Here is a 55810-nt window from a genome sequence, read left to right as displayed (position 1 = left end):
CATCCCGCCGCTGTTCGACGGCACCGCGATCGCCGCCTCCGGCAACAACTCCCGTACCTACCTGGACGCGAAGCCGATCAACGACCGGATCGCGGCGATCTCGAAGGAGCCGGCGGCGCAGGGTGCCGCCGACTGGATGAAGCTGGACCGGCAGATCATGACCGACTACGCGCCGCTGGTGCCGCTGTACTACGAGAAGAACCTCTCGCTGTACGGCAGTCGGGTGCACGGCATCCTGCAGGGCGGCGCACCCCGGTACTACGACGCCTGGGTGACGCAGTAGGGCATGGCCGCGCATCAGGTGCCGCGGTGGGCGGCGGCGGGCATGGCAGTGCTCGTCGCCGCCACCGGCTGCACCGGTACCGGCCACCGGCCCGACCGGGTGCGCCCCACCCTGTCCGGCCCGGCCGAGCCGGTACCGGGTGCGAAGCGCGGCGGCACCCTGACGATCCTGCAGGAGGCCGACTTCGTCCACCTGGACCCGCAGCGCCAGTACGTGACGCACGCGAACGCGGTCGACCAGCTGATGGTGCGCACCCTGACGATGCTCAAGAACGACCCGCGCACCGGCCGGCAGGTACTGGTCGGTGACCTCGCCACCGACGCCGGTACCGACGTGCACCACGACGGCCGGACCTGGCGCTACACGCTGCGCGACGGACTGCGGTACGCGGACGGCTCCGCGGTGACCGCCGCCGACGTGGCGTACGGGGTGGCTCGGTCGTTCTCGCCGAACCTCGCCGACGGCCCGAACTACCTCCAGCAGTGGCTGACCGGCACCGCCGACTACAACGAGGCCTACCGGGGGCCGTACGGCGGGGGTGCGAAGACGCCGCCCGGCGTCACCGTGTCCGGCCGGACCATCACCTTCCACCTCGCCGCGCCGCATCCGGACTTCGGGTACGCGGCGTCGCTCGGCACCACCGCACCGATCCCGGCCCGTACCGACCCGGGGCTCGCGCACGCCGACCGGTACGACACCGCGCCGCCGGCGACGGGCCCGTACCGGGTGTCGAGGTACCAGCGGGGGGTGCAGCTCACGCTGGTGCGCAACCGGTACTGGGATCCGCGCACCGACCCGGTCCGGCACGACTACCCGGACCGGATCGTGGTGCGCATCGGCGCCGACCCGCGGCAGCAGACCGACCGGCTGATCGCCGACCACGGCGCCGACCGGTACGCGGTGTCGATCGACGGCGTACCACCGGAACGCGTCGACGCGGTGCTCGCCGAGCGGTCGCTGCGGTCCCGCGAGGTGGTCGGCTTCTGGCCGTTCGTGACGTACCTGATGATCAACACGCGGCGGGTCACCGGCGTCGCCGAGCGGCGCGCGATCAACTACGCGATCGACAAGGCCGGGTACCTCGACGCGATCGGCGGCCCGTCGCACGGCGAGGTGGCGTCGACGCTGCTGTCCCCGACGGTGCTCGGCTTCGACCGCTACGACGCCTACCCGACGCCCGGCCACGGTGGCGCACCGGCCCGGGCGCGCCAGTTGCTCGGCGGCCGGCACCCGACCCTGCGGTACGCCTATCCGGACACCTCGAAGGACCGGGCGGCGGCGAAACCGCTGGTGGCGTCGCTGCGCCGGGCCGGCTTCCGGGTCGCGGCGACCGCCCTGGACGCGGCGACCTTCTACAGCGCGATCGCCCAGCCGGACAACCGCTACGACCTGTACCCGGTGTCCTGGGGTGCGGACTGGCCGACCGGTACGACCGTCCTGCCGCCGCTGTTCGACGGCACCGGGATCCGGTCGAACGGCAACGACTGGTCGCTGCTGTCGGTGCCGGCGCTGACCGACCGGCTGCGCGCGGTGAGCGCCGAGCCCACCGCGCAGGCGGCCGGCGACTGGGCCGCGCTGGACCGCGACATCATGCGCCGGTACGCGCCGTGCGTGCCGCTGGTGTACATGAAGAACCTGTCGCTCGCCCCAGCCGGGTGCACGGCGTGTTCCAGAGCGGTACCGCCGGCAGCCCGCTGTTCTACGACTCCTGGCTCGGCTGACGTCGAGGGCTGATTTCTGGCCCGGCTGACGGCCGCGGTTCCCACCAGCTGACATCACAACTCGTTGATGCCGATTTGTGACCATGTCTCGATACGTTTCCCCAGGAAAGCGCTTTCGAGGGGGTTGACCAGGTGCGTCGGGTCGTCATTGCGTCGGCAGCCGCGGTGCTGTGCGTCGGCGCGGCCGCGGGTTGCAGCAAGAACACCGGCGACAAGCCGGCCGACAAGACCAGGCACGCCGTGCAGACCAGCGCCGTCGACACGAACCCGGCACACTCCGCCGGCCCGGCCGAGCCGGTGCCCGGCGCGGTGCGCGGCGGCACCCTCTACGCGCTGCAGGAGCAGGACTTCGAGCACCTCGACCCGCAGAACGTCTACATCTCCGACGCGGAGTCGGTGTCGCAGCTGCTGTCCCGGTCGCTGACCACGTTCCGGGAGGACTCGTCCGGCAAGCTGACGCTGATCGGCGACCTCGCCACCAGCCCCGGCGTCGACGTGCACCACGACTGCCGCACCTGGCGGTTCACCCTCAAGTCCGGCCTGAAGTACGAGGACGGGTCGACCATCACCGCCGCCGACGTGGCGTACGGGGTGGCCCGGTCGTTCTCCCCGGACATCAACCACGGCCCGCACTACATCCAGCAGTGGCTGGCGGGCTCGGTCGACTACAACGCCAAGTACAAGGGGCCGTACGACGGGGGTGCGAAGCTGCCGCCGGGCGTGACAGTGCAGGGCGACCGGCAGCTGACCTTCCAGTTCCCGAAGCCGGCCTGCGACCTGCCGTTCGCCGCCGCGTGGGGCACCACCGCACCGGTGCCGGCGGCGCAGGACCGCAAGCCGCTCGCGCTGGACACCCACCCGTTCTCGTCCGGGCCGTACAAGATCGGCAAGTACACCCGGGGCACCGAGCTCGACCTGGTGCGCAACAAGTACTGGGATCCGCGTACCGATCCGCTCCGGCACGACTACCCGGACCGGATCGTCACCCGCATCGGCGCCACCGCCGACCAGCAGACGCACCGGGTGCTCACCTCGCACGGGGACGACGCCGCGACCGTCAGCCGGTCCGCGGTGCCGGCCGAGCTGGTCCCGGTGGTGCAGCGGGACAGCACGGCGCGCAGCCGCACGCTGGCCGGCTTCACGCCGTACGTGGAGTACCTGAACATCAACACCGAGCGGGTCACCAGCCTGGCCGAGCGGCAGGCCATCGAGTACGCGTTCAACCGGCGCGGGTTCCTGCAGGTCGCCGGCGGGTCCGCGGCGGGGGAGCCGGCGACCACGATCGAGTCGCCGCTGACCGCCGGGTACCACCGGTACGACGCGTACCCGGCCGGCCCGTCCGGCAATGCGGAGAAGGCGAAGAAGCTGCTCGGCGGCAAGCACCCCAAGCTGGTGTACGCGTTCACCAACACCGAGGAGGGCCAGAAGCAGGCCACCGTGGTGCAGGACGCGCTGCAGAAGGCCGGCTTCACGGTGGTGCTGCGGCCGGTCGACAAGTCGTCGTACTACGCGACGGTCGGCAAGCGCGACGCCGGCTTCGACATCTTCGTCACCGCCTGGGGCTCGGACTGGCCCAGCGGGTACACGATCATCCCGCAGCTGTTCGACGGCCGCGCGATGGACGTCAACGGCAGCTGGACCTGGCTCAACGAGAAGGACGTCAACGACCGGATCGCGACGCTGTCCAACCAGGACGCCAACGTCGCGGCGGCCGGCTGGGCCAAGCTGGACGAGCACATCATGAAGGCGTACGCGCCGGTCGTACCGATCGACTACAAGAAGAGCCTGACCCTGGTCGGCGACAAGGTCGGCGGCGTGTTCCTGAGCGGCTTCGTCGGCGCCCCCGTCTACTACGACGCCTACGTCAAATCGTGACCCTTGTTCGATCCCTCGCCGCCGGCGAGGCTCAGGGCGGGGCTGGCAAGGCGGAGGAGGGCCCGTGTGGCGGAGCCACTCGGGCCCGACGACAACGCGGCCAGCGTCGTCCTGAGTCCGCCGACGCTCAGCGGCGGATGACGAGGCCTTCTATCCGGACGAAGAGGCTGCGCTCGGTGTCGTCGCCGACGAGCGGGTCGAAGCCGTCGAGATAGACCCAGCCGTTCTCGGACGACGAGCGCACTCCGGTGACCCGGAACCAGTAGTTGGTGCTGAAGTGTGGACCGGCGGACGGGCCGATCAGGACCGTTTCGCCGGCACGTGGCAGCACGCCGCACACGGCGCTCATGATCGGTCACCCCGATGCTGCTGACGACTGGCGGCCACGGTGGCCCCCTCCTTCGTCAGAGGTCGACGGGGGGCCTCGTCATCGAGCGAGTCGATCATGAGGCCCCCATCAGCCTCTTGGGCCGGGCTCGCGGTACGGACGAGCCCGGCCGGCCGATCACGGGCGTCGCCGCCTGGTCTGGCGAGGCGACGACGCCCGTGGCTTGGACGGACCGGCGAGCCGGACGTTTCAGATGGCGATGCCGGTCCTGGACAGTGTGCGCGTTAACAACCCAATACGCAACTCCCGAAATTCGACCCGGAGCGTTTCGTCGCACTGGCTGTGCGTCGCCGGCAGGATCAGTTGTCCGATCGGGGGGCCCGGCCATGGCGTCGGATACCGGTCTTGTTGCACCATGTGCACATGTCGACCAGGACCAGCCCCACCGTCAAGCGCCGCCGCATCGCTGCCGAGCTGCGTCGACTGCGAGCCCGGACCGGAATGTCGGCGGAGGAGGCCGGCCGGCAGGTCGGCCTGAGCAAGTCGGCCATCAGCCGGATCGAGAACGCCGAGTCGACGCCGCAGGTCGCCACCGTCGCCGCACTGATGCGGCTGTACGGTGTCGCGGAGAGTGACATCGAGCAGATCTCCGACGTCGCTCGGCAGGCCCGTACCCGGGGGTGGTGGCAGCGCTGGAACGACGTGCTGCCCGGCTGGTTCGACACCTACGTCGGGCTGGAATCGGAGGCCAGCCACATCAGCGAGTACGAGCCGCAGCTCGTACCAGGCCTGCTACAGACCGCCGACTACGCCCGCGCGGTGATCCGCGCGGAGCACCCGGACGAAACCCCGGAAGGCATCGAACGCCGCGTTGAGCTGCGACTTCAGCGGCAGGAGCAGCGGCTGGAACACCCACCGAAGCTGTGGGTGGTGCTGGACGAGGCGGTGCTGCACCGCATCGTCGGCAGCCGCGACGTGATGCGCAACCAGCTCAAGCGGCTGGCTGACGTCGCGGTGCAACCGGGCAATGACATTCAGGTGCTTTCGTTCGAGGCGGGCGAACACGGCTCCATGGGATCCGCGTTCTTCATCCTCCGGTTTCCGGAGGCTGGTGACACTCCGTGCGTGTATCTGGAGACCAGAGCAGGTAGCCTCTACTTGGAGGAAATCGACGAGGTCGAGCAATACACGACCCTGTTCGACCATTTGCGTGCGACAGCGGTCGGTGTGCGTCGATCCGAGGAGATGATCTCCGAGGCAATAAACAGGCTCTAGACCTACCTGGGGCCTGCCCTACTGAAGAGAAAGGAGCGCGGGATGATGTCCTCGCCAGACCTGACCCGCGCCCTCTGGCGCAAGAGTACCCGGAGCAACGGCTCGGGTGCATGCGTAGAGGTGGCACGGAACCTGCCCGGAATTGTCGCCATCCGAGACAGCAAGGATCCGCAGGGTCCTGCCTTGACGGTGGCGCCGACCGACTGGACGTCCTTCACCGCGATGGTCAAGGGCGGCCGCCTGGACGGCTGAGCACCGAGACAGGTTGACGACGGTCGGCCGCGACACCACCCGTTGGTGCAGCGGCCGACCGTTGCCGTGCCCGCCGGTCCGTGGCGGCCGCCCCGCCGGTGCCTGAGCCACCGGTCCGTGCTGGTCGGGACACCGTTGCCGTGCCCGCAGGACCGTGGAGGCGGCCGGGATATGTTGGGCGCACACGCCGGTACCGGGGAGGAACATCGATGAGCCGTCGGCTGCTGCTGGTGCACGCCCATCCGGACGACGAGGTGATCGGCACCGGGGCCACGATCGCCCGGTACGTCTCGGAAGGCGCCCAGGTCACCCTCGTCACCTGCACCCTCGGCGAGGAAGGCGAGATCCACGTACCGGAGCTCGCGCAGCTCGCCGCCGACCAGGCCGACCAGCTCGGCGGGTACCGGATCGCCGAGTGGCGGGCGGCCACCGCGGCGCTGGGGCTGACCGACGCGCGGTTCCTCGGCGGCGCCGGCCACTTCCGCGACTCCGGCATGATGGGCACCCCGGCGAACGACCACCCGCGCGCGTTCTGGCGCGCCGAGGTCGACACCGGCGCCGCGCTCGTCGCCGACGTCATCCGCGAGACCCGGCCGCAGGTGCTCGTCACGTACGACCCGAACGGGTTCTACGGGCACCCGGACCACATCCAGGCGCACCGGGTCGCGATGCGCGGCGCCGAGCTCGCCGCGCCCGACTGGCAGGTGCAGAAGATCTACTGGACGGCGGTGCCGCGCAGCATCTTCGCCGACCGGATGGCCGAGTTCGCCGAGCGGGCGGACAACCCGTTCGGGGACGCCCGTACGGTCGAGGACCTGCCGTTCGGGTGCGCGGACGAGGAGATCGCGGCCCGGGTGGACGGTGCCGCGTTCGCGGCCGCGAAGTCCGCCGCGATCCGCGCGTACCCGACCCAGATCCCGCCGGACAACTGGCTGAACACGCTCGCCGACGCGGACGGTGGCGCGCTCGGCGTCGAGTACTTCCGGCTCGCGGTCGGTGCCCGCGGCGTGCCGGACGGCTGGGAGGACGACCTGTTCGCCGGCGTCGCCGAGGACGGGCCGGCGACCGAAGCCGAGGTCGGGACGACTACGCTGCGCGCATGACCAGCCGCCGCGACCCGCCGGACGCCGCACGTTCGGCGACCCGGCCGGGCGGCCCGTTCGACCTGGCGCTGCGGATCGCCGGCGGCCTCGTCGCGGTGTGGGGCGCGGTCGTCGCCACCCTGCTGGAGGCGTTCCTGGTGCCGCTGCGGCTCGGCGGCGTGCGGGTGCCGATCTGCCTGCTGCTCGCGGTCGTCGGCAACATCGCCCTGATGCGGTTCGCGCACGCGGTGACCGGCAACCGGTTCGTCGCGCTGCTGCCCGGGCTGGTCTGGTTCGCGCTCACGATCGTGCTGAGCAGCCAGACCGCGGCCGGCGACACCGTACTGGTCGGCGGCGACTGGGTGCCGCTCGCGCTGCTGCTTCTCGGCGCCGCGTCGGTCGCGGTCGGCGCCTACCTGGTCGTCGTACCCCGCCGCCGGTGACCCCGCCGCTTTGCGCCGGGTTTGCGGTGCCGGCCTTGCCGGCACACAGGTTGGTTGGGCATTCTGTGGCCGGATTCGCGCCAGGAGACTGCGCCAGAAAGAACTGGACCTCGAAGCCGGCCGTACCGGTGCCGGCGTCGACCGGCGCGCCTCGCCGAGGACTGAGGGGTAATTCTCGTGTTGCGTCACCGCTGGACGCCGGTCGTGCTGGTCGCCCTTGCCCTGTTCGTGATCAACGTGATCGGCCGGGTGGTGGTGTACGCGGCCGGCATCGACGGTGACCAGCAGATGTTCATGGCCAGCCTGTACTCGATGATCGCGATGGCGGTCGTCGCCGGGTACGCGGGCTTCCGGTGGACCCGGCGGTACGAGATCGTTCGGGTGGTCGGTGAGGTGGGGCTCGCGATCATCCTCGGCAGCCTGCTGACCACGATGGTCAGCCCGCTGTTCGTCGGGCTCGACCCGTTCGCCGGTGGCGCCTCCATCTACCTGCGGCTGCTCGGGGTCTGCTTCGTGCTCTGCGCGATCGGGGCGCTGGTCGGGGCGTTGATCGTGCTTGCGGTCGGGCAGGACCGGACCGGGCGGGCGTGGAAGTACCAGGAGCAGCGGCTGCGCGCGAAGCCCCGCCGTACCGCCAAGCGCTGAACCGGGGGGCACCTCTGTGCGCCGAGGTGCGCCCGAGGCGCTGAGGTGCGTCTGAGGCGCTGAGGTGCGCCTGAGGCGCTGAGGTGCGACCGGGCTGGTGGTGCGAAGGCCACCTCTGTTCGCGGTTTGAGCCCGCGTGGGGGATGCGAGGAGAGGGCTTCGCCCCCTCCTCGCGCTCCTTCCCCGTCAAGGGGGCCTTCGCCCCCTTGACCATCCCCCGTCGGGGGAGCGGGGACGAGATCCTGACGCCGCCTGGCCACCTCGGAAGGGCGGGGGCCGGTGCTGGTGGTCGGACAGCGCCTGGCCGCTTCGAGTACCTGGCCGCTTTGAGTACCTGGCCGCTTGGAGTACTCGGCTGCTTCGGGTACCTGGCTGGCTTGGGGGGGCTGGGTGCCTCGGGGTTGATGGTCTCGGGGTTACGGGGCGGTGCGGTAGTGGTAGTGGTGGTGGGGGTGGAAGGTGAGGCGAGAGTAGAGGGCGCGGGCGGCGGTGTTGTCGTCTTCCACCTGGAGGAACGCGGTGTGGGCGTGGTCGAAGGCGGCGTCGGCCAGGGCGGCCAGGACGTGCCGGGCCAGGCCACGACGGCGAAACCGCGGTGCCACCTCGATCGCGCTGAGCCCGAGATGCCCGTCGGCGACCGCGCCGCGGCCGATGGCGGCCAGCGTGCCGTCGAGGCGTACCTGCGCGAAGTGGGTGTCGCCGGCGGTGAGCACGGCGGTCGCGGCGGGGGCGAGGCCCTTGCGGGCGCCGAACATCGCGAGCCAGTCCGGGGTGGGCGCGGCGGACAGCTCGACCGGCGGCAGCCCGGCCGGCCGGGGCGCGGTACGCAGCCGGTCGATCGGCGCGGTGAGCAGCATCGTCGGCGCCTCGGCCGGCCAGCCGCGGGCGGCGAGCGCGGCGTCCAGCTCCGCGGCGCGGCGCAGGTCCGGGTCGTCGGCGGCGGTCGGTGAGTCCGGGTCGGCCGCGACGATCTGGGCGCGCGCCGGCTGGTCGTGCCGGCGGTACCAGGCGACGACGGCGTCGATCGCCTCGGCCAGCGGCAGGCCCGGGTCGCCGGCGGCGATGACCGAGTTGGCCCGCCGGGTCCAGCCGTCGGAGCTGCCCAGCAGCCAGTCTCCGAGCTGGTCGCGGTGCAGCGGCTGCCAGGTGGCGGCGGCGATGTGCTGCAACTGCACCGGGGAGACCCGGCGGCGCCGCGGCGGTACCGGCTTCGCGGCCTCGACCTCGTCCCGCGGCACGGTGACCACCGGCCCGCCGCGGTCGGGCCGGACCGACAGCGCGGTGTCGTCGGCGCCGACGAGCTCGCCCAGGACGTCGAGGAACCTGCGCGCGCCGGCCGCGTCCTGCACCCGGCGGCGAACGACCACCCGCCGACCCACGTCCGAGCTGCTCAGCATGGCACTACTATCCGGCAGTATCGATGGCCGCGGCGGATCGGGGGTGCCCGGCGCCGGGAGCGGGACACCACACCCCCGCGGCGGAACGACGGCCCGGTCGGCAGCTAGGCTGTGCGGCGGAGACTCGCGGCCGGCGCCGACGCGGACCGCGGGCAGCCGGGAACGGAGAGGACGACGACCCGTGACATACATCATCGCCGAGCCCTGCGTCGACGTCATCGACAAGGCCTGCATCGAAGAGTGCCCGGTCGACTGCATCTACGAGGGCAACCGGATGCTCTACATCCACCCGGACGAGTGTGTCGACTGCGGGGCATGTGAGCCGGTCTGTCCGGTCGAGGCCATCTTCTACGAGGACGACGTCCCGGAGCAGTGGCGCGACTACATCTCGGCGAACTACGACTTCTTCGACGACCTGGGCTCGCCCGGCGGCGCGTCCAAGATCGGCAAGATCGAGAAGGACGCCGGCGTCGTGGTGGGCCTGCCGCCGCGGGAGAACGCGCACTGAGCGCGACACCGGTGCCGCATTCGGGCGGTCGCGTCTCGGCGCGGCTGCCCGATTTTCCGTGGGACCAGCTCAGCCCGTACAAGGCGCGGGCCGCGGCGCATCCCGACGGCCTGATCGACCTGTCCATGGGTACCCCGGTCGACCCGGTGCCGGAGCTGGTGCAGGCGGCGCTCGCCGCCGCCGGCGATGCACCGGGCTACCCGACCACCGCCGGCACGCCGGAGCTGCGGGACGCGATCTCGACGTACCTGAGCGACCGGTTCGGGGTGCCGGGCACCGCCGCGGTGTTGCCGACGATCGGCTCGAAGGAGCTGGTCGCGGGGCTGCCGGCGCAGCTCGGGCTGGGCCCCGCCGATCTGGTCGTGATCCCGCGGCTGGCCTACCCGACGTACGAGGTGGGGGCCCGGCTGGCCGGCGCGCAGTGCCTGGCCGCCGACTCGCTCACCGCCATCGGCCCGCGCCGGGTCGCGTTGCTGTGGCTCAACTCGCCGGCGAACCCGACCGGCAAGATCTTGCCGGTCACCCACCTGCGCAAGGTGGTCGCCTGGGCGCGGGAACGCGGCGTGATCGTCGCCAGCGACGAGTGCTACCTGGAGCTCGGCGGCGCCGAGCAGCCGGTGTCGATCCTGCATCCGGACGTGTCCGACGGTGACCTCACCGGGCTGCTCGCGGTGCACTCGCTGTCCAAGCGGTCCAACCTCGCCGGGTACCGGGCCGGGTTCGTCGCCGGTGACCCGGCGCTGGTGGCCGAGCTGCTGGCGGTGCGCAAGCACGCCGGGCTGATCGTGCCGACGCCGGTGCAGGCGGCGATGACCGCCGCGCTGCGCGACCCGGCGCACGTCGACGCGCAACGGCAGCGGTACGACCGGCGGCGGGAGCTGCTGCGTGCCGCGCTGGGCTCCGCCGGGTTCGCGATCGAGCACTCGCAGGCCGGCCTGTACCTGTGGGCCAGCCGGGACGAGGACTGCTGGCAGACCGTCGAGTTCCTCGCCGAGCGGGGCATCCTGGTCTCGCCCGGCGCGTTCTACGGCCCGGCCGGCGGCCGGCACGTGCGGGTGGCGCTCACCGCCACCGACGCGCACGTCGCCGCTGCCGCCGACCGGCTCACCGGCTGACGCTCCGGCCGTGCGGCCGGGACGTGGGCCGGCCGGTCAGGCCCGGCGGAGCAGGACCAGCCGCTCGCCGGCGAACTCGTGGCGCAGGCCGGCGTCCGCCGCTTCGGCCAGCACGGTGGCCTCGTCCGAGGCGTACACGGTGGTGTCGACGACGCGCTCGGCGAGCACTGTCCCGCCCCGGACCAGCCGGTACGTGTTGCGGGCGTGGATGCGGTCCGGCTCCGCGGTGGCGGCGAACACCCGCTGGTACTCGCAGTCGCCCTGCCGTACGGTCGCGCTGACCGTCTCCGGCACCGGCTTCGGGTCGGCCACGCCGTAGTGCCGGTCCAGGACCGCGACGCCGTCGGGGGCGAGCCGATCGGCCAGCAGCGCGAGCAGTTGCCGGCGCTGGTCCGGGTCGAGCTGGCAGACCAGGTGGATGGCGAGCGCCAGGCCCCACGGGCCGGGCTCGGGGTCGGCGAGCGCGTCGCCGGGCAGCACGGTCACCCGGTCGCGCAGGTCGGGGCGGGCGGCGAGGCGGGTCAGCAGCGCGGTGCGCATCTCGGGATCGCGCTCGATCGCGATCACCGGCGAGGCGGGCAGCGCCTCGGCCAGCGCCACCGTACCGATGCCGGTACCGGCGCCGAGGTCGAGGGCGGGGCCGGTGGGGTGCTGTGCGCGCAGCACGTCGGGGAGTGCGGCCATCAGCGGGTCGCCGCCGACGGTACGGATGAGATCGGCGAACTCGCCGAACACGACTTCGGTCACGGGTCTCCTTGCGGTACGTGGCGTTGGGGCCGTCATTCTGCCAACGCCACGCACCTCGTCGTAACCGATATTCCGCCGCCGGCCGGTCAGTTGTGCGCGTGCAGCTCGGTGTTGAGGGCGATGCCGGTACGGCCGGCGCGCGGCACCGCCTCCAGCGCGCCGGTGAGCGAGTTGCGGCGCAGCAGCAGGTTCGACTGGCCGGACAGCTCGCGGGCCTTGACCGTGCTGCCGTCCGGCAGGGTCAGCTTCGCGCCGGCGGTGACGTAGCAACCGGCCTCGACCACGCAGTCGTCGCCGAGCGAGATGCCGATGCCGGCGTTCGCGCCGAGCAGGCAGCGCTCGCCGATCCGGACCACCTCGGTACCGCCGCCGGACAGGGTGCCCATGATCGAGGAGCCGCCCCCGACGTCGGAACCGTCGCCGACCACGACGCCCTGCGAGATGCGGCCCTCCACCATGGAGGCGCCGAGCGTGCCGGCGTTGTAGTTGACGAAACCCTCGTGCATCACGGTGGTACCGGCGGCGAGGTGGGCGCCGAGCCGAACCCGGTCGGCGTCGCCGATGCGCACCCCGGTCGGCACCACGTAGTCGGTCATCCGCGGGAACTTGTCCACACTGGACACCGTGAGCCGGTGCCCGGCGCTGCGGGCAGCGAGCCGGACCGCGTCGACCCGGTCGGCGGCGACCGGGCCGAGGTCGGTCCAGGCGACGTTGGCCAGCACCCCGAAGATGCCGGTCAGGTTCGCCTCGTGCGGCCGGATGTGCCGGTGCGACAGCAGGTGCAGGCGCAGGTACCCGTCGACGGCGTCGGCCGGCGGCTCGCCGAGCGCGCCGATCACCGTGGCGACCGCGACGGTACGCACGTCGCGGACCTCGTCGCGGCCCAGCGTCGCGGCGAGCTGCCCGCCCAGCACCTCGGCCGCCTCCGCGGCGTCGAGCTGCGCGGTACCGGCGCGCTCGACCCCGAACGGCGGCGCGCCGAGCCCGAGCTTGGCGGCGGGGAACCAGGTGTCCAGGATGGTGCCGTCGACCTCGACGGTGGCGATCCCGACACCCCAGGCGGAAGTAGGCTTCGTCGTCACCCGGACCACCGTACCGGTGCCGCGGCGGCGTGCCGGGAGAAGGCGCCGACCGTACCGTCAGCCGGTCGGCAGGTACCGGGTGAACCAGTCCAGCAGCCGGGCGTGCTGGTCCAGAATCGCCCGCTGACCGCGCGTCACGTGCCCTTCGTTCGGGTACCGGACGTGTTCGACCGGGGTGCCCGACTCGGCCAGCGCGGTGGCGAACTCGGTCGACTGCACCGGTGGTACGCCGGTGTCGTCGGCCCCGGCGAACAGCAGCGTCGGGGTGCGTACCCGGTGCGCGAGCGACAGCGGGCTGCGGGTGAAGTGCGGGCCACCCGGCGTGTCCGGCGTCGCGCCGAGGAACGCCACGTCGAACCAGCCGATCTCCGAGGCGAAGTGCTGCACGTACCAGTCGGTGACCGAGGACGCGGCGACCGCGGCGGCGAACCGGTCCGGGTGCGCGCCGACCAGCCAGCAGGACATGAAGCCGCCGTAGCTGTGCCCGGTGACGCCGATCCGGCCGGGTTCGGTGACGCCGCGGTCGATCATCGCGTCGACTCCGGCGAGCAGGTCGCCGGCGTCCGCGCCGCCCATGTCGCCGACGACCCGGTCGACGTACTCGCGGCCCCGGCCGGTGGAACCGCGCGGGTTGACCGACAGCACCGCGTAGCCCTGCGCGACGAGCAGTGGCACCACCGGAAGCGAGAGCTGCCAGCGGTTCCGGAAGGCGAGTACCGGCCCACCGTGCACATGCAGCACCAGCGGATGCGGCCCGGGTCCGTCCGGCCGGGCGAGGAAACCGCCGATCCGCAGGCCGTCCGGAGCCAACCAGTCCACATAGGACAGTGTACCGGCGCGGTCCCGGACCCGGTGGTCCCCGTCGTGCCCGGCGGCCAGCACGGTGCGCGGGCCACCGTCCTCGCCGAAGGCCACCAGCTGGTGCGGTTGCGTGTAGCTGGAGTGGACGGCGACGAACCGTCGCCCGGGCAGTGGCGCCAGCGCCGGCAGGAACTGGCCGATCGTGTCGGTGCCGGACCAGATCTCGTCGCTCGACCGCCGCCCGGCGACCGGGGCGGTGGCGGCGACGGTCGGCACCGCCGGCCGTGCCGGAACGTGCTCGACACCGGTCCCGGAGACCACGCCGACAGCCGTCTCGGGTTCACGGATCCCGGTGTACCACAGCGCATCGCGCCAGTGCAGGTCGGTGACGTCGACGCCGTGGGTGTCCACATCGGACACCTGGCCGGTGGCCGGGTCGAGCAGCCTGAGCCGACCGGCGACCACGCCGCGGTCGGAGCACCAGGACTCGACGAACGCGACCGCGGAGCCGTCCGGCGCGCCGGCGGGCAGCGCGAGCTGCCGGTCCGACCGGTACCCGACCCGCTGCCCGCCGGCCACCTCGATCAGCGTGAGCGTGGCGGTGTACCAGGAGTTCTCGGTGGGGTGGTCGGAGACCACCGCGGCGATCCGTTCGGTGCCGCACCAGTCGGCCTCCCACACCGCGCCGGTCACCGTCAGCCGGTGGACGGAGTCCGTTGCGGTGTCCCAGACCCACAGGCCGCGCTCGCCCCGGTCGGCGCCGGTGCCGGTGACCGTGGGCGCGTCGCCGCCGCCGACACCGGATGCCGGGCGGTGCACGCCGAGCAGCAGCCGCCGCGCGTCCGGCGCCCAGCGCAGGTACTCGACGGTGCCGGTCACCGCGGGAGCCGGGGTGTCGGCGCCGGTATCCGGGTCGACCAGCCGGGCGGCGCCGGCGGTGACCACGGCGAGCCGAGCGCCGTCCGGTGACCACTGTGGACAGACGTCGCCGCCGCTGCCGAGCCGGGTCGTCGCGCCGGTGCCGAGGTCGACCAGGTGCAGCACCGTGTCGGGCCGGTCCCGCCAGGCGGACCGCACCTCGCCGATCACCGCGGCGCGCCGGCCGTCCGGTGCGGCGTCCACCGCGAGCACCTGACCCAGCCGGCCGAACGCCGAGCCGTACAGCGCGGTGAAGTGCTCCTCGACGATCCGGCGGGTCGTGCTGTCGATTCCCACTCTGTGCTCCTGTCGCCGCCCACTTTTCCTGACCTGTCCGGCAATGCTAGACAAGTTCCAGCGCCGAGGTTCGGCGATGGTGAGGCGGTGTGTGATGGGACGACCGACCCGGTTCGCGGTGGCAGCGCTCGCACTCGGGGTGACGGTGACGGCACTCGCGGGCTGTTCGAAGAACACCGGCGAGCACGGTGGTACGACGCCGCGCGCGCAGATCTCCGGTGGGATCGCGACGAATCCGGCCGACTCGCGCGGGCCGGCGCCCGCGGTGGCGGGCGCGCGCAAGGGCGGCACCATCGACCTGTTGCAGGACAGCGACTACGACCACCTGGACCCGCAGCGCACGTACTCGATCCGGGAGTTCGCGATCGAGCAGGAGTTCGCCCGGCCGCTCACCTCGTTCCGTCAGGACTCGAAGGGCAACCTGACGCTGGTGGGTGACCTCGCGACCACGCCCGGTACCGACGTGCACCACGACTGCACGACGTGGCGGTTCACTCTCAAGCACGGCCTGAAGTACGCCGACGGCAGCACCATCACCGCCGCCGACGTGGCGTACGGGGTGGCCCGCTCGTTCGCCTCGTTCGAAGCCGACGGGCCGCACTACCTCCAGCAGTGGCTGGCGAACTCGCCGGACTACAACGCGAAGTACCACGGGCCGTACGACGGGGGAGCGGCGGTGCCGCCCGGCGTCACGGTCGCCGGGCAGACGCTGACGTTCACGTTCGCCAAGCCGCACTGCGACCTGCCGTTCGCGGCGTCGATGGGTACCACCGTGCCGGTGCCGAAGGCCAGGGACACCAGGCAGAAGTACGATCTGGCGCCGTTCTCGTCCGGGCCGTACCGGATCGCCGGCTATGCCAAGGGCAGCAAGCTGACGCTGGTGCGCAACAAGTACTGGGATCCGGCCACCGACCCGATCCGGCACGCCTACCCGGACGAGCTGGTCGTCAAGATGGGGCTGACCGACGAGTTGCAGGCCAACCAGGAGATCGCCGACTCCGGCGACGCGCGGTACTCGATCTCGCAGAACAGCGTGCCGCAGCAGCTGCTGTCGAAGGTCACCGGTGACGTCGCGGCCCGCAGCACCAAGGGCCTCACCTCGTTCGTGCAGTACCTCGCGATCAACACCCAGCGGGTCAAGGATCTGCAGGTGCGCAAGGCGATGGAGTACGCGATCAACCGGGCCGGGCTGGTGCAGGTGGTCGGCGGCCCGTTGCGCGGCAGCCCCACCACGACGATGCTGTCGCCGGCCACGATCGGCTACCACCAGTACGACGCGTACCCGTCCGGGCCGAACGGCGACCCGGCGAAGGCGCGGAAACTGTTGGGCGGCAAGCACCCCAAGCTCGTGTACGGGTACGAGAACAACGCCGAGGGGCAGAAGCAGGCGACGGTGGTGAAGGCGGCGTTCGAGAAGGCGGGCTTCCGGATCTCGCTGTCGCCGATCGACGCGGCCACGTTCTACTCCAGCCAGCAGCGGCGGGACAACCCGTGGGACTTCTACCTGGCGAACTGGGCGGCCGACTGGCCGAGCGGGTCGACCGTGCTGCCGCCGCTGTTCGACGGCCGCGGGCTGCAACCGCAGGGCAACTCCGACACCTCCTACCTCAACGATCCGGCGGTGAACAAGCAGATCGACCGGATCAACGCGCTGCCGTTCGCGCAGGCCGCGTCGCAGTGGGGCAGGCTCGACCAGCAGATCGTCACGGACACCGCCGCGGCGGTTCCGGCGTACGACTCGAACTTCGTCGGTGTCAACGGATCCCGGGTCGGCGGCGTGGTCCTCTCCAAGGTGCTCGCCACCCCCGTCTTCACCGACGTCTACGTCAAGGGGTCGTGACCGGTCGGCGCCGGGGGACCGGCCGCTGACGTAGGGTGCGGCGGTGGACAGTTTGAGTAGCGAGACGCTGGCCGATCCGGTGGCGTTGACCCGGGCGCTGGTGGACATCGAGTCGGTGTCCGGCGACGAGCAACGCATCACCGACACCGTCGAACGGGCGCTGCGCTCGGCGCCGCACCTGGCCGTGCAGCGTGACGGCAACGTGCTCTGCGCCCGTACCGAGTTGGGGCGGGAGCGGCGGGTCGTGCTCGCCGGCCACCTCGACACGGTGCCGATCGCGGACAACCTGCCGGCCCGGGTGGACGGCGACGTGCTGTGGGGCTGCGGTACCAGCGACATGAAGTCCGGTGACGCGCTGGCGCTGCACCTCGCGGTGACGCTGCCGGCGCCGCGGCACGACGTCACGTACCTGTTCTACGACTGCGAGGAGGTCGAGGCCGAGCGCAACGGCCTGAACCGGATCGCCCGCACCCGGCCCGACTGGCTCGCCGCCGACTTCGCCATCCTGCTGGAGGGCACGTACGGCGAGATCGAGGCCGGCTGCCAGGGGACGATGCGGGCCCGGCTGACCACCACCGGGGTGCGGGCGCACTCGGCCCGCAGCTGGCTCGGCAGCAACGCGATCCACGCCGCCGGCGAGGCGCTGGACCGGCTCCGGGCGTACTCGCCGCGCACCGTGGTGATCGACGGCTGCGAGTACCGGGAGGGGCTGAACGCGGTCCGCATCGCCGGCGGGGTGGCCGGCAACATCGTCCCGGACGAGTGCACCATCGACGTGAACTTCCGGTTCGCCCCGGACCGTACCGAGGCGGAGGCGCACGCCCACGTGCGCGAGGTGTTCGCCGGGCTGCCGGTGCACATCGAGATCACCGACTCGGCGCCCGGCGCGCTGCCCGGGCTGTCCGAGCCGGCCGCGGCGGAGTTCCTGGCCGCGATCGGTACGAAGCCGCGCGGCAAGTTCGGCTGGACCGACGTGGCCCGGTTCGCCGCCATCGGCATCCCGGCGCTCAACTACGGCCCCGGCGATCCGAACGTCGCGCACGCCCGGGACGAGCGGGTCGAGATCCCGCGCATCCGGGCCGGCGCCGAGGCGCTCCGCCGCTGGCTCTCCTGACCACCCGGCGCCCGGCCACGTCGATCGCGCCGGCCGCCGAGCGGCTTCCCCCCCGTACCGCGCACGATCGAGTCGCACGACACGCGGGCGACGCGGCGCGATGCGGGTGTCGGGCGTGCCGGTGAGACGGTCGGCGGGTGGTTCCGGCGTCGGGGTCTCCCGCTGGTTAACGTGGAGGCCATGAGTGACGGATCCGGGGTGGACGAGGGGCGGCCGACCGATCGGGACCGGTCGGTGAAGGGGCCGAGCTGGCAGCGCGGCCCGGTGGTGCTGCGCCGCGCGTCGCTGCCCCGCAGCATGGTCGACCAGCGCCTGCTGGACTCCCGCGAGCCGGTCGACTGGGTGCACACCGACCCGTGGCGGGTGCTGCGGATCCAGTCCGAGTTCGTCGAGGGGTTCGGCGCGCTGGCCGAGCTCGGCCCGGCGGTCAGCGTGTTCGGCTCGGCCCGCACCAAGCCGGGCACCGAGGAGTACCGGATGGCCGAGGAGCTGTCCGCCGCGCTCGCCCGGGCCGGGTACGCGGTGATCACCGGCGGTGGCCCCGGCGCCATGGAGGCGGCGAACAAGGGCGCGAGCCTCGCCGGTGGCACGGCGGTCGGCCTGGGCATCGAGCTGCCGTTCGAGCACGGTCTCAACGACTGGGTCGACCTGGGCATCAACTTCCGGTACTTCTTCGTCCGCAAGACGATGTTCGTCAAGTACGCGAGCGCGTTCTGCGTGCTGCCCGGCGGGTTCGGCACCATGGACGAGCTGTTCGAGGCGTTGACGCTGGTGCAGACCAAGCGCGTCACCTGGTTCCCCGTCATCCTGCTCGGCCGCTCGTACTGGCAGGGGCTGCTCGACTGGCTGCGCGACACGATGGTGCCAGCCGGCACGATCAACCCGTCCGACCTGGATCTGGTCCGGGTCACCGACGACGTCGACGAGGCGGTGGCGTGGGTGCTGGAGAGCGACCAGGCGCGCGACGCCCGGCAGCCGGACCCGCACACCACCGAGCCGCCGGTGGAGGGCTGAGATGGCCGCGATCGGGGTGTTCTGCGGTTCGTCCACGCTGGTGAGCAAGACCTACCTGGACCTGGCCGCCGACACCGGCGCCGAGCTGGCCCGGCGCGGCCACCTGCTGGTGTCCGGCGGCGGCAGCGTCGGCATGATGGGCGCGCTGGTGGCCGGCTGCCGCGCGGCCGGCGGCCGGACCTACGGCGTGATCCCGGAGGTGCTGTACGGCCGGGAGATCGCCGACGTCGGCTCCGACGAGCTGGTCGTCACCACCGACATGGCCGAGCGCAAGAACCGGATGATCGCCACCGCGGACGCGTTCCTCACCCTGCCCGGCGGCGTCGGCACCATGGACGAGCTGTTCGAGGTGTGGACCACCGGGCACCTCGGGCTGCACCACAAGCCGATCGCGTTGCTGTCCCCCGACGGCTTCTACGACGGCCTGATGTCCTATGTGGACACCCTGGTCCGGGACAGGTTCCTGTCGGCCGACGCCCGCGACCTGCTGCGGGTGGTGCACGACGTACCGGCCGCGGTCGACGTGCTGGAGGCCGCCCTCGCCGCCGGCCCGCACTGACCCGGGGTGCCGCGGATCGGCGCCCGCCGGGTCAGCCGAACCGGTGGGCGTTGCGGCGGCACCAGTCGGCGAAGGTGGCGGGCTCGCGGCCGAGCAGCGTGCGCACCGTGTCGGTACGGAATCCGACGGTGTCGGCACGCAGCTGCGCGAACCCCTCGACGATCGCCTCGGCGAGCGCGGGTGGGGCACCGTGCGGGAAGCGCGCGGCGACCGTCTCGGCGGGCGTACCGATCGGCCGGATCGCGATGTCCCGGCCGAGCGCCGCGGCCAGTACCCGGACCTGCTCGGTCACCGTGAACGTCTGCTCGCCGGTCAGGGTGTACGCGGCGCCGGCGTGGCCGTCCTCGGTGAGCGCCAGTGCGGCGACCGCGGCGATGTCGGCGGGATCGATCGGCGCGAACCGCCCCGGCCCGACCGGGTCGAGCACGTACCCGCCGGAGCGGATGGTCGGCAGCCAGTCGAACGCGTTCGTCATGTACCCGCCGGGCCGCAGCACCGTGGTCGGGATCCCGGACGCGCGCAGCAGTTCCTCCCGCTCGTGGTGCCATCGGCCCATCGCCGGCATCGGATCACCGAGCACGTTGTACGAGGAGAGCTGCACGACGTGGGTCACCCCGGCGGCGCGGGCGGCGGCCACCGCGTGCTCGGTGTGCGTCAGCCCGATGCCGGGGGTGAGCAGGAACAGCCGGTCGACCCCGTCGAACGCGCGGGCGAGCGTACCGGGGTCGTCCAGGTCGGCGACCGCTCGTTCGGCGCGGTCCGGCAGCGTGGCGGCGCGGGCCGGGTCGCGCACCAGGGCGCGGACCTCCGCGCCGCGCTCGACGAGGGTACGGACGAGTTCTCGGCCGACGTTTCCGGTGGCACCGGTGACCAGTAGCATGAGCAGTCCCCAGATCGTTTACGGGTTAATGACGTCCCTCGGAGCAGAACGATAACCGGTTAACGACATCGCGTCAACGCTCACCCGGGCCGCCGCGGAGGTACCGATGCCCGAACTGTTGGACCTGCACGGCCGCACCTCGAAGGCGCTGCGGGCGCTGGCCGAGGCGGCGATGCAGCGGCACGGCCTGCACCTCGGGCAGGACCACCTGCTCGCGGCGCTGTGGGAACGCGACGGCCGTACCCCGGGGGAGATCGCCGCCGCGGTCCGCGTCACCACCCCGGCGGTGGTGAAGATGGCCGGCCGGATGGTCACCGCCGGCTGGATCACCCGCCGCCCCGACGAGCGGGACAACCGCCTCGTGCGGCTCTGGCTCACCGACGCCGGCCAGGCCCTGCGGGAACCCGTCGAGGCGGCCCGACGCCAGCTCGAGGACCAGGTCACCGCCGGGCTCACCGGCGACGAGCGGGCCGCGCTGCTGTCCGCCCTGACGAAGGTGCACGACACCGCCACCGCGCTGCTGACCGAGCCGACCGCGTCCACGGACCGGGACGGCCCACCGCTGGCCGATCGCTGACCGTGCTCGGGGCGGAACCCGTCGGTCGCGACGCCCTGGTCAGCCCGACCCGTCCGGCCAGGGCAGCACCGTCAGTTCCGGCCAGCGTCGACGCCAGCGGGCCGCCTTCGACTCGTAGATCGACCGCGGCGCCTGCACCGGATTCGGCCGCAGCACCAGGTTGAACACGTCGGACAGCCCGTACGGCGCGTAGGCCCGCCAGCGGTCGCCCGGCTCGGCGCGCACCCCGACGCAGCAGGTGGTGGCGGCGAAGCTGTCGATCGCCGCCTCGCTGGAGGTGTAGGCCGGGCAGGGCACCCCGAACTTCGCCTCGTACCAGAGGTGCACCCGGGCCTCGTTGCGGATCTCGACCTCGACTGGCAGGTCCGCGAACACCGCCCGGCCGGCCGCGATCACCGCGTCCTCGGCGGCCCAGGACAGGTCGGCGTCGTCGAAGTAGAACACGTCGTAGTCCTTGATGCCGCCGCCCGGCGCCCGGTGCGTCACCACGTTCCACACCGTCTGGAACACGCACCCGGCGGTCAGGTACCACCCGGGCAGGTCGAGGGTGGCGGTGCGGGCCAGCACCTCGGTGAGCAGCTCGTTGCGCCGCAAGGTGGTGCGCAGCGCGGCCAGCTGTTCGTCCAGCGGCAGGCGACCGATCATGCCGCCCTGCCTACCAGGCCGCTGTGACAGGACCGCCGGGCTGCCGTTCGGGCGTCGACGGTGCCGCCGCCGCCGGGGCAGGGCGGCCGTGCCGGCACCGGCGGGGCTGCCGGCCGGGACCGAGGTCAGGCGAGGCCGCGGCGGGCGGCGGCGGGCTGCCGGTCGCCGCGGATGGTGGCGACCATGTCCAGCGCCTGCCGGGTGGCGCGGACCTGGTGGGCCCGGAAGAACCGGGCGCCCAGCCAGGCGCTGACCACGCTGGCGGCGAGCGTGCCGGACAGCCGGCCGGCCACCGGTACGTCCAGCGACTCGCCGACGAAGTCCTTGTTGGACAGGGCGACCAGCACCGGCCAGCCGGTGTCGGCGAGCTCGTCCAGCCGGCGGGTCAGCTCCAGCGAGTGCCGGGTGTTCTTGCCGAAGTCGTGCGCCGGGTCGATCAGGATCCCGTCCGGCCGTACCCCCAGCGAGACCGCGCGGTCGGCCAGCCGCGTCACCGTGTCGAGCACGTCGGCGACGACGTCGTCGTACGCCGGGCGGTGCGGCCGGGTACGCGGCGGCAGCCCACCGGTGTGCGAGCAGACCAGCCCGACGCCGGTCTCCGCGGCGACCTCGGCCAGCTGCGGGTCGGCGCCGGCCCAGGCGTCGTTGAGCAGGTCCGCGCCGGCGTCGACCGCCTGCCGGGCCACCTGCGCCCGCCAGGTGTCGACGGAGATCACCAGGTCGGGATGGCGCGCCCGGATGGTGGCCACGAACGGGACGATCCGCCGGATCTCCTCGTCCGCGTCCACCACCTGGCCCGGGCCGGCCTTGACGCCGCCGATGTCGACGATGTCGGCCCCTTCCTGAACCGCCCGGTCCACGGCCGCGAGCGCGGCCTCGGTACCGAACGTGGCGCCCTGGTCGAAGAACGAGTCCGGGGTCCGGTTGATGATGGCCATCACGGCCAGCTCGGTCGGCTCGAACGTGCGGCGACCGAGCCGCACCGGACCGCTGTCCACGCGCTACCTCCTGACGGTGTCCGCACCATCGTCCATCAGACCAGGTCAGACGCCTGGTCGGTCCGGTGGCGGCCGGCGCGTCGGGCGAGGCCCGGACCGGCACTACACCGTACCGGGGTCCTGTCGGTCTGTTCGCCGTGTCACGATTGCCGGTATGCGCGAGATTCTCCTGCTGCTCGTGGTGGCTCTGGTGGCCGCGGCCATCGTGTTCGGTGTGATCGTCGCGATCACCGGTGCGGCACGTGGCCTGCAGCCGGCCGAGCCGGACGAACGGGCCCGCCGGCTGCCCGGTGACCGCCCGCTCGCCGAGCGCGACCTGGGCGCCGTCCGGTTCGACGCGGTGGTCCGCGGCTACCGGATGGCGCAGGTCGACGCCGCGCTGCGCCGCGTCTCGTACGACCTGGGCTACAAGCAGGAGCTGATCGCGGCGCTGGAGGCCGAGGTGGCCGCGCTGCGGGACGGCCGCACCGCCGACGCCGACCTGCTCCGGGACCGCCGCCTCGCCGCCGCCGCGCCGGTACGCCCGGCCGCCCAGCGCCCGACCGGCGACGCGACCGCCGCACCGGCCCACGAGGCAGCGGCTGCCGCGCCCACCGCGAACGCCGCGCCCACCGAGGACCCGGTACCAGCCGAGAACCCCGCGCCGGCCGAGGACCCGGTGCCGGCCGAGGACAGCGGGTCGGCCGAGGACCTGGTGCCGGCCGAGGACAGCGGGTCGGCCGAGGACCTGGTGCCGGCCGAGGACAGCGGGTCGGCCGAGGACCTCGCGTCGGCCGAGGACAGCGGGTCGGCCGAGGACCTCGCGTCGGCCGAGGACCCGGTGCCAGCCGAGGAAAGCGGGCCGGTTGGGGACGCCGGGCACGCTGCCGGCGCGGAACCGGAAGACAGCGCGGAGGGGGCCGGCCCCGCGGAGGTTGCCGACGTCGCCGAGCCGGCGACGGACGCCGTGGCCGCCGAGGCGGACGGACCCGCCGGTGCGGCCGCGACTGCGGACGACGAGGCGGGCGACTCGGCGGCGGAGAAGTCGGACCCCGGCGGCGGCTCGAACGGGCGGGCGAACGGTGCGGCCCGCCGGGTCGCCGACCAGCCGGCGGTGAGCTGACCGCCATGAGTCACCGGGAGGCCGTGCCTCGTGCCCGGCCGGGGCGTAGCGGGGAGCGGGCACGAGCTGGCGCGGGCGAGCGGGTCGTGCGGATCGTGCTTCGGGTCCGGTCGGGACGTGGCGGGGAGCGGGGATGAGTGGCAGCCGCAGGTCGCCGGACCTGCTGATCGGCGCGGACGGTCGGGGGCGCTGCCCGTGGGCCGGCAGCGCGCCGGAGTACGTCGAGTACCACGACGACGAGTGGGGCCGGCCGGTGCGCACCGACGACGGGCTGTTCGAGCGGCTCACCCTGGAGGCGTTCCAGTCCGGCCTGGCGTGGATCACCATCCTGCGCAAGCGGCCGGCGTTCCGGCAGGCGTTCGCCGGCTTCCGGATCGGCAAGGTCGCGGCGTTCGGCGAGACGGACCGGGAGCGGCTGCTCGCCGACGCCGGCATCGTCCGCAACCGGGCGAAGATCGACGCCGCGCTGGCCAACGCCCGGGTGGCAGCCGACCTGCCGGGCGGCCTCGCCGCGCTGATCTGGTCGTACGCGCCGAAGCCGCGGCCCCGGCCGAAGCGGCTGGCGGACGTGCCGGCCACCAGCCCTGAGTCGGTGGCGCTGGCGAAGGAGCTGAAGCGGCGCGGTTTCCGGTTCGTCGGCCCGACCACCGCGTACGCGTTGATGCAGGCCGCCGGGCTGGTCGACGACCACCTGGCCGGCTGCATCGCGCCGGGCAACCCCGCCGACTGACCCGCTGCCGAACCGCCGGCGCCACCCGCCCGCTTGCGCCGATCACCCGGTGCGGGTGCCGCCGGGCGTCGATCCGGCGTACCGGTGCCGTCGCCGGGGTCGCCGGGATTCCGGGCCTCCGGGTCGTCCGTCGGTTCCGTTGCGCCCGGTGCGGGCGACGGCCCCGGTGCCGGTACGCCGGGCCGGCCCCGGCATGCTGAAAGATAAGGGTTGCCTCAGCAGCGCCGCGGGCTGCGGGTGATCGTGACGGCAGGCGGAGGTGTCATGACGCAGTGGATGGTCGCGGTCGGCCCGGAGCAGTTCCAGTCGGAACGGCTCTACCAGCACGACCAGCTGGAGGTACCGCTGCCGGCGGTGCTGCCGATGGCGGCCGGTGACCCGGTCGCGCTGGTCGCCGCCGGCGGCGCCGTGGCCGAACCGGTCGTGTTCGGGCTGGCCCGGGTCGTGACCCCGCCGTACCCGGTGGATCGGGTGCCGGACGATCCGGACGACGCCGACGGGGCCGGGCTGCCGGCGGCGATGGTGGTGGAGTACCTGCTGCGCGCGGTGGACCGGCCGGTGCCGCTGGTCGAGCTGGCGATCCCGGAGGCGATGGAGTTCGAGCCGGGCGACCCCGCCGTACTGGGCGAGCCCGGGTACGGCCGGATCGTCGCGGCGCTGGGGCCGCGGCCCAGCCCGGTCACGCCGAAGCGGGAGTGGCTGGTCAGCCTCGACCTGCCGATCGAGGCCGAGTCGCCGGCCGAGGCGGTCCGGATCTTCTGGACCTACGTCCGGCAGCTCGGCCCGGCGGAGCTGCCGGCGTTCGTCTCGCCGCGCGGCGACGAGACCGCGATGCGCCCGTACGTGCTCGGCGCCGAACACGAGATGGACCCCGAAGAGGACGAGTGACCGGCCGCCCCGGGTTTCCTTGCCGCGCATTCGATTCCGGGTCGGACGACCCCATGGGCCGACGTCGCGGGATCAGCGGCCGTGGAAGGTGGGACGGCGCTTGGCGACGAACGCCTCGGTGGCCGCCCGGTGGTCGTTGGTCGCGCCGCAGATCGACTGGGCGTCCGCCTCGACCGCGAGCGCGTCCCGCAGGCTGCCCGAGGCGCCGGTGGCGAGCTCGCGCTTGAGCTGCCCGTACGCCACGGTCGGCCCGGCGGCGAGCCGGGTGGCGAGCGCGGTGGCCGTGGGCAGTACCTCGTCGTCGGCGCCGACCAGCTCGGTGAACAGCCCGAGCCGGTCGGCGGTGGCGGCGTCCACCTTGGTACCGAGCAGGGTCAGCTCGGTGGCCTTGGCGTGGCCGACCAGCCGGGGCAGGGTCCAGGAGATGCCGGTGTCGCCGGCGAGACCGACCCCGGCGAAGCTCATCGAGAACGACGTGCCGGGGCCGCCGATGCGGAAGTCGGCGAGGAACGCCAGCGCCGCGCCCGCGCCGGCGGCCGGGCCCCGTACCGCGGCGACGACCGGCTTGGGCATCCCGCCGAGCAGCTCGGCGATCGGCGTGTAGTGCTCGTGCACGGTCCGCATCGGGTCGGCGCCGGAGCCCAGCGTCTCGATGTGCTCGCGCAGGTCCTGGCCGACGCAGAAGCCCCGGCCGGCGCCGGCGAGCAACAGGGCCCGGCAGCCGTCGTCGGCGGCGGCGTCGCGCAGCGCGTCCCGCAGCGCCTCCTTCAGCTCGACCGACAGCGAGTTCAGCGACTCGGGGCGGTTGAAGGTGAGGGTGACGACGCCGGTGTCGGCGCGGTCGACCAGCAGTACCTCGGTCATGGCAACCCTTCGGATCCTCAGCGGTGGGTGGTGGGCAGGCAGGAGTCCACGTACCGGTCGGCGGCGGCGCGCAGCCGACCCGCGTACCGGTCGAAGAAGGCGGCCGCGGCGGCGCCGGGCCAGTCGGCGGGCAGCAGCTCGGCCGGCAGCTGCGGGTCGGAGAACAGGAACGTCCGCCAGGCGTGCACCAGCCGGAACCGCGCCGCGTACGCCTGCTCGTCGGTCACCGTGGCCGGCAGCCCGGCGACCACCGGGGTGTACTCGGTGACGAACCGCCGGTACGCGGTGGCGAGCGCGGGCAGGTCCCAGGCGCGCCGGACCAGGTCGGTGGCGCCGGCGGTGTCGCCGGCGTGCCTCGCGACGAACCGTTCCGCGGTGACACCGACCTCGTCGAGCAGCGCGGCGACCTCGGCGTCCCGGGCCCGTACGGTGCCGCGGCGCGGGGCCGCCCAGGTGCTCGGCGACAGCGCGCCGAAGCCGAGGTAGCCGAGCGTGTCGGCCAGCCGGCCGCGTTGCGCGCGGTCGGCCGGCCCGGTCAGTACCAGCAGGTCGAACCGGCCGTCCCAGTCGCGCCGGGTGGTCCGGTAGATGCGCGCGGCGGCCTCGTCGAGCCGGCGCATCCCCCGAGCGGTGAGCGCGTAGCCGGGCCCGGCCGGCAGCCGCACCGGGGCCAGCCAGCCCTGCCGGACCATCCGGGAGATGGCGGTCCGGACCGCCGGTGCGGCGATGGACAGCGGCGCGAGCAGCCGGACGAGGGCCGCGACCGGTGCCTCACCGCCGCGCGGCCGAAGGTGATCTCCATAGAGATCGAACAGCGCGGAGCGGGCCTGCACGCTCGCGAGTGTGACAGTTCGATACCGAAGATGCCAACAACTGTCACATATCCCCGGGGTCGGTTTGGGTCCCGGCCCGCTTATCAGGGAAAATCACGGGGTGGAAGTGCGTCGCTGGCCGGCGGGCCGGCTCGGCCGCGACGCGCGGAAGGTATCGGCCGCGGGAAAACCCGCGGTGTCGAGTCGAGGGGAGACAACATGGCGGCCATGAAGCCGCGGACGGGCGACGGTCCGCTGGAGGTCACCAAGGAGGGCCGCGGCATCGTCATGCGGGTTCCGCTCGAAGGCGGTGGCCGGCTGGTCGTCGAGATGACCCCGGAGGAAGCCGGCGAGCTCGGCGAGGCGCTGAAGAACGTCGCGGGCTGATCCGTTTGCGGGGCGCCGTGCGGCACCCCACCGAACACCGGCCCGGTACCGATCCTCTCGGTGCCGGGCCGGTGTCCTGACCTGGTCGTCCCGACCTGCTGTCCCGATCTCCCTGTCCCGATCTCGCTGTCCCGCTTCCGGGACGGATGGAGCTGCGTGTGGCCTCCCTGACCCTGCGACTCGGCACCGGAACCCGGCCCGCCGTTCTGGCCGTGCCGGTCGCGCCCGCCGGCGACGCCCCCGCCGACTCTGCTGCCGGTGACTCCGCCGGCGGTGCTGGCGCTGCCGACTCCGTCGGCGGTGCTGGAGCTGATTCCGTTGGCGGTGCGCCGGCCGCGGTGCTGCCGACGGTTCCGCTGCCGGCGGGCACCGACACCATGCTCGCCGCGTACCTGGCGGACGTCGAACACTCCGGTGCCGCCGGCAGTACCGAGGTGCTGCCGCGCCCGGGGGAGCGGCCGCAGCGGTTGATCGCGGTCGGGGTCGGCGACGGCACCGAGGCCGACTGGCGCGCGGCCGGTGCCGCCGTGGTGCGCGCCGCCGCGAAGCAGCCGGCGGTGACCGTCGCGGTACCGGACGGGCTGGCCGACGCGCAGCTCGCCGGGCTGGCCGAGGGCATCCTGCTGGCCGGGTACCGGTTCAGCCTGGCCACGGACGACAGCGGCGCGCCGGCGCTGAGCCGGGTCACCGTCGCCGCCGACGCCGACCGGTACGGCCCGGCGCTGGCCCACGCGCAGGCGGTCGCCGAGGCCACCGCGCTGGCCCGGGACTGGACCAACACCCCCAGCAACGACAAGTCGCCGGAGTGGCTCGCCGGCCGGATCACCCGCGCCGCCGAGAAGCACCAGGTGCAGGTACGCGTCCGGGACGCCGCCGCGCTCGCCGACGAGGGGTTCGGCGGGGTGCTCGCGGTCGGTGGTGGTTCGCCGCGCCCGCCGCGGCTGGTGGAGCTGCGCTGGCGGCCGCGCGGTGCGCGCCGGCACGTGGTGCTCGTCGGCAAGGGGATCACGTACGACACCGGTGGCATCGACATCAAGCCGACCAGCGGCATGGAGCTGATGCGCAAGGACATGGGCGGTGCCGGCGCGGTCGCGGCGGCCACCATCGGCGCCGCCGCGCTGCGGCTGCCGGTCCGCGTCACGGCGCTGCTGCCGTTGGCGGACAACTTCGTCAGCGGCAGCGCGTACCGGTCCGGCGACGTGGTGCGGCACTACGGCGGGATCACCACCGAGATCCAGAACACCGACGCCGAGGGGCGCATCGTGCTCGCCGACGCCCTCGCGTACGCGGTGCGCCGGCTCGCGCCCGACGTGCTCGTCGACCTGGCCACCCTGACCGGCGCGCAGCGCGTCGCGCTGGGCAAGAAGACCGCCGCGCTGTACGCGACCGACGACGAGCTGGCCGCCGCGCTCGCCGCGGCCGGCGACGACGCCGGCGAGCCGATGTGGCGGATGCCGCTGCCCGTCGACTACGTCGAGAAGGTGCACAGCTCGGCGGTCGCCGACCTGAACAACGCGCCGGTACCGGGCGAGGCCGGGTCGGTGATGGCCGCGCTGTTCCTGCGCGAGTTCACCGCCGGCCACCCGCACTGGGCGCACCTGGACATGTCCGCGCCGGCCTGGTCGTCCAGCGCCACCGGCGAACTGCCGAAGGGCGCCACCGGCTGGGGTGTCCGCACCCTGCTGCGCTACCTCGCCACCCAGTGACCCGGTGCCGGACCCGCCAAGGGCCCGGCACCCTAGCCCCGCCGCTCTGCCGCCGGATCGGCCGAGCGGCGGGTCACCGCCCGGTCGAGGAAGTCCTCGACGGTGTCCAGCACCGCGTGGAAGCGCGGCGAGCCGAAGAAGTCGAAGTTGTGCTGGGTGCCCGGCAGCTCGGCGTACGCGACGGGCCGGCTGACGGCACGGCCCAGCGCCGCGGCGAACTCGCGGGCGTCCTCGACGAGCACCATGGTGTCCAGCGCGCCGTGGACCAGCAGGAACGGCGGGGCGTCCGACCGCAGGTGCGCCAGCGGCGCCGCGGCGGTGGCCCCGAGCGGCCCGGCGCTGCCGTAGTACCCGTAGAGGCCGATCACCGCGGCGATCGACGTGTCGGCCGTCTCGAAGCCGGGCTGCGGCCGCCGGTCGTCGGCGGTCAGCGCCGCCATCGTGGCCAGGTGGGCGCCGGCCGAGCCGCCGGCCAGGACGACGGTCGAGGGATCCGCGCCGTACTCGGCGGCGTGCGCGCGGATCCAGGCGACCACCCGCTTGACGTCGGCGAGCTGGTCGGCGTAGCCGACGTGCCGGAGCCGGTAGTTGGCGCTGACGCAGACCCAGCCGTGACCGGCGAGCCGGTACAGCAGCGGTCGGCCGCCGATCATCTTGTTGCCGATCGCGAAGCCACCGCCGTGCAGGTAGACCAGCACCGGGGCGTTCGGCGGGCGGCGCCGGGCGAGGTACAGGTCGAGCAGCTGGCCGCGACCGGGCTCCGGGCCGTACCGCAGGTTGCGGACCCGACGCACGCCGGCGCGCCAGGAGACGAACGGGACCAGCAGCCTCGGCCACGGCATCCGGGTGTGCCGGTGCGGCCCGGCGCCGAACGCGGCGTCCAGCGCGGCGGTGAGCACCGGCCGGGCGGTACGGGTGCGCACCGCGAGCGCCACCATCCCGGCGGCCGGCACGGCGGTGAGGCCGAGCCCGAGCCACCACCGCGGCGCCCCGGCGGTACCGCCGGTGAGGTACGGCAGGGCCGAGGCGGCGAGCACGTACAGGGCGACGAACGGCTGCTCGTTGAGCAGGTAGGTCACCGCCGCCACCGTCGACCACGGGCTCGACCGGCGCGGCCGCGGCGGTCGCAACGCGAGCGCGACCAGCAGCACGAACAGCGCGATCGTGGTGATGAATCCGGGCGGCATCGTCGTCCTCGTTCCGCCGACGTCGGGACGTCGCAAGCCTCGCCGGAACGCGGTCGCCGGCACATCGGCCGGGCGATGGCGGCGCCCCGGCCCCCGGTCGGTACCGGCATCGACTTTGGTCGGTGGTACCGCGTTCTCCACCCGGGTCTCCACCCGCGCGCCGATCCGGGTACGCCGCCCGATCCCTACCTTCGGTGGGCGGGGAAAGGGGTACGCGATGGAGAAGACCGTCCTGGCCATCGGCGTGGTGCTGGTGGTCGTCGCACTGATGATCGTGCGGCGGGTGTACGGCGAGCCGCTGCGGGCGCGCCGGCTGCTGCTCGCGCCGGTGATCGAGCTGGCGATCGGCGGGTACCAGATCGCCACGCACGGCGGGCTGCCGGCGGGCGAGTGGCTGTCGCTGGCGCTGACCGGCGCGGTGTCGCTCGGCCTGGGCGCGGCCCGCGGCGGGACGGTCCAGCTGTTCGAGCGGCGCGGCGTGCTGTGGCAGCGGTACCGGCTGCGCACCTTCCTGGTGTGGGTCGGCGCGTTCGTCGCCCGGTTCGGCGTCCGTGCCCTGCTCGCCGCGCTCGGCGTCACCACGGCCGCGGCCAGCGTCTCGTCGCTCGCGTCCGGCGGCAGGCCGCACTTCAGTGCCGCGCTGATCGGTACCCTGCTGATCACCTCGGGGCTCGGCTTCCTCGGCGAGTCGCTGGTGCTCACGCCGCGCGCGCTCGCCACCGGCGTACCGATGCAGGCGTCCGGGAGCGGCGGGTCGTCGCTGCTGGGGATACTCGACGGGGTGCGAGGCGACGACCGGCCGGTGGGTGGCGCTCGCCGGCGGAGGTGAGACGTGCAGCCCATGTGGTGGGGCCGGCCCGAGGAGGGCCCGGTGACCTGGGACGTCCTCGTCCGGCGGGCGATCCGGCTCGCGGTGCTGGTGTTCATGGCCGCCGCGGTGCTCGTGATCGAGACCCGGCACTGGTCGCCGCACCGCAGCGTACCGGCGGTGATCCTGCTCGGCTTGTCGGTCGTCGGGATGCTGCTGCTGTGGCCGATGCGCCGCGGCGACCACCGGTACGTGCCGGCGATCCTGCTGGTCACCGCGGCGCTGACGGTGGCGCTCGGCATCGTCACCCCGGACACGCTCGGCGGGCTGTTCCTGTTCCTGCCGGTGTCGGTGGCGGCGATCCGGTGGCGGATCGACGCCTCCGCCGCGGTCGTGGTCGGCATCGTGGTCTGCTACGTCGGCGGTACCTGGCTGGTCTGGCACCAGTGGCCGGACTGGTGGCTGCTCGGCGGGCTGGCCGGCTCGTACCTGGGCGGGTTGCTCGACCACACCCACCAGGAGCGGGTCCGGCAGTCGGCCGAGCTGCTGGAGCAGAAGCAGCGGGTGCACGTCGCCGAGGCGCGGTCGGCCACGCTGGCCGAACGCAGCCGGATCGCCCGCGAGATCCACGACGTGCTGGCGCACTCGCTGGCGGCGTTGGCGGTACAGCTGGAGGCGGCGGACGCGCTGCTCGGCGCCGGTCGGGAGGAGAAGGCGCGGGAGGTGGTGCGTACCTCGCGCCGGCTGGCCCGGGAGGGGCTGGCCGAGACCAAGCAGGCGGTGCTGGCGCTGCGGGAGGGCGCCAGCGCGCCGCTGCCCGAGTCGCTGTCCGCGCTGCTCGCGGCCACCGCGCCGGACGGGGCCGCGGCCGGCGAGGACGGCCGGGACGGCCGGCTGCGGGTCGACGGGACGGTGCGCGAGGTGCCGGAGGAGGCGGCCTTCGCGCTGTACCGGATCGCCCAGGAGGCGTTGACGAACGCGGCGAAGCACGCCACCGGGGCACCGGTACGGATGGTCCTCGCCTACGGTGCCGACCGGGTCGAGCTGACGATCCGGAACGACCCGCCACCCGACGGTGCGCCGACGGCGCTGGCCGCGGCCGGCAGCGGGTACGGCCTGACCGGCATGCGGGAGCGGCTCGAACCGCTCGGCGGCACCCTGGAGGCGGGGCCGCTCGACGGCGGTTGGCAGGTGGCGGCGAGGATTCCGGTATGACCGAACCGGTGCGCATCGTGGTCGCCGACGACCAGACCGCGGTACGGGAAGGGCTCGCCACCATGCTCGACCTGCTGCCCGACGTGACCGTGGTGGCCACCGCGCCGGGCGGTGTCGAGGCGGTGGCCGCGGTCGCCGCGCACGCCCCCGACGTCGTACTGATGGACCTGCACATGCCCGGGATGGACGGGGTGACCGCCACCCGGCAGATCGCGGCCGAGCACCCGGACACCCGGGTGGTCGTGCTGACCACGTTCGCCGACGACCAGAGCGTGCTGGCCGGGCTGCGGGCCGGCGCGATCGGCTACCTGACCAAGGAGGCCGGCCGGGACGAGATCGCCCGCGCGGTGCACGCCGCGGCCGCCGGCCAGGGCGTACTGGACGCCGACGTGCAGCGGCGGTTGGTGGCCGCGACCGCCACACCGATCCCGCCGGTACCGGCCGGGCGGGAGCTCCCCGACGGACTGACCCCCCGCGAGGGGGAGGTGCTCGCGCTGATCGCCGCCGGGCTGACCAACCGGGAGATCGCCACCGAGCTGTACGTCAGCGAGGCGACCGTCAAGACGCACATCAACAACCTGTTCACCAAGGCGCGGCTGCGGGACCGCGCCCAGGCGGTCCGGTACGCCTACCAGCACGGCATCGTCCCGCCCGAGCGCTGAGGGTCCGATGCTGGAGCGTGCCGGCGCAGCGGGACGGCGCGCCGGCACGCTCGTCGGCGACGAGGTCAGGAGCCGTTGGTCGGTGCGCCGGGCGGCGGGGCGATGGGGCTCAGGTGCAGCCCGGCGAGGCGCCAGCGGCCGTCGCTGCGCACCAGGATCTGGGTGACCCGGAACTTCCCGTCGCTCGGCCGCCCCTGGTACGCGGCCCGCTGCTCCTGGATGCCGATCACGACGGCACAGTCGCCGTAGTCGCGGACCGTGACGTCGTGCCAGTTCAGCTCGGTGGTGACGAACTGGCCGGACCGGTACCGGTCGAGCCACTGCTTCCGGTCGAGGACGAAGCCCAGCGGGCCCACCAGGGTGAAGTCGTCGACGGCCAGCTCGTCGAGGGTGTCGGTGTCGCCCTGCACCTCGGCCGCGGCCCAGCGCCGGCCGAGTTCGGTGATGTCGGTGATGGACATGGTGCCCGCCTCTCGGGTTGGATTCGATGAGACAAACGTTAGACCTCTAACGATTAGCCGTCAAGCATTTTCGTCGGAACTGGGTTACGCTCTCGCCATGGGACCGCCTGCCCGGATGCCGATCGGCCTGGCCCTGGCCCGCTCGGCCAAGACCGTGAGCCGCGCCTTCGACGATGCACTCGCCGCCGCCGGCGGCAGCCTGCCCAGCTGGCTGATCCTGATCTCGCTGAAGACCCGGGCGCACGCCAACCAGCGCGAACTCGCCGCGGCGATCGGCATCCAGGGCGCGACGCTGACCCACCACCTCAACGCGATGGAGTCGGCCGGCCTGCTGGTGCGCCGGCGCGACCCGGCCAACCGCCGGGTGCACCAGGTGACGATGACCGACGAGGGGGAGCGGCTGTTCCACCGGCTGCGGCGGGCCGCCACCGACTTCGACCGGCAACTGCGCGCCGGCCTCGACGACGGTGACCTCGACGCGCTCACCCGCATGCTCGGCACCCTCGCCGGCAACGTCGCCACCGAGGCCGCCGACCCCACGGACACCTTCCCGAACCCCGCCGCCGCCCACTGACCGCCGACCGGTTCGGCCCGCCGACCACCTCCGGCCTCCTGCCGGTTCCGGCCGCCGCCCGCAGAGCGGTTCCGGCCGGCGATCCCCGGTCGGCTCAGGCGGCGCGGTGCGGGTGGGTGGCTGGGTGGCGTGGTCGGGTCAGGCGGCGCGGTGCGGGCGGGTGGCGTGCGTGGTCGGCACGCCGTGGGCGGCCAGCGCTGTCTTCGCGTAGTACGCCCACCAGCCGAGGTAACGGCCGTAGCGCTCGGCGACCGCGTCGATCGGGGTGTCCGCGCCGTAGAGCCGGGCGGCCACGTCGGCGAACTGCGGCATCGCGATCGGCAGCCGATCGGGCCGGCCGAGCACCCGCAGCATGACCGCCGCCGCGGTGAACTCGCCGACCCCGCGGATGCGCCGCAGCTCGGCCCACACCTGGTCGTACGGCGCGGTGGCGAGCCACTGCTCGTCCGCGTCGGCGAGCGCGTGGATCGCCGCCAGCAGGTAGTCGGTCTGCCGGGTGTTGGCGGTGAAACGGCCGAGCTGGTCGGGCCCGATCCCGGTCAGCGTGGCGAACGCCGGGAACGCCACGAACCGCTGCCCGTCCACCGTCAGCGACGGCCCGTGCGCCGCCGCGAGCCGGCGCTTGCGCAGCCCGGCGACCCGCTGCGCGGTGCGCTGGGTGAGCACGAAGTAGCACGCCCCCTCGGCCAGCGAGGCGAACCGGACCTGGTGCAGCCCGGCCAGCTCGGCGAGCACCGGCCGCAGCGCCGGATCGTCGGCGGCCACGGCGAGGAAGCCGGTCATGTCGTCGGTCAGGCCGAGCCAGTCGGACACCTGCCGCTCGGCCCAGCGCAGCTCGCCGTCGGTGAGCGAGCGGCCGCCGAACACCGCGAGCGACACGCCGGCCCGGCCGTCGCCGCGGGGGCCGACCTCCACCACGATCGCCTCGGCGGTCGGCCCGGCCGACGCGGGCAACGCGAACGCCTTGCGGACCGCCCCATCGGCGATGACCTGCTCGCCGGCGCACGGGGCGAAACCGGACAGCGCGCGCAGGCTCTGCCGCAGATCGAACGGCGACACGGCCGGAAGCTTGGTGGTGTGCTGAAGGCTGCTCGACATGGCCCCAGCATCGAACACAGGTACGACACTTTCCCGGCCACGGCGGCCTCGCCCGGCGACGGCCGGGAACCTCCGAACGGCACGACCCGCCGCGACCGCGGAACCGGGAACGGCACGACCCGGCGCGACCGCGGAACCGGGAACTGCTCGGCGGCACGACCCGGCGCGGCCGCGCGGGAACCAGAAACCAGGCGCGGATCAGGTATAAGGGAGCACGACAGCCCATCGGAGCCGGGAGTGCGCATGTCGACCAGCAGCGAACCGGACGTGCTCGTCGCCGGCGCCGGCATCGCCGGGCTGACCGCCGCGCTGAGCCTGGCCACGGCCGGGCGGTCGGCGACGGTGCTCGACCCGGTCCGCCGGCTCACCCCGCTCGGAGTCGGCATCAACCTGCAGCCGCACGCGGTCCGGGAGCTCACCGAGCTGGGGCTGGCCGGCGAGCTGGCCGGGATCGGCATGCCGATCGAGGAGTGCGTGCACGTCGACCGGCACGGCAACCGGATCTGGAGCGAGCCGCGCGGCACGGCGGCGGGCTACCGCTGGCCGCAGTACGCGGTGCATCGCGGTCAGCTGCAGATGCTGCTGCTGCGCGCGGTCACCGTCCGGCTCGGTCAGGGCGCGGTGCAGCCCGGTACCGCCGTCGTCGACTTCGCCGACGAGGCCGCCTCGGCGAGCCCGCAGCCGAACCGGCCGGGGCGGTCGGATCTGCCCGAGCGGGCGGGCGAGTCGGAGCGGGCCGGCGGGCTGCGGGTGACGGTGCAGGACCGTGCGTCCGGCGCGCGCCGGGAGCTGGCGGTGGCCGCGCTGCTCGGCGCGGACGGGCTGCACTCGACGGTACGGGCGCGGCTGCATCCGGGCGAGGGCGAGCCGCTGGGCAACGGCATCCTGATGTTTCGCGGTACGGCCCGGGTCGAGCCGTTCCTGACCGGCCGGTCGATGCTGGTGGCGGGCTGCAACACCCGGTCGAAGTTCGTCGCGTACCCGGTCTCGCCGGTCACCGACGGGCTGGTCACCGTCAACTGGGTCGGCGAGGTGCGGCTGCCGGAGTCGGAGCGGGCGATGGTCGCGGACTGGACCGCGGCCGGCTCGCTCGACGACGTGCTGCCGCACTTCGCCGACTGGCGGTACGACTTCCTCGACGTGCCGGCGCTGATCCGCGGCGCCGAGAGGATCCTCGCGTACCCGATGGTCGACCGGGATCCGTTGCCGTGGTGGGGCCGTGGCCGGGTGACGCTGCTCGGCGACGCCGCCCATCCGATGTACCCGATCGGATCGAACGGCGGCTCGCAGGCGATCCTGGACGGCCGGGCCGTGGCGTACCACCTGGCGACGGCGCCGAGCGCGACCGAGGCGCTGGCCCGGTACGAGGCGGACCGGCGGGACGAGGCGGTCGCGGTGCAGCGGGCGAACCGGGGAATGGGGCCGGAGCGGGTGCTGCGGCTGGTGGCCGAGCGCGCGCCGGACGGCTTCGCCCGGGTCGAGGACGTGCTGACCGCCGCCGAGCTGGCCGCGATCGGCGCGGCCTACCAGCAGACCACCAGCATGGACGTGCCGGCTCTCAACACCCGCCGCTCCTGGACGGTCTGACCGCGGTCAGAGCAGGGTGCGGTAGAGGTCGGCGGTGCGGGCGGCGATGGCGTCCCAGCCGAACTCGGCCACCGCGCGTTCCCGGCCCGCTCGGCCCAGCGCCGCGGCCCGGTCGGGGTCGGTGAGCAGCGAGTTGAGCGCGGTGGCGAGGCGGGCCTCGAAGCCGTCCGGGTCGGCCGCGTCGTAGTGCACCAGCAGCCCGGTCTCGCCGTCGTCGACGACCTCCGGAATGCCGCCGACGTCGGACGCGACGACCGCGGTCTCGCACGCCATCGCCTCCAGGTTCACGATGCCGAGCGGCTCGTACACCGAGGGGCAGCAGAACACGGTGGCGTGGCTGAGCAGCGTGATCACCTCGGCGCGGGACAGCATGGTGTCGAGCCAGACCGTACCGCCGCGGTGGGCGTCGAGTTCCTCGACCGCGGTGGCCACCTCGGCGGCGAGCTCGTCGGTGTCCGGCGCGGCGGCGGCGAGTACCAGCTGGGCGGACGGGTCGAGGTCGACGGCGGCGCCGAGCAGGTGCGGCAGCCCCTTCTGCCGGGTGATCCGGCCGACGTAGAGCACGTACGGGCGGTCCGGGTCGATGCCGTGCGCGCGCAGCAGCGCCTCGTCCGGACGCGGCTGGTACAGCTCGGTGTCGATGCCGTTGTGGATGACGTGCACCCGCTCCGGGTCGATCTCGGGGTAGCTCGCGAGGACGTCGTCACGCATCCCGGCGGACACCGCGACGACCGCGTCCGCGGCCAGGTAGGCGGTCCGCTCGGCCCAGGACGACAGCGCGTACCCGCCGCCGAGCTGTTCGGCCTTCCACGGCCGCAGCGGCTCCAGCGAGTGCGCGGTGACCACGTGCGGCCGGCGGTACAGCAGCTTCGCCAGGTGCCCAGCGAGGTTCGCGTACCAGGTGTGCGAGTGCACCAGGTCGACCGACTCCTCGACGCCGGCGGTCATCCGCAGGTCGGTGGACAGGGTGCGCAGCGCGGCGTTCGCGGCGCCGAGCGCGTCGTCCGGCCGGTACCCGGTGGCGTCCGGGCGGTCCGCGCCGAAGCAGTGCACGTCCACCTCGACCAACCGGCGCAGCTCGCGCACCAGGAAGTCGACGTGCACGCCGGCACCGCCGTAGATCTCCGGTGGGTACTCGTTGGTCAGCATGGCCACCCGCATGCCGCCAGCCTATGCGACGGCCGGGGCGGCGGCTGGTCGCCGCGGCCCCGGCCGTGATGGGTTCCTACTTGGCGGTGAGGTTGGCGCCGGAGCTCGGTTCGAACACGTCGATCGAGTCCGGATCGAACCAGACCTCCAGGTTCTGGCCCTCCCGGACCTGGGACCGGGCGTCCAGCTCGGTGACGATCTGCGCCTGGCCGATCTCCTCGGTACCGGAGTCGCGTTCGAGCTCGGCCAGGTGCTCGGAGTCGACGTGCGCGTTCTCCAGCGAGAAGTACGCGTACTTGACCGAGCCCATCGACTCCAGGATGTCCACCGGTGCGGTGAACGTGACCCCGGCGCCGCGGCTGCCGTCTACCAGCGCGGCGTCCTCGAACGCCTCCGGCCGGATGCCGACGATCACCTCGCGCGGCGCCTCGTGCGCGTCCAGCGTGGTACGGATCCGGTCGGTGAGCGGGATCCGGCCGAGCACCGTGTCGATCGCGTTGTCGGCGATGGTGCCGGGGACGAAGTTCATCGACGGCGAGCCGATGAACCCGGCGACGAACAGGTTGACCGGGTCCTCGTACAGTTCCTGCGGCGAGCCGACCTGCTGGATCAGCCCGGCCCGCATAATCACGATCCGGTCGCCGAGCGTCATCGCCTCGGTCTGGTCGTGCGTGACGTACACGGTGGTGGTGCCGAGCCGCTTCTGGATCCGGGAGATCGAGGTGCGCATCTGCACCCGCAGCTTGGCGTCCAGGTTGGACAGTGGTTCGTCCATCAGGAACGCCTTGGGGCTGCGCACGATCGCCCGGCCCATCGCGACCCGCTGTCGCTGCCCGCCGGAGAGCGCGCCGGGCTTGCGGTCCAGGTACGGGGTGAGGTCGAGGATCGCCGCGGCCTCCTCGATCTGCTGGTTCGCCTGCGCCTTGTCCACCTTGGCCAGCTTCAGCGGGAAGCCGATGTTCTCCCGCACCGTCATGTGCGGGTACAGCGCGTACGACTGGAACACCATCGCGATGTCCCGGTCCCGCGGCGCCACCTCGTTGACCCGCTTGCCGTCGATGCGCAGTTCGCCGTCGGAGATGTCCTCCAGCCCGGCGATCATGTTCAGCGTGGTGGTCTTCCCGCAGCCGGACGGCCCGACCAGGATGATGAACTCGTGGTCGGCCACGTCCAGGCTGAACTTGTCGACGGCGACGGTGCCGTCCGGGAACCGCTTGGTTATCTCGTCGAGGACGATCTCAGCCACTGTTGCCACTCATCCCTTCACCGCACCGGACGTGAGCCCGGAGACGATCCGACGCTGGAAGATCAGTACGAAGATGATGATCGGGATCGTGATCACCACCGCGGCTGCCATGATCGAGCCGACCGGATCCTCGAACTGGGAGGCGCCGGTGAAGTACGAGATCGCCGCCGGCGCCGTGCGTGCCGTGTTCGACGAGGTCAGCGAGATCGCGAAGACGAAGTCGTTCCAGCACTGGATGAACGCGAGGATCGCGGTGGTCACCACGCCCGGCATCGCCAGCGGCACGATCACCTGCCGGAAGGCCTGGAAGGGCGTGGCGCCGTCCATCTTCGCCGCCTTCTCCAGCTCCCACGGGATCTCGCGCAGGAACGCCGACAGGGTGTAGATCGTCAGCGGCAGCGCGAACGTGATGTACGGCAGGATCAGTCCCGGCCAGGTGTTGAACAGGCCGATCTGCCGCTCGATCTGGAACATCGGGGTCACCAGCGAGATCTGCGGGAACATCGCGATCAGCAGCGAGGCGCCGAGCATCAGGCTCTTGCCGGGAAACTGCAGCCGGGCGATCGCGTACGCGGCGAACGTGCCGAACACGATCGCGATCACGGTGGAGATGACGGCGATGCCGATCGAGTTGATCAACGGCCGGAGGAAGCCACCGACCTGGAAGATGTTGACGTAGTTCTCGAACGTCCACTTGCGCGGGATGAAGTGCCCGTCGGTGAACGTGCTCTTGTCCTTGAGTGACAACGACAGCAGCCACAGCACCGGGATCAGCGCGTAGATCGCCACGACGACGTTCGCGATGGTCCAGCCGGTGCGCTGCCGGGCCGTGGTGGCCATCAGCGCCTCCCCGTGGAGTCGGTGCCGGGTGCGGCGGTGCCGAACCCCTTGATGAAGATGAACGCGATGATCGCGACGGTGATGAACATCAGGATCGACATGGTCGAGCCGATGCCGAGGTTCAGCCCACCGATCAGGTTGTGGTAGGTCAGGATCGACAGCGAGCTGGTGCCCTGCGCGCCGTTGGTCAGCACGTAGATGTTGTCGTAGATGCGCACCGCGTCCAGCGTGCGGAACAGCAGCGCGACCAGGATCGCCGGCTTCATCAGCGGCAGCGTCACCTGGGTGAACCGCTGCCAGGTGGTCGCGCCGTCCATCGACGCGGCCCGCTGCAGGTCGTCCGGCACGATCGCGAGGCCCGCCATCAGCAGCAGCGCCATGAACGGCGTCGTCTTCCAGATCTCGGCGAGGATGATGATGCCCACCGCCGGTACCTGCTGGGTCAGCGGCGCCGAGTTGTCCGACAGCAGGTTCGCCAGGTAGCCGTAGCCGGGCGTCCACGCGTACCGCCAGCCAAAGGCGGCGACGACCGTGACGATGCCGTACGGGATGAGCGCCAGGGTGCGCACCAGCCCGCGGCCGAGCAGCGTCCGGTGCATGACCATCGCCAGCGCCATGCCGAGTACCAGCTCGACCGCGACGCTGATGACGGTGACGATCATCGTGATCACGAACGCGTGCCACCAGAACGAGTTGGTCAGCACGGTGACGTAGTTGGTCACCCCGATCCACTTGTTGTCGTTCGGGAACCGCAGGTCGGCCCGCTGGAACGACAGCAGCAGCGCGTAGACGATCGGATAGATGGTGACCACGACCATGATCACCGCGGCCGGCAGGCACAGCAGCCAGCCGAGTCGCCGTTCGGAGCGTTTGCCCTCGCTCACCGCGACCCGGTGCGCGCCGGTCGGCGCGGTCGCGGTCGCGGCGCCGCCGGTGGCCGCGACCGTACCGTCGGCCGGCGCCGGGACGTCGGCTCCGGCGCGCGTCTCGTCGCGGGGTGGGCGCGTCTCACCGTCGTCGGTCACGGCATGACCCCCTTGGACTGGAGTGCGTCGCTGATCTGCGATCGCAGCGCGCGCTCGGTGGACTCCGGTTGGATCGACTTCGGCGGGGACAGCAACGTCGAGGTGACCGTCGAGACGTTCTGGTAGGTGGCGGTCACCGGCCGGGACACGGCGGTGCGCAGCTCGTCCAGAATCGCCTGCCGCATCGGGTATGCGGTCGCCATGCTCGGGTTGGTCTTCGCGTCGGCCTTCTTGTTCGGATCCAGCGGCGTGGTGTCGTGGTAGACCGACTCGATGGTCGGCGGTACCCCGTCCAGAATCGCGCCGTACTTCTGGTTCGCCGCGTTGCGCAGGCACAGCGCCGCGGTGAACGCGAGGTCCGGATGGTCGGAGTACTTGCTCACGGCGAGGTTCTCGCCGCCGATGGTGGCCTTGCCGGTACCGGTGATGCCGGGGATCGGCGCCCACTTGAAGTTCTTCAGCATCGCCGGTTTGTCCGCGGCCATCGACGCGTACACGTACGGCCAGTTGATCTCGGCGACGGCGGTACCGCCCTCGACGGCCAGCCGGGCCGGGTCCTCCTGGGTGTTGGACAGCGACGGGTCGGCCGCCGCCGAGTTGGCGAACTTCGCCATGGTGGACAGCGCGGTGACCGCCGGCTTGCCCAGCGACACCTCGGTACCCGCCTTGTTCAGGATCGAGCCGCCGGCCGCGGCGAGCACGCTGTTGAACCACACCACGAGGCCCTCGTACTGGGCGCCGGTGACCTCGACGTAGTGCGGCTTGCCGGCCTTCTGCAGCCGGGTCGCCTCGTCGATCAGGCCCTGGTAGGTCGCCGGCGGTTTGGGCATCAGGTCGGAGCGATACCACAGCAGCTGGACGTTGGTGTTGTTCGGCGCGCCGTACAGCTGGCCGTTGATGGTGGCGGTGGACAGCGGCGCGGGCAGCGTGCCGTTCTCCACCTGCTGCCGGTTGCTGCCGGTCCACGGCCGGATCCAGCCCGCCTTGGCCAACTCGGCGGTCCAGGTGACGTCGACGCCGAGGATGTCCATGCCGTGATCGCCCGCGGCGAGCCGGCGCACCAGCTGCTCCCGCTGCTGGTCCGCGGTGCGGGGCAACAGGTTCAGATCGATCCGGTACTTGCCGTGTGCCTGCTGGTTGCAGCGTTTGACGATGTCTGCTCGGTGCTGTTGCGGGTATGCGTACAGGTTCAGGACCGGGGTCCCCGTCGATTCCGATCCACAGGCGGACAGCAGCGTGCCGGCCATGACGGCCGCCGCTCCCACCGCCAGACCCGTGCGCAGCCGCGGCTTGGTTCCTCGCCGCACGATCCGCTCTCCTTCCGGCATTCCGGGCTGGGTAGCGCGTGCCCCGGCCCGTTCTGCGGTCGCCGCACTCGCGGTACGAGCGCGCAAGCGTCGCCGAGATGCGACAAGACGTAATCTAATTCCGGCTCGGGCAGGGCGTTGCCGTTTCCGCCCAACAGGTGGATGCCACGGTGGTGGCGGCGGCACCGGTTGGTACCGGTTGGTACCGGTACCGCCGGCGTCAGACCTCGCGCATCGCGCGCAGCCCGTCCCGCAGCGAGCTCATCGTGGCCAGCACGGCGCTCGGCTCGTACCCGCAGTGCGCCATGCAGTTGTTGCAGCGCTCGTCCCGGCCCCGGCCGTACGAGTCCCAGTCGGTGGTCTCGACCAGCTCCCGGTAGCTCTTGGCGTAGCTGTCGCCCATCAGGTAGCAGGGTCGCTGCCACCCCTTGAGCGAGTACGACGGGATGCCCCAGGCGGTGCAGTCGAAGTCCCGCTTGCCCTCCAGGAAGTCCAGGAACAGCGGGGAGTGGGACAGCCGCCACTTCTTCCGGTTGCCGTTCGCGAACGCCTTCTTGAACAGTTCTCGCGTCTCGGTCACGCCGAGGAAGTGGTCCTGGTCGGGCGCCTTCTCGTACGCGTAGGCCGGCGAGATCATCATGTCGTCGACCTTGACCTCGTCGTTGAGGAAGTTCAGCACGTCGATGATGGTCTGCGGGGTGTCGGTGTTGAAGAACGTCGAGTTCGTCGTCACCCGGAAACCCTTGGCCTGCAGGAACCTGATCGCCGCGATCGCCTCGTCGAAGACGCCCTCCTTGCTCACCGACTCGTCGTGCCGCTCGCGCAGCCCGTCGATGTGCACCGCGAACTGGAAGTACGGTGAGGGCTTGAAGTCGAACTTGTCGAACCGCTTGCGCAGCAGCACCGCGTTGGTGCAGAGGATGACGAACTTCTTCCGCTTGACCAGTTCGTTGACCATCACGTCGATCTGCGGATGCATCAGCGGTTCGCCGCCGGCGATCGAGATGGCCGGGGTACCGCATTCCTCGACCGCGGCGACCGCCTGCTCGACCGGCATCCGTCGCTTGAGCACGTCCGCCGGTTCCTGGATCTTGCCGCAGCCGGCGCATGCCAGGTTGCAGGCGAACAGCGGTTCCAGCTCCAGGACGAGCGGGAACTTCTTTCGACCGGCGAGCCTGTTCTTCATCACGTAGGCACCGACCTTGACCGCCTGTCGCAGCGGTACACCCATGTCAGCGCACCTCCTTGAGGGGTTGGTGTGATTGGTTCCGGACCGCCGGGCCGGCCGTCGCGGCCCAGCCGGCGAGCACGTCGGCCAGCGCCCGCAGCCGGCGCAGCGCGGTACGCAGGTGCCACAGGGTGGCCGGGCCGAACACCGGCCCCGGCGCGCAGTCGGCGACCACCCGCAGGCAGCCCACCGGCCGCGCCGGACCGGACAGCAGCCAGTACGACTCGGTGTCGGCGACGAGCGCGCCCCCACCGGCGGGCCGGCCGTGTTCGCTGCCGGCGGGCCGGCCGTGTTCGCCGCCGGCGTGTGCAGTGCCGGCGAGCCGGTCGCGCTCCGCGCCGGCCACGATCCGCGGCCGGCTCGCGATCGGTCCGATGTGGACGGTGTGGCCGGCGGCGCGCAGCAGCGCGGCGAGCTCCGCCGTGCCGTCGAGGCGGACCGGATCGCCGTCCGGGCCGCGTACCTCGTCCGCCAGTACCACGTCGCCGGCGTGCAGCGAGGCGACCAGGCCGCCGCCGACCCCGGCCACGAGCACGCCGTGGCCGGCCAGCCGGTCCGCGGCGCGGGCCGCCCGGACCGGGCCGACCCCGCCGTGCAGCACCGGCACCGCGCCACCGGCCATCCCGGTACCCGCCGCCGGGGCGCCGGGGCGTGCCGCGATGCCGCGGCGCAGGGCGCGGGCCTCGGCGCGCATCGGGGCGAGCAGTACGGTCATCGGGCCGCCCGGGTGTCGCTGTCGGTCGGTGCCGGCGTGACCCGGCCCAGGATCCGGCCGAGCGCGCTGACCGGGAACACCATCCGGTACAGCTTGTAGCTGAGGTAGAAGTCGCCCGGGAAGCCGGTGCCGGTGAAGTGGTCCTCGTCCCAGGACCCGTCCGGGTTCTGCGTCTGGGCCAGGTAACCGGCGCCGCGGCGGGCCTCCGCGCTCGCGCCGGCGTCGGCCGCGTCCAGCGCCAGCAGCGCCCACGCCGTCTGCGACGGGGTCGACTCGCCGCGCCCGCGCCACGAGTCGTCGCGGTAGGAGCGCAGGTCCTCGCCCCAGCCGCCGTCCGGGTTCTGGTGCGCCGACAGCCAGCGCACCGCCCGCCGGATCCGCGGATCGTGCGGCGTGAACCCGGCCGCGATCAGCGCCGGCACCACCGCGCCGGTGCCGTACACGTGGTTCGCGCCCCACCGGCCGTACCAGGAGCCGTCGTCCTCCTGGTGGCGCAGCAGCCAGTCGACGCCGCGGCGCACCACCGGGTCGTCCGCCATGCCCTCGGCGCACAGGCACTCGACCACGTGCGCGGTGACGTCCGCGGACGGCGGGTCGGTCATCGCACCGAAGTCGGCGAACGGGATCTGCGCCGGGATGCTGGAGGTGTTGTCGGCGTCGAACGCCCCCCACCCGCCGTCCGACGACTGCATGCCGGCGAGCCAGCGCACCGCGCGGCCGATCGTGGCCCGCCGCTCCCGGGCATCCGCCGCGCCGGACCGGATCCGGCGCAGCGCCAGGATCACCTCGGCGGTGTCGTCGGTGTCCGGGTACCCGTCGTTGGCGAACTCGAACGCCCAGCCGCTCGGTGCGAGCCCCGGACGGCGCACGGCCCAGTCGCCGGTCCGCCGGATCTCCTCGCCGACCAGCCAGCGGCCGGCCCGGGTGAGTGCCGGGTCGTCGGCGGCGACGCCGGCATCGGCGAGGGCGGTGACCGCGAGGCAGGTGTCCCACACCGGCGACTGGCACGCCTCCATCCAGCGCAGCGTGCCGGTCGGAGAGTCCTCGTGGACGGTGAAGCCGTCCAGGCCGGACAGCGCCGCCCGCTGCACCGGGTGGTCCAGCGGGTAGCCGAGCGCGTCGAGCGCCATCAGCCCGTACGCCCACGGTGGCTGGATGCCGCCCCAGCCGCCGTCCGCCTCCTGCCGGGCGATCATCCACTCGGCGCAGCGGGCCAGCGCCAGCCGGCGCAGCGGCCGGATTGGGTGCCGCTCGTACCCGATCAGTACCTGGCGGTCGAGCAGGTGGAACAGCCCCGGTACGGTCAGCGCGCGCGGCGGGGTGGGCGGCGGCGACCCGGCCCGCAGTTCGGCCAGCGAGACGCCGAGCCGGCGTTGCGGTTGCAGCGCCCGCAGGACGGCGATCGGCACCACGGTCTGCCGGGCCCAGCAGCCGAAGCTGTACAGCGACAGCGGCGCGGACGGCGGCAGGAACACGATCTCCGGCGGGATCACCGGGACCAGCCGCCACGGCCACTCGCCGAACAGCGCCAGCCAGATCCGGGTGAACACCCGGGTGGACTCCAGGCCGCCGTGCGACAGCACGTATCGGCGGGCGGCGGCCATGTGCGGCGCGTCGACGTCGTCGCCGGCGAGCTTGAGCGCCAGGTACGCCTCGACCGTGGTGGACAGGTCGGCCGGGCCGCCGTGGAAGGTGGCCCAGGTGCCGTCGTCGCGCTGCTTGGACCGGATCCAGCGCGCCGACGCCGCGGTCTGCTCCGCGGTACGGATGCCGAGGAACTGCCGCATCAGCAGGTCCTCGGCATCCATCGTCACGTTGGTCTCCATGTTGCCCTTCCACCAGCCGTCCGCGGTCTGGTGTTCGCGCAGCCACGCCACCGCGCGGTCCAGCGCCGCGCCGGCGGCGTCCAAAGTGGACTGAGCCTGTACGGTCATCGGTCCCGCCCCGTGACGAAGTGCGCCAGGTCGATCAGCTCGGCCCGGACGTCCGCCGGCAGCGGCGCCGGCGCCGCGTCGTCGGTACCGGCGAGCTGGTCGATCTCGTCGAGCTGGGCCAGCGCGAGGTCGAGCTGGCGGCCGGCCTCGTGTTCGGTCCAGGACCGGCCACCGGCCGCCTCGACCAGCGCGGCCGCCTCGGTCAGCTGGTCGCCGGTCAGCTCACCGGGCGCGAGGTACAGCTCGCGCAGCCGGTCGGCCGCGGCGACGCCGGCGCCCAGCGCGTACACCACCGGGATCGACTTCTTGCGCGACTGCAGGTCGTGCAGCACCGGCTTGCCGGTCACCTCGGGCGTGCCCCAGATCCCGAGCAGGTCGTCGACGAGCTGGAACGCCACCCCGAGGTGCTCGCCGTACCGGGCGAGGCGCAGCGTGGTCTCGGCCGGCGCGTCGCACAGCATCGCGCCGATCGAGCAGGAGCAGGCGAACAGCGCCGCGGTCTTGCCGCGCACCATCTCCAGGCACTCGTCCAGCGTCACGTCGTCGCGCCGCTCGAACCGCAGGTCCGCGGTCTGCCCGGCGACCAGCCGGCGCACCGTCACCGACAGGGTACGAAGCGCCCAGGTCGCGGTCGGCTCGGCCGCCTCGGCCAGCAGCTCGAACGCCAGCCCCAGCAGCGCGTCGCCGGCGAGGATGGCGTCCGCCTCGCCGTACGCCGCCCAGGCCGACGGGCGGTGCCGCCGCTCGGCGTCACGGTCCATCACGTCGTCGTGCAGCAGCGAGTAGTTGTGCACCAGCTCGACCGCGGCGGCGGCCGGCACCGCGCGGTCCGGCCGGGCGCCCGCGGCGCGCGCACCGAGCAGCGTGAACGCCGCCCGCATGCCCTTGCCACCACCGTCGGTCGGCGTCCCGTCGGCCTCCCAGTACCCGAGGTGGTAGCCGGAAACCAGGCGGCAGTGCGGATCGAGCCGGTCGATCGCGCCCCGGATGGACGGTTCGACCAGTGCCCGCAGCGCACCGAGGCTCTCCGGTATGGTCGCCGTCATCGCGCCGCCTCCGCGCCGGCCCGGGTTGTGCTCATGATGCTGCCTCCGAGGTGAGTCGGGGATCGAGGTTCGTCGGCGAGGCCGCTTCATCCACTGTGGACGGTGGGGTGTCGGGTGGTCGGCCGGCCGCGGCGCGCGTGCCCGCGGTCCGCGCGGATCCGGCTGACCCGCCGAGGTGCTCGGCGATCGCGTCCGCGGCGGCGTTGCCGCTGCGGACCGCGCCTTCCATCGTGTCGGGCCAGCCGGTGCCGACCCAGGCGCCGGCCAGCACCAGGCCGGGCAGTTCGGTGCGGGTGGCGGGCCGGATCGCGCGGGTGCCGGGCGCCTGCCGGAAGGTCGCGCGCGGCTCCCGGGTCACGAACGCCTCGGTCAGCTCCGCCCCGCGGGCGCCCGGCAGCAGCGTCGCGAGCGCGTCCCGCTGCTCGGCGATCAGCTCGGCCGCCGGCCGCCCCAGCAGCGCGTCGGCCGCGGACAGCGAGACCGCGAGGTACTGGCCGGAGCGCAGCCCGGACTCCCGGGTGCGGTCGAACAGCCACTGCACCGGCGAGTCGATCGCCGCGGCGAAGCCGTGCCCGGTGACCGTCCGGTCGTACACCAGGTGCACGTTGACGATCGCGGTGGCGGACAGCTCGGCCCAGCGCTGCGGCGCCTCGACCGCGCCGGGCGGCACCAGCCGGGCGGCGGCCGGGTGCGGCACCGCCAGCACCACCGACCGGGCGACCACCGCACCGTCCGAAGTGGACAGCGTGAGGTCGGCGCCGGACCGGCTGATCCGCTCCACCTTGCAGCGGGTGCGGACGGTGGCGCCGAGCTCGCCGAGTACCCGTACCGCCGGGTCGGCGTGCAGCGCGGACAGCGCGATCCGGGGCCGGCCGATGTCGCCGGCCCGCGCCGAGGTCAGCAGCCCGGTCCGGAACACCCGGGCGGCGAGCGCCAGCGACGCGCCGTCGGGTGCCACGTTCAGCGCGGACACCGCGATCAGCTCCCACAGCCGGCGCACCGTGTCCGGCGACTGGTGCCGTGCGGCGAAGAACTCGCCCAGGCTGCGCTCGTCGGTCGCCGGCGCGTCCGGGTCGACGAACCGCAACGCCGCGGCGGCGCGCAGCGCGCCCAGTCGCTCCCGGACGCTCAGCGGCGCGTACCCGAGCAGCGCCGGCAGCAGGTGCAGCGGTGCCGGCAGCCCGCGGGTCCGGCGCAGCCGGTGCACCGGCCGACCCGGAGCCAGGACCGGCACGTCGAACCGGTCCTGCACCTCCACCGCCTCGGCGGTACCGAGCCGGCGCAGCAGCGCCAGGTAGTCGGTGTAGCAGCGCAGGAACACGTGCTGCCCGGTGTCCACGGTCAGCTCGCCGCGCCGGAACGAGTACGTGGCGCCGCCCAGCCGCGGCCGCCCCTCCAGCAGCGCGACCGTGGCCCCGGCGTCGGCGAGCCGGACCGCGGCGGCGATGCCAGCGAGGCCTCCGCCCACCACCGCGACGTCGTACCGCTGTGCAGTCACGACACCCCCGCGGCGCTGCGCTGGCGGCCGCGGCGCGGCAGCAGCGCGCGGCCCGCGACGAGCGCCTTCTGCCGGCCGGGCAACGACAGCCGGCCGTGCGTGACGGCGAGCGGGTCGCGCCAGATCCGGCGCAGCAGCGCGTGGTAGATGCCGGCCATCGCGCCGGTGCACGCCGCGGACCGGTGGTCGAGCCGCGGCAGCAATTGCAGCCCGATCGTGTACCAGCGGCCGGCCCGCGCCGCCTCGAACCGGATCAGGCCGGCGAGCGCGGCCCGCTCGTCGTCGAAGCCGACCCCGTCGCGCTCGGAGTCGGAGAGCTTCAACCGGACGCCGAACCGTTGCAGATCCTGCTTGGGCAGGTAGATCCGGTCGTTGCGGCGGTCCTCCAGCACGTCGCGCAGGATGTTCGTCAGCTGCAGCGCGACGCCGAGCACGTCGGCCAGTTCGGCGTCGGTGAGCGAGTCGGCGGTGGCCGGTTCCGGCGCCAGGTCGAGCATCTTCTCGATCGGCAGCGGGGCGCCGACGGTGATCCGGTGCGACCCGTCGGGCGCCGCCGGCGTGGCCGGATCGCCGAGGAAGACGCCGAGCGACAGCCGCCCGACCGAACCGGCCACCTGCCGGCAGTAGCCGACCAGGTCGGCCAGCGTGCGGTAGCTGGTCCCGCGCACGTCCGCCTCGCAGCCGTCGATCAGCTCGTCGAAGCAGGACAGCGGGATCGGGAAGCGGCGGGCGGCGTCGGTCAGCGCGTACAGCACCGGGTCGTGCGGCTCGGCGTCCGGATCGGCCAGCAGCTTCAGGTCGGCCCGGACCGCGGCGAGGCCGGCGAGCCGTTCGTCGACGCTGGCCGTACCGTCGCCGATGTCGTCGATGCGCCGGGCCAGCGCGTACACGGCGGACAGCGCGCGCCGCTTGTCCGGCGGCAGCAGCCGGATCCCGTACGAGAAGTTCCGCGCCTCGGTGCGGGTGACCTGCTCGCAGTGCTGGTACGCGGCCTCGATGACTGTCATGCACGCCTCCCGAACGTGGTGCGCAGCAGCGCACCCACCACCATCGCCTTGCTCGCCTTCGGTGGGCCGGGCAGCGGGTCGTACCCGCTGCGGGCGAGCGCGGCGAGCGCGGCCCGGCCGCCCGCCGCGTAGCCGCCGACCGCGAGCCGGGCGAACCCGTGCAGCGAGCCCAGCAGCGGTTCGCCGGCGGCCAGCCAGGCCGCGGCCCGCTCCGCCTCGTACGCCACCAGGTTGCGCAGCGCGGTGTTCGCCCGCGGCGCGGCGAGATCCGCCTCCGTGACGCCGAACCGGTCCAGATCCTCCTGCGGCAGGTACACCCGGCCGGCGCGGTGGTCCTCGGCGATGTCCTGCAGGTGCTCGACGATCTGCAGCGCGGTGCAGATCCGGTCGGACAGCGCGACCCGGGCCGCGGTGTGCCGGCCGAACACGTACAGCACCAGCTCGCCGACCGGGTTCGCGGACAGCGTGCAGTAGTCGGCCAGCTGGTCGAACGTGGCGTACCGCGCGACCACCTGGTCGACCCGGTTCGCCTCGATCAGCCGGACCAGCACCTCGGCCGGGATCCCGCAGGCCTCGATCGTGGGCGCCAGCTCGCGCAGCACCCGCTCGCCGGCCGGTCGGCCCGCGTACAGCCCGCGCAGCTCCTGCTCCACCTCGTCCAGCCGGGCGAGCCGGTCCCCGGTGTACTCGTCGCCGATGTCGTCGACCATCCGGGCGTACCCGTAGATCGCGAGCAGGTGCCGGCGCGGCGCGGCGGGCAGCACCCGCAGCGCCACCGGGAAGTTCTCGGCACCGGCCTGGGTGGTCGGATCCGCCGTGACGGCGAGCCGGTCCGGCCCGGATCCGGGGTCGGCCGAGACGTCGTCGGGGTGCGCAGTGGTCATCGAGTCAACCGATCAGGCAGTCGTCGCGGTGGGGATGCGGCCGAGCGAGTCGAGCGTCGCGGCGGCGATGCCGGTCGCGTCCAGCCCGTACCGGCCGAGCAGGCTGCCGCGGCCGGCGTGCGGCAGGAACTCCCGGGGCAGGCCGAGCACGGTCACCGGCACCTCGACCCCGGTGTCGGCGAGCAGCGCCGCGACCGCCGCGCCGGCCCCGCCCTCGCGTACCCCGTCCTCGACGGTGACGACGAGCCGGTGCTCGGCGGCCAGCTCGGCCAGGACCGGTGGGGCGGGGCGGACCCAGCGCGGGTCGACCACGGTGACCCGGTGGCCGAGCGCGGCCAGCTCGTCCGCGGCGGCCAGTGCCGCGCCGGCCAGTACGCCGACCGACACGAGCAGGATGTCCGGCCGCTCCGGCCGGCGCAGCAGGTCGACCCCGCCGATCCGGTGCAGCGCCGGGATGTCGTCGCCCAGCGACGCCTTCGGGAACCGCAGTACGGTCGGCCCGTCGGTGACCTCGACCGCCTCCCGCAACTCCTCGCGCAGGGTGCCGGCGTCGCGCGGCGCGGCGAGCCGCAGCCCCGGTACCACGCCGAGCGCGGCCATGTCCCACATGCCGTGATGGCTCGGCCCGTCCGGTCCGGTCACCCCGGCCCGGTCCAGCACGAACGTCACCGGCAGCCGGTGCAGCCCGACGTCCATCAGCACCTGGTCGAACGCCCGGTTGAGAAACGTCGCGTAGATCGCCACGACCGGGTGCTTGCCGCCCATCGCCAGCCCCGCCGCGGACGTCACCGCGTGCTGCTCGGCGATGCCCACGTCGTACGCCCGGTCCGGGAACTTGACCGCGAACGGGTGCAGCCCGGTCGGCCGGACCATCGCCGCCGACATCGCCACCACGTCCGGCCGTTCCGAGCCGAGCGCGACCAGCTCGTCGGAGAACGCGTGCGTCCAGGTGCGTTCCGACTTCACCGGGGTACCGGTCGCCGGGTCGGCCACGCCGATCGAGTGCAGCCGGTCCGCGTCGTCGGTCTCCGCCGGCCCGTACCCGAGGCCCTTGCGGGTCAGGCAGTGCACCACCACCGGCCGGCCGTACTCCCGGGCCGTCGCGAACGCCCGCTCCAGCGCGCCGATGTCGTGCCCGTCGACCGGCCCGAGGTAGCCCAGCCCCAGCCCGCCGAACAGCTCGCTCAGCGTCGGTGCCGCGGATCGCTCGGCGACGTGCCCCGGAGGTCCCTCCAGCAGCGCCAGCACGTCGGCGTACCCGCTGCGCCGGCGCGACGCGGCCAGCTGGCCGGCGAGCCCGCCGACGGTCGGCTCGTACGAGCGGCCGTTGTCGTTGAGCACCACGACCACCGGCCGGTCGCAGCCGCCGAGGTTGTTCAGCGCCTCCCAGGCGAGACCGCCGGTCAGCGCGCCGTCCCCGATCACGGCCACGACCCGGCGGTCCGAGCCGTCCAGCGCGTACGCCTTGGCCAGGCCGTCGGCGTAGGACAGTGCGGTCGACGCGTGCGAGTTCTCCACCAGGTCGTGCACCGACTCCGCGCGGCTGGGGTAGCCGGACAGCCCGCCCTCCTGGCGCAGCCCGGCGAAACCGGCCCGGCGGCCGGTCAGCAGCTTGTGCACGTACGACTGGTGGCCGGTGTCGAACACCAGCCGGTCGAACGGGGAGCCGAACACCCGGTGCAGCGCGATGGTCAGCTCCACCACGCCCAGGTTCGGTCCCAGATGTCCGCCGGTGTGGCACACCGCGCGGATCAGGAATTCCCGGATCTCGCCGGCCAGCTCGGTGAGCTGAGCGGCAGCGAGCCGGCGGAGGTCCGCCGGCTCGGTGATCGACTCGAGCAGAGCCATTGCTGCCTCCGCGGGTTCGGCGCCTGGGTGGTGTGCACGTGCCTCACCGTCAGATGTACCCGTGCCGGCCGCCAATATCATTTTGTTCGCGGAGATTTCCGCCCGGCCGGCCCCGACTGCCCGCCGGTCTGCGCCGGAACGTCCGGGTGGCACCATGGAGACGTGGGGCGCACGGAGGGGTCATGAGCCGCGCCGACGCGATCCGTCCCGCGGAGGGGCAATGACTAGCGAGAGCCAGACCGCGACGCTGCCGGTCGAGGAGACCGAGGTCGCCGAGCGGCCGGCGGTCGACCGGCCGTGGGTCACCGTCGTCTGGGACGACCCGGTCAACATGATGACGTACGTGACCTGGGTGTTCGTCAAGCTGTTCGGCTACCCGAAGCCGAAGGCGGAGAAGCTGATGCTCGACGTGCACACGAAGGGCCGCGCCACGGTGTCCACCGGCGCCCGGGAGCGGATGGAGTTCGACGCGAGCCGGCTCCACTCGTACGGCCTGTGGGCCACCGTCGAACAGCAGTGAGGCGGCGGTGCGGCCGTGACCCGGGGAGTGCAGTGACCGAACCCAGCGGGGAGTTCACCCTGTTTGTCCGTGACGGCGACGAGCTGATCGGTTCGTTCGCGCCCGAGTACGCGGCGGTGCTGCGCGAGCTGGTGCGGCAGAGCAGCGACGTGCTCGACCATCCGATCGACCGCGACGATCCCGGGCTGGCCCGGCTGTTTCCCGACGTGTACCCCGACTCGCAGGCCGACTCGGCCGAGCTGCGCCGGCTCACCGAGAGCGAGCTGCGCGACGAGAAGCTCGCCTCGGCCCGGCTGATCCTGGACACGCTGCCCGCCGACGGCGGCGAGGTACGGCTGGACGACGAGGCGGCGAGCGTCTGGCTGCGCGGCCTCAACGACATCCGGCTGCTGCTCGGCAGCCGGCTGGAGGTGGCGGCCGAGACCGACCTCGCCGAGGAGCTGGACGCCGAGATCCGCCGCGACCCGTCCTCGCCCCGGGCCGCCCAGCTGCTGGCGTACGTGGTCGCCGGCGAGGTGCAGGACGCGCTGCTCGTCGCGCTGACCGGCTGGCGGTACTGACGTCTGCCCGATTCGTCCCGCGGTGGTGGTTGGCTGGTGAGACGTGCCACTCCCGGTGTCGGTCCAATGCCGGTTAGGCTGGAGGCGTGCTGAGGCTGGGCCGCTCCGTTCGGGACGCGATCGTCGAGCACGCCCGCCGGGACCACCCGGACGAGGCGTGCGGCATCGTGGCCGGCCCGGCCGGCTCGGACACCGCCGTCCGCTTCATCGCGATGCTCAACGCGGAGCGGTCGATGACCGGCTACCGGTTCGAGGGCGACGAGTGGCGCCGGGTCTACCTGGAGCTCGACGACCGGGACGAGGAGCCCGTCGTCATCTACCACTCGCACACCGCCACCGAGGCGTTCCCGTCCCGTACCGACGTCAACCGCGCCGCCGAGTACGCGACGATGCTGCCCGACCCGCACTACGTGCTGGTCAGCACGCGTGCGCCGGAGACCACCGAGTTCCGTTCGTTCCGGATCGTCGACGGCGTGGTCACCGAGGAGCCGGTCGAGATCGTCGACGACGACACCGACCCGGTCCAGTCGTACAAGTTCGGGCACACCCCGACGTCCGTCGTCTACGACTGTTCCGCGGGCGCCACCGGCGCTGCCGGCCCTGCTGGCTCCGCCGACGCCTGAGCGGCGTCCCGTCACTCGTTCGGTTCGCCCTTCCCCTGTTCGTCCTGCCCTGTTTCGAGGAGTGCCCGCATGGCCATCGAGGTCCGCATCCCGACCATCCTGCGCAGCTACACCGGCGGCGCGAAGAGCGTCGAGGCGTCCGGTAGTTCGCTCTCGGAGGTGATCACCGACCTGGACGCGCGCCACCCCGGCCTGCGCGGCCGGCTGATCACCGACGACGGCGGCCTGCACCGCTTCGTCAACGTGTACGTCAACGACGAGGACGTGCGGTTCACCGGCGCGCTGGCCACGTCGCTGGCCGACGGCGACTCGGTGACGATCCTGCCGGCGGTCGCCGGCGGCGCCCGCTAAGGGCCGCGCCGTGTCCCGGTACGACTCGCTGCTCGACGCGTGCGGTGACACGCCGCTCGTCGGCCTGCCCCGGCTGTCCCCTGCGCCGAACGTACGGCTGTGGGCGAAGCTGGAGGACCGCAACCCGACGGGCAGCGTCAAGGACCGGGCCGCGCTGTACATGGTGCAGGCGGCGGAGCGGGCCGGCACGCTCCGCCCCGGCGACACCATCCTGGAGCCGACCAGCGGAAACACCGGCATCGCGCTGGCCATGGTGGCCAAACTGCGCGGGTACCGGCTGGTCTGCGTGATGCCGGAGAACACCTCGACCGAGCGCCGGCAGATCCTCACCATGTACGGCGCGGAGATCATCTCCTCGCCGGCGGCCGGTGGCTCCAACCAGGCGGTCGCGATGGCCAAGCAGCTCGCCGCCGAGCACCCCGACTGGGTGATGCTCTTCCAGTACGGCAACGAGGCGAACGCGCGGGCGCACTTCGAGACGACCGGCCCGGAGCTGCTGCGCGACCTGCCGACGATCACGCACTTCGTCGCCGGCCTCGGCACCACCGGCACCCTGATGGGCACCGGCCGGTACCTGCGGGACAAGCAGCCGGAGATCCAGATCATCGCCGCCGAGCCGCGCTACGGCGAGCTGGTGTACGGGCTGCGCAACATCGACGAGGGCTACGTCCCCGAGCTGTACGACGCGACCGTGCTCACCCGCCGCTTCTCCGTCGGTACCCGGGACGCGCTGCTGCGCACCCGGCAGCTGATGGAGGTGGAGGGCGTGTTCGCCGGCCCGTCCACCGGTGCGGTGCTGCACGCCGCGCTCGCCGTGGCGCACCAGGCGCACCGGGCGGGGGAGGACGCCGACGTGGCGTTCGTCGTCGCCGACGGCGGCTGGAAGTACCTGTCGACCGGCGCCTACTCGGGCACCCTCGCGGAGGCGGAGACGTCCCTGGAAGGCCAGCTCTGGGCCTGACGCCCGATCCCCGGGCGCGAGTTCCAGGGCCCGGTTCCGGCGCCGGTCGCCCGGCGCCGGAGCGGCTCAGGTCGCGGACGCGGTGAGGACGAAGCCGGCGATCAGCGTCACGGTGCTGCCGCCGAGCAGCGCCCAGGGCACCAGCTTCCGCTCGGCCAGCGGGAACGACGCGGCGGCGAGCGCCAGCCCGAAGACACCGACGACCACGATCGTCGGCTCGTACCAGCTGGCGGCCAGCCCGCCGAGGATGGCGATCAGCCCCCAGGTGCCGCAGGCGAGGCCGCCCAGGCAGAGCAGCAGCGCCCACACCGCGGCGAGCCCGAGCGCCCGCATCCGGGGCGATCCGGTCCGCTTGGCGAGCAGCGGCGGCGACTGCGGCTGCGCCGGCTGGCCCATCATGCCGAGCACCGCGTCACGCCGCGGCACGCCCGGCGCGTGATCGGCCGCCACCGGGATGGTCTGTGTCGCAGCCATCCCGGCGCCGGGCGCGACCGCGACCTGCGCGGCCCCGTGCGGCGCGACGGTGCCGGGCAGGGGCCCGGCGCCGGTCGGCGCGGGTGGCGGTACCGGCCCGGCGCCGGCCGGTACCGG

The 55810-nt window shown here is 73.3% G+C and carries 56 protein-coding genes and 1 pseudogene (1 of these 57 cut by a window edge); 30 read left to right on the top strand and 27 right to left on the bottom strand.

The window, feature by feature from the left end; translation table 11 throughout:
- From NUM_RS32415 to NUM_RS32405, 3 genes are all read left to right on the top strand, one after another.
- On the top strand, positions 1 to 283 hold the final stretch of the coding sequence (locus tag NUM_RS32415) for an ABC transporter substrate-binding protein (RefSeq protein ID WP_207128739.1). 1463 nt of this gene lie to the left of the window's left edge; only the last 283 of its 1746 coding nucleotides appear in the window; the start codon falls outside the window, past its left edge; it ends in the stop codon at positions 281 to 283.
- A 3-nt stretch (positions 284 to 286) separates the two neighbouring features.
- Positions 287 to 2017, top strand: coding sequence for an ABC transporter substrate-binding protein (locus tag NUM_RS32410; RefSeq protein ID WP_207128738.1), 1731 nt, complete (start codon positions 287 to 289; stop codon positions 2015 to 2017).
- 119 nt (positions 2018 to 2136) lie between these two features.
- Complete coding sequence (locus NUM_RS32405) at positions 2137 to 3879, top strand: ABC transporter substrate-binding protein (RefSeq protein WP_207128737.1); 1743 nt, start codon at positions 2137 to 2139, stop codon at positions 3877 to 3879.
- A 127-nt stretch (positions 3880 to 4006) separates the two neighbouring features.
- Here NUM_RS32405 and NUM_RS32400 read toward each other — a convergent pair whose 3' ends face one another.
- Positions 4007 to 4228 (bottom strand): hypothetical protein, encoded by a 222-nt coding sequence (locus NUM_RS32400; RefSeq protein WP_207128736.1) that lies wholly within the window; start codon positions 4226 to 4228, stop codon positions 4007 to 4009.
- 402 nt (positions 4229 to 4630) lie between these two features.
- Here NUM_RS32400 and NUM_RS32395 point away from each other — a divergent pair, with 402 nt between their 5' ends.
- From NUM_RS32395 to NUM_RS32375, 5 genes are all read left to right on the top strand, one after another.
- Positions 4631 to 5482 carry a helix-turn-helix domain-containing protein gene (locus NUM_RS32395; RefSeq protein ID WP_207128735.1) on the top strand — a complete coding sequence of 284 codons (852 nt, stop codon included), beginning with the start codon at positions 4631 to 4633 and terminating at the stop codon, positions 5480 to 5482.
- A 45-nt stretch (positions 5483 to 5527) separates the two neighbouring features.
- Positions 5528 to 5734: a DUF397 domain-containing protein gene (locus tag NUM_RS32390; protein ID WP_207128799.1), complete on the top strand. Its 207-nt coding sequence runs from the start codon at positions 5528 to 5530 to the stop codon at positions 5732 to 5734.
- A gap of 209 nt (positions 5735 to 5943) precedes the next feature.
- Positions 5944 to 6837 (top strand): N-acetyl-1-D-myo-inositol-2-amino-2-deoxy-alpha-D-glucopyranoside deacetylase, encoded by an 894-nt coding sequence (gene mshB / locus NUM_RS32385; protein WP_207128734.1) that lies wholly within the window; start codon positions 5944 to 5946, stop codon positions 6835 to 6837.
- Positions 6834 to 7259, top strand: a complete 426-nt coding sequence (locus tag NUM_RS32380; RefSeq protein WP_207128733.1) for a hypothetical protein — start codon at positions 6834 to 6836, stop codon at positions 7257 to 7259. The genes mshB and NUM_RS32380 overlap by 4 nt, the downstream gene beginning before the upstream one ends.
- A 177-nt stretch (positions 7260 to 7436) precedes the next feature.
- Positions 7437 to 7904 carry a hypothetical protein gene (locus NUM_RS32375; RefSeq protein WP_207128732.1) on the top strand — a complete coding sequence of 156 codons (468 nt, stop codon included), beginning with the start codon at positions 7437 to 7439 and terminating at the stop codon, positions 7902 to 7904.
- Positions 7905 to 8320: 416 nt separating this feature from the next.
- Here the strand turns inward: NUM_RS32375 and NUM_RS32370 are convergent, their stop codons facing one another.
- Positions 8321 to 9301 carry a GNAT family N-acetyltransferase gene (locus NUM_RS32370; RefSeq protein ID WP_225919000.1) on the bottom strand — a complete coding sequence of 327 codons (981 nt, stop codon included), beginning with the start codon at positions 9299 to 9301 and terminating at the stop codon, positions 8321 to 8323.
- Positions 9302 to 9482: 181 nt separating this feature from the next.
- Between NUM_RS32370 and fdxA the strand changes: the two genes are divergently transcribed.
- Both fdxA and dapC read left to right on the top strand, forming a co-directional pair.
- Entirely contained in the window at positions 9483 to 9809 is a 327-nt protein-coding gene (fdxA, locus tag NUM_RS32365; protein WP_225918999.1) for a ferredoxin, read from the top strand.
- Between the two features lie 11 nt (positions 9810 to 9820).
- The gene (gene dapC / locus NUM_RS32360; RefSeq protein WP_225918998.1) at positions 9821 to 10924 is read left to right on the top strand and encodes a succinyldiaminopimelate transaminase; all 1104 of its coding nucleotides are present in this window, start codon (positions 9821 to 9823) and stop codon (positions 10922 to 10924) included.
- Between the two features lie 36 nt (positions 10925 to 10960).
- On the opposite strand, the gene NUM_RS32355 is transcribed toward dapC, so the two are convergent.
- The 3 genes from NUM_RS32355 to NUM_RS32345 all read right to left on the bottom strand — a co-directional run bounded on the left by NUM_RS32355 (position 10961) and on the right by NUM_RS32345 (position 14769).
- Positions 10961 to 11671 (bottom strand): class I SAM-dependent methyltransferase, encoded by a 711-nt coding sequence (locus tag NUM_RS32355; RefSeq protein WP_207128730.1) that lies wholly within the window; start codon positions 11669 to 11671, stop codon positions 10961 to 10963.
- 86 nt (positions 11672 to 11757) lie between these two features.
- Complete coding sequence (gene dapD, locus NUM_RS32350; RefSeq protein ID WP_207128729.1) at positions 11758 to 12753, bottom strand: 2,3,4,5-tetrahydropyridine-2,6-dicarboxylate N-succinyltransferase; 996 nt, start codon at positions 12751 to 12753, stop codon at positions 11758 to 11760.
- A gap of 57 nt (positions 12754 to 12810) precedes the next feature.
- On the bottom strand, positions 12811 to 14769 hold the full coding sequence (locus NUM_RS32345) for a S9 family peptidase (RefSeq protein WP_207128728.1): 1959 nt from the start codon (positions 14767 to 14769) through the stop codon (positions 12811 to 12813).
- A 94-nt stretch (positions 14770 to 14863) separates the two neighbouring features.
- Between NUM_RS32345 and NUM_RS32340 the strand changes: the two genes are divergently transcribed.
- The 4 genes from NUM_RS32340 (at position 14864) to NUM_RS32325 (ending at position 19296) form a co-directional block, all read left to right on the top strand.
- Positions 14864 to 16609 (top strand): ABC transporter substrate-binding protein, encoded by a 1746-nt coding sequence (locus tag NUM_RS32340; protein WP_207128727.1) that lies wholly within the window; start codon positions 14864 to 14866, stop codon positions 16607 to 16609.
- A 43-nt stretch (positions 16610 to 16652) separates the two neighbouring features.
- Positions 16653 to 17723 (top strand): succinyl-diaminopimelate desuccinylase, encoded by a 1071-nt coding sequence (gene dapE, locus NUM_RS32335; RefSeq protein ID WP_207128726.1) that lies wholly within the window; start codon positions 16653 to 16655, stop codon positions 17721 to 17723.
- A 180-nt stretch (positions 17724 to 17903) separates the two neighbouring features.
- The gene (locus NUM_RS32330; RefSeq protein ID WP_207128725.1) at positions 17904 to 18737 is read left to right on the top strand and encodes an LOG family protein; all 834 of its coding nucleotides are present in this window, start codon (positions 17904 to 17906) and stop codon (positions 18735 to 18737) included.
- Position 18738: 1 nt separating this feature from the next.
- Entirely contained in the window at positions 18739 to 19296 is a 558-nt protein-coding gene (locus NUM_RS32325; protein WP_207128724.1) for an LOG family protein, read from the top strand.
- Between the two features lie 31 nt (positions 19297 to 19327).
- Here the strand turns inward: NUM_RS32325 and NUM_RS32320 are convergent, their stop codons facing one another.
- Positions 19328 to 20176 (bottom strand): NAD(P)H-binding protein, encoded by an 849-nt coding sequence (locus NUM_RS32320; RefSeq protein WP_207128723.1) that lies wholly within the window; start codon positions 20174 to 20176, stop codon positions 19328 to 19330.
- A 106-nt stretch (positions 20177 to 20282) separates the two neighbouring features.
- Here NUM_RS32320 and NUM_RS32315 point away from each other — a divergent pair, with 106 nt between their 5' ends.
- Positions 20283 to 20753, top strand: coding sequence for a MarR family winged helix-turn-helix transcriptional regulator (locus tag NUM_RS32315; RefSeq protein ID WP_207128722.1), 471 nt, complete (start codon positions 20283 to 20285; stop codon positions 20751 to 20753).
- Between the two features lie 39 nt (positions 20754 to 20792).
- Here the strand turns inward: NUM_RS32315 and NUM_RS32310 are convergent, their stop codons facing one another.
- Positions 20793 to 21398: a nucleotidyltransferase family protein gene (locus tag NUM_RS32310; RefSeq protein ID WP_207128721.1), complete on the bottom strand. Its 606-nt coding sequence runs from the start codon at positions 21396 to 21398 to the stop codon at positions 20793 to 20795.
- Between the two features lie 125 nt (positions 21399 to 21523).
- Positions 21524 to 22336, bottom strand: a complete 813-nt coding sequence (gene folP / locus NUM_RS32305) for a dihydropteroate synthase (RefSeq protein ID WP_207128797.1) — start codon at positions 22334 to 22336, stop codon at positions 21524 to 21526.
- Between the two features lie 214 nt (positions 22337 to 22550).
- Here folP and NUM_RS37525 point away from each other — a divergent pair.
- The 3 genes and pseudogenes from NUM_RS37525 to NUM_RS32290 form a co-directional block, all read left to right on the top strand.
- Positions 22551 to 22956, top strand: a pseudogene (locus NUM_RS37525) (DivIVA domain-containing protein); the annotation flags it as partial.
- A 675-nt stretch (positions 22957 to 23631) separates the two neighbouring features.
- Positions 23632 to 24228 (top strand): DNA-3-methyladenine glycosylase I, encoded by a 597-nt coding sequence (locus tag NUM_RS32295; RefSeq protein ID WP_207128719.1) that lies wholly within the window; start codon positions 23632 to 23634, stop codon positions 24226 to 24228.
- Positions 24229 to 24492: 264 nt separating this feature from the next.
- Positions 24493 to 25116 carry a hypothetical protein gene (locus NUM_RS32290; RefSeq protein WP_207128718.1) on the top strand — a complete coding sequence of 208 codons (624 nt, stop codon included), beginning with the start codon at positions 24493 to 24495 and terminating at the stop codon, positions 25114 to 25116.
- Positions 25117 to 25188: 72 nt separating this feature from the next.
- On the opposite strand, the gene NUM_RS32285 is transcribed toward NUM_RS32290, so the two are convergent.
- On the bottom strand, positions 25189 to 25980 hold the full coding sequence (locus NUM_RS32285; protein WP_207128717.1) for an enoyl-CoA hydratase-related protein: 792 nt from the start codon (positions 25978 to 25980) through the stop codon (positions 25189 to 25191).
- Between the two features lie 17 nt (positions 25981 to 25997).
- A complete protein-coding gene (locus NUM_RS32280; RefSeq protein WP_207128716.1) occupies positions 25998 to 26813 on the bottom strand; it encodes a PaaX family transcriptional regulator in 816 nt (271 codons plus the stop codon).
- A 198-nt stretch (positions 26814 to 27011) separates the two neighbouring features.
- On the opposite strand from NUM_RS32280, the gene NUM_RS32275 reads away from it, so the two are divergent.
- Both NUM_RS32275 and NUM_RS32270 read left to right on the top strand, forming a co-directional pair.
- On the top strand, positions 27012 to 27179 hold the full coding sequence (locus NUM_RS32275) for a DUF3117 domain-containing protein (protein WP_084132636.1): 168 nt from the start codon (positions 27012 to 27014) through the stop codon (positions 27177 to 27179).
- A gap of 158 nt (positions 27180 to 27337) precedes the next feature.
- The gene (locus NUM_RS32270; RefSeq protein ID WP_225918997.1) at positions 27338 to 28885 is read left to right on the top strand and encodes a leucyl aminopeptidase; all 1548 of its coding nucleotides are present in this window, start codon (positions 27338 to 27340) and stop codon (positions 28883 to 28885) included.
- A gap of 32 nt (positions 28886 to 28917) precedes the next feature.
- Here NUM_RS32270 and NUM_RS32265 read toward each other — a convergent pair whose 3' ends face one another.
- Positions 28918 to 30072 carry an alpha/beta hydrolase gene (locus NUM_RS32265; RefSeq protein ID WP_207128714.1) on the bottom strand — a complete coding sequence of 385 codons (1155 nt, stop codon included), beginning with the start codon at positions 30070 to 30072 and terminating at the stop codon, positions 28918 to 28920.
- A 217-nt stretch (positions 30073 to 30289) separates the two neighbouring features.
- Here NUM_RS32265 and NUM_RS32260 point away from each other — a divergent pair, with 217 nt between their 5' ends.
- The 3 genes from NUM_RS32260 to NUM_RS32250 are packed head-to-tail and all read left to right on the top strand — an operon-like array spanning position 30290 to position 32757.
- On the top strand, positions 30290 to 30901 hold the full coding sequence (locus NUM_RS32260; RefSeq protein ID WP_207128713.1) for a hypothetical protein: 612 nt from the start codon (positions 30290 to 30292) through the stop codon (positions 30899 to 30901).
- A gap of 42 nt (positions 30902 to 30943) precedes the next feature.
- Positions 30944 to 32095 (top strand): sensor histidine kinase, encoded by a 1152-nt coding sequence (locus NUM_RS37790; RefSeq protein WP_207128712.1) that lies wholly within the window; start codon positions 30944 to 30946, stop codon positions 32093 to 32095.
- Entirely contained in the window at positions 32092 to 32757 is a 666-nt protein-coding gene (locus tag NUM_RS32250) for a response regulator (RefSeq protein WP_207128711.1), read from the top strand. The genes NUM_RS37790 and NUM_RS32250 overlap by 4 nt, the downstream gene beginning before the upstream one ends.
- Before the next feature lie 65 nt (positions 32758 to 32822).
- Here NUM_RS32250 and NUM_RS32245 read toward each other — a convergent pair whose 3' ends face one another.
- On the bottom strand, positions 32823 to 33218 hold the full coding sequence (locus NUM_RS32245; protein ID WP_207128710.1) for a nuclear transport factor 2 family protein: 396 nt from the start codon (positions 33216 to 33218) through the stop codon (positions 32823 to 32825).
- Positions 33219 to 33315: 97 nt separating this feature from the next.
- On the opposite strand from NUM_RS32245, the gene NUM_RS32240 reads away from it, so the two are divergent.
- Positions 33316 to 33792 (top strand): MarR family winged helix-turn-helix transcriptional regulator, encoded by a 477-nt coding sequence (locus tag NUM_RS32240; protein ID WP_207128709.1) that lies wholly within the window; start codon positions 33316 to 33318, stop codon positions 33790 to 33792.
- Between the two features lie 138 nt (positions 33793 to 33930).
- On the opposite strand, the gene NUM_RS32235 is transcribed toward NUM_RS32240, so the two are convergent.
- On the bottom strand, positions 33931 to 34890 hold the full coding sequence (locus tag NUM_RS32235; protein ID WP_207128708.1) for a DNA-3-methyladenine glycosylase family protein: 960 nt from the start codon (positions 34888 to 34890) through the stop codon (positions 33931 to 33933).
- A gap of 243 nt (positions 34891 to 35133) precedes the next feature.
- Here NUM_RS32235 and NUM_RS32230 point away from each other — a divergent pair, with 243 nt between their 5' ends.
- Positions 35134 to 36477 (top strand): flavin-dependent oxidoreductase, encoded by a 1344-nt coding sequence (locus tag NUM_RS32230; RefSeq protein WP_207128707.1) that lies wholly within the window; start codon positions 35134 to 35136, stop codon positions 36475 to 36477.
- Positions 36478 to 36483: 6 nt separating this feature from the next.
- Here the strand turns inward: NUM_RS32230 and glgA are convergent, their stop codons facing one another.
- The 13 genes from glgA to dxs all read right to left on the bottom strand — a co-directional run bounded on the left by glgA (position 36484) and on the right by dxs (position 52204).
- Positions 36484 to 37638, bottom strand: coding sequence for a glycogen synthase (gene glgA, locus NUM_RS32225; protein ID WP_207128706.1), 1155 nt, complete (start codon positions 37636 to 37638; stop codon positions 36484 to 36486).
- 64 nt (positions 37639 to 37702) lie between these two features.
- On the bottom strand, positions 37703 to 38872 hold the full coding sequence (locus NUM_RS32220; protein WP_207128705.1) for an ABC transporter ATP-binding protein: 1170 nt from the start codon (positions 38870 to 38872) through the stop codon (positions 37703 to 37705).
- A 9-nt stretch (positions 38873 to 38881) separates the two neighbouring features.
- Positions 38882 to 39712 (bottom strand): carbohydrate ABC transporter permease, encoded by an 831-nt coding sequence (locus NUM_RS32215; protein ID WP_207128704.1) that lies wholly within the window; start codon positions 39710 to 39712, stop codon positions 38882 to 38884.
- Positions 39712 to 40596, bottom strand: coding sequence for a carbohydrate ABC transporter permease (locus tag NUM_RS32210; protein WP_225919007.1), 885 nt, complete (start codon positions 40594 to 40596; stop codon positions 39712 to 39714). The genes NUM_RS32215 and NUM_RS32210 overlap by 1 nt, the downstream gene beginning before the upstream one ends.
- Before the next feature lie 137 nt (positions 40597 to 40733).
- Positions 40734 to 42044, bottom strand: a complete 1311-nt coding sequence (locus tag NUM_RS32205) for an ABC transporter substrate-binding protein (RefSeq protein ID WP_225918996.1) — start codon at positions 42042 to 42044, stop codon at positions 40734 to 40736.
- Positions 42045 to 42264: 220 nt separating this feature from the next.
- Entirely contained in the window at positions 42265 to 43275 is a 1011-nt protein-coding gene (gene hpnH / locus NUM_RS32200) for an adenosyl-hopene transferase HpnH (RefSeq protein WP_207128702.1), read from the bottom strand.
- Between the two features lies 1 nt (position 43276).
- Positions 43277 to 43987 (bottom strand): phosphorylase family protein, encoded by a 711-nt coding sequence (locus NUM_RS32195; protein WP_207128701.1) that lies wholly within the window; start codon positions 43985 to 43987, stop codon positions 43277 to 43279.
- Positions 43984 to 45921: a squalene--hopene cyclase gene (gene shc / locus NUM_RS32190; RefSeq protein ID WP_207128700.1), complete on the bottom strand. Its 1938-nt coding sequence runs from the start codon at positions 45919 to 45921 to the stop codon at positions 43984 to 43986. Before shc ends, NUM_RS32195 begins: the two co-directional genes overlap by 4 nt.
- Positions 45918 to 46967: a polyprenyl synthetase family protein gene (locus tag NUM_RS32185; RefSeq protein WP_207128699.1), complete on the bottom strand. Its 1050-nt coding sequence runs from the start codon at positions 46965 to 46967 to the stop codon at positions 45918 to 45920. Before NUM_RS32185 ends, shc begins: the two co-directional genes overlap by 4 nt.
- A 31-nt stretch (positions 46968 to 46998) precedes the next feature.
- A complete protein-coding gene (gene hpnE / locus NUM_RS32180; RefSeq protein ID WP_207128698.1) occupies positions 46999 to 48465 on the bottom strand; it encodes a hydroxysqualene dehydroxylase HpnE in 1467 nt (488 codons plus the stop codon).
- The gene (locus NUM_RS32175) at positions 48462 to 49472 is read right to left on the bottom strand and encodes a squalene/phytoene synthase family protein (RefSeq protein WP_207128697.1); all 1011 of its coding nucleotides are present in this window, start codon (positions 49470 to 49472) and stop codon (positions 48462 to 48464) included. Before NUM_RS32175 ends, hpnE begins: the two co-directional genes overlap by 4 nt.
- Positions 49469 to 50356 (bottom strand): squalene synthase HpnC, encoded by an 888-nt coding sequence (gene hpnC / locus NUM_RS32170; RefSeq protein ID WP_207128696.1) that lies wholly within the window; start codon positions 50354 to 50356, stop codon positions 49469 to 49471. Before hpnC ends, NUM_RS32175 begins: the two co-directional genes overlap by 4 nt.
- 12 nt (positions 50357 to 50368) lie before the next feature.
- Positions 50369 to 52204, bottom strand: coding sequence for a 1-deoxy-D-xylulose-5-phosphate synthase (gene dxs / locus NUM_RS32165; protein ID WP_207128695.1), 1836 nt, complete (start codon positions 52202 to 52204; stop codon positions 50369 to 50371).
- Positions 52205 to 52424: 220 nt separating this feature from the next.
- On the opposite strand from dxs, the gene clpS reads away from it, so the two are divergent.
- The 5 genes from clpS (at position 52425) to NUM_RS32140 (ending at position 55219) form a co-directional block, all read left to right on the top strand.
- Positions 52425 to 52724, top strand: coding sequence for an ATP-dependent Clp protease adapter ClpS (gene clpS, locus NUM_RS32160; RefSeq protein ID WP_207128694.1), 300 nt, complete (start codon positions 52425 to 52427; stop codon positions 52722 to 52724).
- A 32-nt stretch (positions 52725 to 52756) separates the two neighbouring features.
- On the top strand, positions 52757 to 53284 hold the full coding sequence (locus NUM_RS32155) for a DUF2017 family protein (RefSeq protein WP_207128693.1): 528 nt from the start codon (positions 52757 to 52759) through the stop codon (positions 53282 to 53284).
- Between the two features lie 86 nt (positions 53285 to 53370).
- Complete coding sequence (locus NUM_RS32150; RefSeq protein WP_207128692.1) at positions 53371 to 53907, top strand: M67 family metallopeptidase; 537 nt, start codon at positions 53371 to 53373, stop codon at positions 53905 to 53907.
- Between the two features lie 69 nt (positions 53908 to 53976).
- A complete protein-coding gene (locus tag NUM_RS32145; protein WP_207128691.1) occupies positions 53977 to 54258 on the top strand; it encodes a MoaD/ThiS family protein in 282 nt (93 codons plus the stop codon).
- 10 nt (positions 54259 to 54268) lie between these two features.
- Entirely contained in the window at positions 54269 to 55219 is a 951-nt protein-coding gene (locus NUM_RS32140; RefSeq protein ID WP_207128690.1) for a PLP-dependent cysteine synthase family protein, read from the top strand.
- A gap of 66 nt (positions 55220 to 55285) precedes the next feature.
- Here NUM_RS32140 and NUM_RS32135 read toward each other — a convergent pair.
- On the bottom strand, positions 55286 to 55810 hold a 525-nt coding region (locus tag NUM_RS32135; protein ID WP_370467099.1), incomplete at its 5' end, for a hypothetical protein.

Origin of the sequence: Actinocatenispora comari (genome assembly GCF_017312725.1) — a bacterium.
GTDB lineage: Bacteria > Actinomycetota > Actinomycetes > Mycobacteriales > Micromonosporaceae > Actinocatenispora > Actinocatenispora comari.
The sequence above is the reverse complement of the archived record's forward strand: the minus strand, read 5'-3'. Positions and strand labels throughout refer to the sequence as shown.

What these genes read in the sequence shown, in the direction of transcription:
- NUM_RS32410 (WP_207128738.1), top strand. Translation starts at nt 287, where the DNA reads ATGGCCGCGCATCAGGTGCCGCGGTGGGCGGCGGCGGGCATGGCAGTG.
- NUM_RS32400 (WP_207128736.1), bottom strand. Translation starts at nt 4,228, where the DNA reads ATGAGCGCCGTGTGCGGCGTGCTGCCACGTGCCGGCGAAACGGTCCTG.
- NUM_RS32395 (WP_207128735.1), top strand. Translation starts at nt 4,631, where the DNA reads ATGTCGACCAGGACCAGCCCCACCGTCAAGCGCCGCCGCATCGCTGCC.
- NUM_RS32390 (WP_207128799.1), top strand. Translation starts at nt 5,528, where the DNA reads ATGTCCTCGCCAGACCTGACCCGCGCCCTCTGGCGCAAGAGTACCCGG.
- mshB (WP_207128734.1), top strand. Translation starts at nt 5,944, where the DNA reads ATGAGCCGTCGGCTGCTGCTGGTGCACGCCCATCCGGACGACGAGGTG.
- NUM_RS32380 (WP_207128733.1), top strand. Translation starts at nt 6,834, where the DNA reads ATGACCAGCCGCCGCGACCCGCCGGACGCCGCACGTTCGGCGACCCGG.
- NUM_RS32370 (WP_225919000.1), bottom strand. Translation starts at nt 9,301, where the DNA reads ATGCTGAGCAGCTCGGACGTGGGTCGGCGGGTGGTCGTTCGCCGCCGG.
- NUM_RS32340 (WP_207128727.1), top strand. Translation starts at nt 14,864, where the DNA reads ATGGGACGACCGACCCGGTTCGCGGTGGCAGCGCTCGCACTCGGGGTG.
- NUM_RS32330 (WP_207128725.1), top strand. Translation starts at nt 17,904, where the DNA reads ATGAGTGACGGATCCGGGGTGGACGAGGGGCGGCCGACCGATCGGGAC.
- NUM_RS32325 (WP_207128724.1), top strand. Translation starts at nt 18,739, where the DNA reads ATGGCCGCGATCGGGGTGTTCTGCGGTTCGTCCACGCTGGTGAGCAAG.
- NUM_RS32320 (WP_207128723.1), bottom strand. Translation starts at nt 20,176, where the DNA reads ATGCTACTGGTCACCGGTGCCACCGGAAACGTCGGCCGAGAACTCGTC.
- NUM_RS32315 (WP_207128722.1), top strand. Translation starts at nt 20,283, where the DNA reads ATGCCCGAACTGTTGGACCTGCACGGCCGCACCTCGAAGGCGCTGCGG.
- NUM_RS32310 (WP_207128721.1), bottom strand. Translation starts at nt 21,398, where the DNA reads ATGATCGGTCGCCTGCCGCTGGACGAACAGCTGGCCGCGCTGCGCACC.
- folP (WP_207128797.1), bottom strand. Translation starts at nt 22,336, where the DNA reads ATGGCCATCATCAACCGGACCCCGGACTCGTTCTTCGACCAGGGCGCC.
- NUM_RS32295 (WP_207128719.1), top strand. Translation starts at nt 23,632, where the DNA reads ATGAGTGGCAGCCGCAGGTCGCCGGACCTGCTGATCGGCGCGGACGGT.
- NUM_RS32290 (WP_207128718.1), top strand. Translation starts at nt 24,493, where the DNA reads ATGACGCAGTGGATGGTCGCGGTCGGCCCGGAGCAGTTCCAGTCGGAA.
- NUM_RS32285 (WP_207128717.1), bottom strand. Translation starts at nt 25,980, where the DNA reads ATGACCGAGGTACTGCTGGTCGACCGCGCCGACACCGGCGTCGTCACC.
- NUM_RS32275 (WP_084132636.1), top strand. Translation starts at nt 27,012, where the DNA reads ATGGCGGCCATGAAGCCGCGGACGGGCGACGGTCCGCTGGAGGTCACC.
- NUM_RS32265 (WP_207128714.1), bottom strand. Translation starts at nt 30,072, where the DNA reads ATGCCGCCCGGATTCATCACCACGATCGCGCTGTTCGTGCTGCTGGTC.
- NUM_RS32260 (WP_207128713.1), top strand. Translation starts at nt 30,290, where the DNA reads ATGGAGAAGACCGTCCTGGCCATCGGCGTGGTGCTGGTGGTCGTCGCA.
- NUM_RS32250 (WP_207128711.1), top strand. Translation starts at nt 32,092, where the DNA reads ATGACCGAACCGGTGCGCATCGTGGTCGCCGACGACCAGACCGCGGTA.
- NUM_RS32245 (WP_207128710.1), bottom strand. Translation starts at nt 33,218, where the DNA reads ATGTCCATCACCGACATCACCGAACTCGGCCGGCGCTGGGCCGCGGCC.
- NUM_RS32240 (WP_207128709.1), top strand. Translation starts at nt 33,316, where the DNA reads ATGGGACCGCCTGCCCGGATGCCGATCGGCCTGGCCCTGGCCCGCTCG.
- NUM_RS32235 (WP_207128708.1), bottom strand. Translation starts at nt 34,890, where the DNA reads ATGTCGAGCAGCCTTCAGCACACCACCAAGCTTCCGGCCGTGTCGCCG.
- NUM_RS32230 (WP_207128707.1), top strand. Translation starts at nt 35,134, where the DNA reads ATGTCGACCAGCAGCGAACCGGACGTGCTCGTCGCCGGCGCCGGCATC.
- glgA (WP_207128706.1), bottom strand. Translation starts at nt 37,638, where the DNA reads ATGCGGGTGGCCATGCTGACCAACGAGTACCCACCGGAGATCTACGGC.
- NUM_RS32215 (WP_207128704.1), bottom strand. Translation starts at nt 39,712, where the DNA reads ATGGCCACCACGGCCCGGCAGCGCACCGGCTGGACCATCGCGAACGTC.
- hpnH (WP_207128702.1), bottom strand. Translation starts at nt 43,275, where the DNA reads ATGGGTGTACCGCTGCGACAGGCGGTCAAGGTCGGTGCCTACGTGATG.
- NUM_RS32195 (WP_207128701.1), bottom strand. Translation starts at nt 43,987, where the DNA reads ATGACCGTACTGCTCGCCCCGATGCGCGCCGAGGCCCGCGCCCTGCGC.
- shc (WP_207128700.1), bottom strand. Translation starts at nt 45,921, where the DNA reads ATGACCGTACAGGCTCAGTCCACTTTGGACGCCGCCGGCGCGGCGCTG.
- NUM_RS32185 (WP_207128699.1), bottom strand. Translation starts at nt 46,967, where the DNA reads ATGACGGCGACCATACCGGAGAGCCTCGGTGCGCTGCGGGCACTGGTC.
- NUM_RS32175 (WP_207128697.1), bottom strand. Translation starts at nt 49,472, where the DNA reads ATGACAGTCATCGAGGCCGCGTACCAGCACTGCGAGCAGGTCACCCGC.
- hpnC (WP_207128696.1), bottom strand. Translation starts at nt 50,356, where the DNA reads ATGACCACTGCGCACCCCGACGACGTCTCGGCCGACCCCGGATCCGGG.
- dxs (WP_207128695.1), bottom strand. Translation starts at nt 52,204, where the DNA reads ATGGCTCTGCTCGAGTCGATCACCGAGCCGGCGGACCTCCGCCGGCTC.
- clpS (WP_207128694.1), top strand. Translation starts at nt 52,425, where the DNA reads ATGACTAGCGAGAGCCAGACCGCGACGCTGCCGGTCGAGGAGACCGAG.
- NUM_RS32145 (WP_207128691.1), top strand. Translation starts at nt 53,977, where the DNA reads ATGGCCATCGAGGTCCGCATCCCGACCATCCTGCGCAGCTACACCGGC.